Source organism: Gemmatimonadaceae bacterium, from assembly GCA_020846935.1.
Taxonomy (GTDB): domain Bacteria; phylum Gemmatimonadota; class Gemmatimonadetes; order Gemmatimonadales; family Gemmatimonadaceae; genus RBC101.
In genome coordinates this window covers 1-57,671 of the sequence record JADLCY010000006.1, presented here as the reverse complement: position 1 = coordinate 57,671, position 57,671 = coordinate 1, and the positions used below count along the sequence as shown (strand labels likewise).

Below are 57,671 nucleotides of genomic sequence, written 5' to 3'. Positions count from 1 at the left end.
GCAGCGCGCGCATGGCCAGCGGCACGGTCACCATGCCGGCGATCATGTTCACGGTCATGAACGCGTGCGCATCGCTCTCGGTGCCACCGTGGGCAACTACGACCAGCTCGTGCAGCCCCGGGACCAGCAGGGTCACCGGGACAAGGCACAGGAACGTGGCAGCGGCGAGGGCGGCGCGCGACATGAGCGGGGAAAGGTCACATGACCGTCAGGGCCCGCGCAACGTCGCTCCCGTGCCATCGGTGCCCGGGCGCGCCGCGATCGCCATGCATATCCAACCCGCGAGGAAGCTCGCCCCGCCGACCGGCGCAACGGCTCCCAGCGCCCGCACGCCGCTCAGTGCGAGGGCGTACAGTGCCCCGCTGAAACACACGGTGCCGACCGCAAAGAACCATCCGGCGGCGCGCGCCACTCGCCTGGACCGTCGCGCCATCACGAACGCGGCCAGCACGATGCCCAAGGCGTGATACATCTGGTATCGCGCGGCGGTTTCGAAGACGGCGAGCATTTCGGGGGTGAGCCGGGCACGAAGCGCATGTGCACCGAACGCTCCGGCGCCCACCGCGACGGCCGCTGACAGGGCCCCGAGTCTCACAAAGGTGGCATCCATGGCAGGAATTCTAGCCACCGTCGCGGTGCACCTGGTCCCTGGGCCCGAGCGGCGCGAGCCGTCGTGCCACCAATCGACACCGGGCTGGTCACGTCCGGGCCCACGCTTCCCTAGTATTCACCAGTCACCAACGAGGGCTTGCCCGTGTTCGTGCGCTCCACCGTACTCCCGCTTCTATTCGCCAGCGCGATCGTCGTGCACGCACAGGGCGTCGCACCCGCACGCGAGGCGACCCCTACCGGTGCAATCCCGATGGACCCGGCGGTGCGCGTCGGCCGGCTGCCCAATGGATTGCGCTACTACATCCGGCGCAACGCCCGCCCGGAACATCGCGCCGAGTTGCGCCTCGTGGTCAACGCCGGCTCCATCGTCGAGGACGATGACCAGCGCGGCCTGGCGCACTTCGTCGAACACATGCTGTTCAACGGCACGCGCCGCTTTGCGAAGAACGACATCGTCTCCTACCTGGAGTCGATCGGCGTGCGTTTTGGCGCTGACCTCAACGCGCAGACCGGCTTCGACGAGACCATCTACATCCTGCCCGTCCCCACCGACAAACCCGGTCTCCTGGATCGCTCATTCGACATCCTGGAGGACTGGGCCGGTGCCGCGCTGTTCGACAGCACCGAAGTGGTCAATGAGCGCGGCGTCGTGCTCGAGGAATGGCGCGGAGGACTCGGCGCCGAGACACGCATCCGCGACCAGCAGTTCCCCGTGATCTTCAAGGGGTCCCGGTATGCCGACCGCTTGCCCATCGGACTCCCCGAGGTCATTCGCAACGCGAACCCCGCCCCGCTGCGCCGCTTCTATCGTGACTGGTATCGCCCGGACCTGATGGCCGTCATCGCGGTCGGTGACGTGAACCCGGTGCAGATCGAGCGCATGATCCGGCAGCGCTTTGGCCGACTGCGGCCCGTCGCGCGCCCGCGGCCGCGCACGGGCTTCCCGGTGCCCGCAAACCAGGCGCCACTCGTGACGATCGCCACCGACCCCGAGGAGCAGGTCACGTCCGTGGGCGTGTTGTACAAGCATGCCCGGCGCTCGGTGCGTACCGCGGCCGACTACCGGAAGTCACTCGTGGCGAGCCTGTACAATGACATGCTCAATCGCCGGTTTGCTGAGCTGTCGCGCAAGCCTGATGCGGCGTTTTCGGTGGCATCGTCCGGCTATGGTGGATTCGTGCGCGGCACCGACGCCTACCAGTTGGTTGCAGTGACCAGAGAAGGCGCGACCATCCCGGCGCTCGAAAGTGTGCTCACGGAAGCGCGCCGCGTCCGCACGCACGGCTTTCTTCCCGCCGAACTCACGCGCGCCAAGGCCGCGTTCCTCCGCGCATACGAGAGTGCGTGGGCCGAGCGTGAGAAAACGGAGTCGGGTGACTTCGTGCAGGAGTACGTGCAGCACTTCCTCGAAGGCGACCCCAGCCCCGGCATCGCCTGGGAGCTGCGCGCGGTGCGCACCATGCTTCCCGGCATCACAGTCGAGGACGTGAATGCGCTCGGGAGGCAGTGGATCACCGACGAGAACCGCGTCGTCATGGTCTCGGCGCCGGCGAAGGAGGGAGCCAAGGCGCCGACGGCGGAGGAACTCCTCGCGGTGTTCCCCCGCGTCGAGGCCGCGACCGTTGCGGCATGGACCGAGTCGGTGAGCGATGCCCCACTCGTCGCGGAGCCGCCGGCCCCCGGTCGCGTCGTGTCGACGTCCACCATGCCGGAACTCGGCGTCACCGAGTGGAAGCTCTCGAACGGCGTGCGGGTACTCCTCAAGCCGACGGACTTCAAGGCGGACGAGGTGCTCCTGCGCGGATGGAGCCCCGGAGGCGCGAGTCTCGTCGCCGATGCCGACGTTCCGACCGCCACGCTTGCGACCACACTCGTCGAGCGCGGCGGCGCCGGAACATTTGACGCCATCGCGCTCGGCAAGAAGCTCACGGGCATTCAAGCGCGTGCCGGCACGTTCATCGACGACGATTCCGAGGGCGTCACCGGCAGCGCATCTCCGCGCGATCTCTCGACACTGTTCCAGCTCACGTGGGCCCGCCTGATCACGCCGCGGCGTGACTCGGCGGCCTTCATCGCCTTCCGCAACCAGGTGCGTCCGTTCCTCGCCAACCGCGCCACCAACCCCGAGGCCGTCTTTGGCGACACCGTCTCGCAGACGATGTCGCGCTACAGTCCACGCGCCCTGCCCGTGAACGCCGAGTATCTCGATCGCGTGTCGTACGATCGGGCGTTCGCGATCTTCCGCGAGCGTTTCACCGACTTCTCCGACTACACCTTTGTGCTCGTGGGCGCGTTCGCGATCGACAGCGTCCGACCGCTGGTCGAACAATGGCTGGGGGCGTTACCCGGAGGCGGGCGTCCCGAAGTCGCACGCGACGCCGGCGTACGCCCACCGGACGGACGCATCGAGAAGCGAGTCCACAAGGGCGTCGAACCCAAGGCCATGACCGTGGTGATCTATCACGGCGCGGCCGAGTTCGCGCCGACGGAGCGTCACGCGCTGCGATCGGTCACTGAATACGTGGAGATGAAGGCGCTCGAGTCGCTGCGCGAAGCGCTCGGTGGCACGTATTCGGTGGGCGTCGGCGGAACCCTGCAGCGCTGGCCGATCCCGTCGTACACCGTCTCCGTGCAGTTTGGCTCGTCGCCCCAGCGGGCCGACTCGCTGTACGCCGCGGTGCGCACGGTGATCGACTCGGCCAAAGCCGGCGTGATCAGCGATGCGGACGTCGCCAAAATCCGTGAGCAGCAGCAGCGAGCGTACGAGGTGAACCTGCGAGAGAACAGCTACTGGCTCCTCAATCTCTCGTCGCGCATCGAGAATCACGAAGACCCGAAGGGACTGCTGGCGTACCCCGAGTTCATCCGCGGCCTCACGAAGGAATCGCTGCAGGCCGCCGCGCGGCGTTACTTCAGCGACGCCAACATCGCGCGGTTTGTGTTGTTGCCGGAGCGCACGACGCCGTAGGGCGAGAACAAAGGCTGCGTATCGCGGAGCAATCCAGGGCGAAGGCATGCAACCCTCACCCTGGACTGCTCACCCGGCACGCGCCGGGTCGTTCAACGTGCTCAGCTTCGCGATTGCTTTGCGACCTTCTCGACTTCGGCCATCACGCGCAGCAGGTTGCCGCTCCACAGCTTGCGGATCTGCTCCTCGGTGTAGCCGCGGCGAACGAGTTCGATCGTGACGTTCGGAGTTTCCGTCGCATCGTTCCAGCCATCCACACCGCCACCGCCGTCAAAGTCCGAGCTGATGCCGACGTGGTCGATCCCGATGAGCTTGACCGCGTAGTCGATGTGGTCCACGAAGTCCTTGACCGTGGCACGCGGCGGCGGCGGGAACTTGGCGTTGAGTGCCTGCATCCGCTGCATGAATGCCGCGCGCCTGGTGGAGTCGAGGCCGGCCATGCCGCCGGGACCGCCGCCCGCGACGCCGAACTCGGTGCGCAAGTCAGCCATCGCCTTCGTCCGCTCGGGCGAATCGGGCGGCGCCTTCTTCACGTAGGAATTGAACGCCACCATCTGCACCACGCCGCCGTTCTTCGCGAGCGCCCGGAGTTCTTCGTCATCCAGGTTGCGGCTCACATCGCAGAGCGCACGAACGGCGGAGTGCGACGCGATCACCGGCGCCTTCGAGAGCGCCATCGCCTGCATGTTCGACGCCTTGGACGGGTGTGAGATGTCGACCATGATGCCCAGGCGATTCATCTCGGCGATGACCTGCTTGCCGAGCGGTGAGAGCCCGTTCCACATCCACTGGTTGTCGCGCTCACCCGTGTTGGAATCGGAGAGCTGCGAGTGCCCGTTGTGGGCGAGCGACATGTAGCGGGCGCCGAGGTCGTAGAACTTCTTCACGTTCGCGAGGTCGTTCCCGATGCCGTAGCCGTTCTCAACGCCCATCAGGGCCACCTTCTTGCCCTTGGCCGCGATGCGGGTGACGTCGGCCGCGGTGAGCGCGATCTCTATCCGGTCGGGCGCGAGCTCGGTGGCCAGGCGGCGCACCGCCTCGAACTTCTCGATGTCAGCGGCGTGGGCGCGCGCGAACCCTTCGGGCGTGAGCGGTCCCTGACCCACGAAGATGGAGAAGAAGACGGCGTCGAGCCCGCCCTCCTTCATCTTCGGGAGGTTGACCTGGGTGTTGAGACGATCCGTGTAGTTCGGCTTGGTAGCCGTGAACTGACCCGGGTTGAAGTCGACGTGGGTATCGAGGGTGATGACTCGATCATGGATGGCCCGGGCACGTGCCACGAGCGCGGCATCGGGCTGCTGAGCCTGGAGGGTGAGCGCGCCGGAAAGGAGCGCCGTGGCGGCGACAGAGCGACCAAATGACATGGGAGGGCGGAGAGGGAGGACGTGAGGGCCGTGCGAACGCTGGTGAGCGGGCCACCACGCGGCAAGGGCCGCGACGCCTCTACCCTATTCCGACGCGAGAGCGCGCCGACTGACTCGAGGGGGTCCGGACGCCGCCGCCATACCCCTTACCCCTGCAACATGGGCACGTGCACCATGGATGCACCGCACCCGACTGACGACGGCGTCGGACTGTTGTCCTCGTGAATCCACAGACATTCTGCCGCCCCGCCGTCTCATAGCCGTCTGCAGGATCTCCACATTCCGGCCGCAGGCCGCACCGTTGACCAAAGTCCTCTGATGATCGCCTCACCTGACGCACTCGGTGTACCGGGATCACTCGCTGATTGCCTCGTTATGCTTGACATCGGAACTTCATGCGAAGCAAGTACTTCCGTAATGACTCGTCCGCTGCCTCCGCGCGCCCATTCCGCGCTGGTCTGCTTCCCACGTCGCGCGCGTCCCATCGCATGAGATTTCCCAGAGCTGCCGGCATCCTGCTCCACCCGACTTCACTGCCGGGACCACACGGCATCGGTGATCTCGGACCTGAGGCGCATCGCTTTCTGGATATCCTCGCAGATGCAGGCTTGAAGATCTGGCAGATGTTGCCGCTCGGGCCTACGGGATTTGGCGACTCGCCGTATCAATGTTTCTCCGCCTTCGCGGGCAATCCGCTGCTCATCCACGCCGCGGGCGCGGCAGGAGCGTCCTCTACCGACGTCGTCGACTTCGATCGGGTCATTCCTCACAAACGTCGACTCCTTGCCGAGGCGGTCGCCGCTTTCACCCCTGACGATGCGTATCGAGCCTTCGCGACAACGCATGCGGACTGGCTCGGGGACTTCGCGTTGTTCATGGCGCTCAAGGAGGCGCACGAGGGCGCCGTCTGGCACCGATGGGAACATGGCGCGGCGCACCGCGACCCCGTCTCCCTGACCGACTGGCGCGAACGGCTGCGCCCCCGCATCGAGGCGCTACAGGTCGAGCAGTACCTGTTTTTCCATCAGTTCGGGGCCCTCAAACGCGCCGCGGCGGAACGCGGCATCCGCATCATGGGCGACCTGCCGATCTATGTCGCCCACGATTCCGCGGACGTATGGGCGCATCAGGAACTGTTCCAGCTCAACGATGACGGCAGCCTCCGCGTGCAGGCCGGCGTTCCACCGGACTACTTCAGCGCCACGGGCCAGCTCTGGGGGAACCCTCTCTACGATTGGGAAGCCGCCCGTCGGACGGGCTACGCCTGGTGGATTCGTCGCATGAAGTCGGCGTTCGCGGAGTTCGACCTGGTTCGCATCGATCACTTCCGCGGCTTCGAGTCCTACTGGGAAGTTCCGGGCGACGCGGTGACGGCGGTCGACGGCCAGTGGGTGCCTGGACCTGGCGCCGAACTCTTCGACGCGATCGCCGAGGCACTCGGCCCCTTGCCCATCGTTGCCGAGAACCTCGGGATGATCACCCCGGCCGTGGAAGCGCTCCGTGAACGCTGCCGCTTTCCCGGTATGAGCATACTGCAGTTTGCGTTTGGGGCCGACGGGCACGCCAACGAGTTCCTGCCGCACAACTACCCACGCGAACGGGTCGTTTACACGGGCACGCACGACAACGACACGACCCTGGGGTGGTGGCACGCCAACGGCGCCGGCGATTCCACCCGATCAGCCGAAGCCATCGCGAAGGAAAAGGCGTTCGCGATGCAGTACCTCGACACCGACGGGCGCGAGATGCACTGGTCGTTGATCCGCTCCGCGTTTGCCTCGGTCGCCGACACGGCGCTCGTGCCGATGCAAGACGTGCTCGGCCTCGGCGCCGAGGCCCGGATGAACTTCCCGGGCCGGCAGCATGGCAATTGGAGATTCCGTTTTCGATGGGAGCAGCTCACGCCAGAAATCCGCGCCAGGCTGCAGACCCTGGTCCGGCTCTACGGCCGCTGAGAGACGCACAGGCACGACGTACGCGTCGACCTGATGCTGCCGTGCCAGTCGTCGCTGGCGACTGTCAGCCGCCGTGCCGCGGATCCCGCTGGCCTTCGTGATCAACGCAGGGATGCGCGCCAGCATCTGGCCGGCGCCCTGTCCCGCTCCGCGCGTCGACGTCGCCATGGCGAAATCGACGCGCGGGCTGGGCGCTGACCCTGGATCAAGCCGTGGTTGCGAACGGCTGTTCCAGGCTCGGGCTCTGCGGCGTGAACAGCTCCGCGCCGTTTTCGGTGATGACCATGTCGTCTTCGAGCCGGATACCGAACTCTCCGGGGATGTAGATCCCCGGCTCGTCGGAGAACGTCATCCCCGGCACGAGCTTGAGCGTGTTGCCGCGCGTGAGGTACGGCCATTCGTGCCCGTCCATGCCCATCCCGTGTCCGACGCGGTGGGAGAAGTACTTGTAGTCCGGCCCGTAGCCACCATCCACGATGACCTTGCGTGCCGCCGCGTCGACGGCCTGGCACTCCACGCCCGGGCGTGCGGCCGCGAGCGCCGCGCTCTGCGCCTTGAACTCGAGATCGAACACGGCCTTCATCTTGTCCGTCGGCTTGCCCAGCACGAAGGTGCGCGAGAGATCCGACGCGTAGCCTTCGACCGAGCATCCGCCGTCGATGAGCAGGATGCTTCCCTCGCGGACGACCTGCGGCGTCACCGACCCGTGCGGCAGCGCCGAGAACTCGCCGACCTGCACGCCTGCACCACCGGTGTAGCCGAGCCGTTCATGCGCCTGGGAAACGAGGCGCGCGAAGTCGCTCTGGGTCATGCCCTCCTTGAGTGACTTCCATGCGGCTTCGTAGGCCTTGAGCGTCACCTGCGACGCGTGGCGCATGAGCGCGAGTTCGTGCGCATCCTTCACCATGCGGCAACCCGCGGTCACCGGGGTACCGGACGCAATGCGAATCCCTGGGGCAGCGGCGCCGACGCCGGCGCTGAAGACGTACTTGACGGTCTCTTCGATCCCGATCGCACCCGTGGAGACGCCGAGGTCGCGCAGACCCTGGGCCACGCGTTCGTAGGGACTCTCGTGCTCTTCCCAGGTCAGGACGCGCGTCTCGCTGCCTAACGGGCCGAGTCGCGCCTGCTCGAGCGTGCGCTCTTCCTCGAACTTGGGCGTGACGATGAAAGCGTTGCCCCTGGCGGGCACGATGGCGCAGGTCATGCGCTCGGAGTTCCCCCAGCGCATGCCCGTGAAGTAGACCATGGACGTGCCGCCGGTGAGCATGATGGCACTCAGTCCGTTCTCGGTCATGAGCCGACGCGCCTTCTCCAGTCGAGCCTTGCGCTCGTCCACCGAGATCGGCACGACACCCTCCTTCATCGGTGTCAGAGCTGCGATCGCCGGTGGAAGGTCCGTGCTCGACGCACCATCCTGCGCGGACGCTTCACCGCTCCGCGGAGCGCAGGCGGCGCCGGCGGCGGCAACCGTGGACGTGGCGAGAAAGGTACGGCGGGTCAGCATGTCGGCTCCGTGGCAAGGGGTGACTGGCGGCCAATGTGCGGCCCGTGCATCGAGCCGTCGAGCCCTTACGGCGTGGGAGGTGGCTCGGCCTCGCGCCAACTCGCGACCAGCGGGCGCAGCTCGGGCGTGGCGCCATCCCCGGCACCGCTGAGCCATCCAAAGCGACGGGCCTGCGGCAGAACGCGATGCTCCAGCGAGCCGACGCTTCGGTTGTACGCATCGATCGCCTTCTCCAGTCCCCGGCGGACGTCGTTCACGTGACCGGCCCACGTCTCGAGTCGGCCGTGCAGCTCGACGCCCAGTTCGCGGATTTCGTCCGCGTCGCGAGCGATCCGTTGCCGAGCCCATCCGAGACCGACGACCCGCAGCAGCGCGATGAGCGTGGTCGGGCTGGCGAGGATCACTCCGCGCTCCACGCCATGCTCCACCAGACCGGCGTCGTACTGCAGCGCGGCACTGAAGAGCGCCTCGCCCGGGAGGAACAGCACCACGAATTCGGGCGATTCCGCGAACTGCTCCCAGTACCCTCGGGCCGCGAGCCGTGTGATGTGGTCCTTCACGTGGCGGGCATGGCGCCGGAGCGCATCGACGCGCGCAGCCTCGTCAGGCGCCTCCATTGCCTCGAGCCACGCAGCCATCGGGGCTTTCGCGTCGATCACGACCGAGCGGCCGCCGGGCATGAGCACGGTAAGGTCCGGCCGAAGCCGTCCCTCGCCCGACCAGACTGTTTCCTGCACGACGAAATCGACGTGCTCCGTCATCTGTGCCAGCTCGCACACGCGCCGCAGCTGCAGCTCGCCCCACTGCCCGCGCACGACGGGGCTGCGCATGGTATCGAGCAGGTGCTGCGTCTGGCTGGAGAGGTCGCGATGGGTATCGCCAAGTGTCGCCAGTTGCGCGAGGACCGTATCGGTCCGCTCGGCCTGAGCGCGCCGTTCCTCGGCAAAGCGTCGTTCGGTGTCCCGCTCGGCGCGGAGCGCGGCGATCGTGGCGAGGTGACGCGAGCGCAGCCAGAGCCAGGCGAGGATGGCCCCGACCACGGCCCCGAGGCCGAGGGCGGGGAGAGATTCCAGCATGGGCCAGGCGCTCCGGGAGGGAGGATGCCTAACGTTAGCGCGCCGGACACACGCTGGCCACCGTGAGCCTCGCGCATCGGCACGGGATTGAAACGCCGACGGGGGCAGACGCCGCATGGCGCCCACCCCCGTCCGATTGCGCATCTGCTGGCGGATCGCCAGCGGACAATCGCGCTACCGATCCTCCTCGGGAACGAACGCGGCCACCGGAAGGCGGCTGATCCCGCGCTCCTTCTTCTGCCGGTCGACCATCGCGGCGACGTCGGCGAGCAGCTTCTTCGCATCGTACACGATGCCGTCCTTGATGGTGTACCGCACGCCGCCGACACGCTCGACCTTGCCGGTGCGGTCGTTCAGGCGCTGGAAGCCAGAGCCATAGAGCGTCTTGAGGTTCGCGATCGGGTTCTCCGGAGCGATCACGAGGTCCGCAAGCATGCCATTGCGCACGATACCCGTCTCGATGGCCTTGCCGCTGGCCTTGTTGAGCTCCTCGGCGGCGTGCTGCGTGCCCGCACGGATCACCTCGAGCGGATGGAACCCCGCTTCCTGGAAGTTCTCCAGCTCCTCGATGTAGCTGAAGCCGTACGTGTTGTAGATGAAGCCCGCGTCGGTGGAGGGTGTCACGCGGCCGCCCATGTTCTTGTAGTCGTTGATGAACTCCATCCACACCTGGTAGAACTTCTTCCACGCGACTTCATCCCACGTCGTCCAGTTGAAGAAGTACGCGCCGTGGTTCTCGCGGTTGGGCGTGTAGAAGTCCCAGAGCGACGGCAGCGTGTACTGCTCGTGCCAGTCGGCGTTGCGGCGCTTCATGAGGTCGCGGCCCGACATGTACGTCGTCATCGTCGGGTCGAGCGTCGCGTTGTTGTCCTTGAGCAACTTGAGGAAGGCGTTCCACTTCTCGCTGCGCGGCTTCACCAGGTTCCACTGCCGCGCGACCTGCCCAAAGCGCCACTGTTCGTCGCTGTAGTTGTAGTTCTCCGGATACGGCTGGATGTCGGTGTTCTCGTACATCGACTCGAAGATGCCGTAGTAGTGCGTGATCGCCCCGAGGCCGAGCGTCACGGCATCCGCGCCGTTCATGTTGGCGACGCCGGTCTGCGCCAGGTGCGCCGTGCTGCCCATGCCGAGCGTCTTCGCTTCCTCCATGAGTCCCTTCATCACGGCCGGATCGTGCGCGCCGACCTTGAGGCAGTCGACCCCTTGCTCCTTCGCGAAGCGCGTCCATGCGCGCGCGTCCGCCTCGGTGAGGATCGGCTTGCCGCCCCAGGCGCGTCCGCTGCCCGGCCGCTGGCAGTTCACCATGCGGGGGGCGGTGATCTCGTTTGCGTTGGCGCGCTTGGTCTCGGAAAGCGACCACTCGAAGCCACCAAACGGCACACCGCGCACCGTCGTCACGCCGTGAGCCAGCCACAGCTTGTAGCAGTACTCGGCATCCGGCGCCTTCGGCTTGCCGCAGGTATGCACGTGCAGGTCGATGAAGCCGGGCATCACGTACATCCCTTCGGCCTGGATCTCGCGCGCCGGGCCCTTCGGGCGCCGGGCGTCGTTGATCGGGCGGTTCGGGTACCCGACGTCGGCGATCTGCGTGATCCGGTTCTTCTCGATGACGATATCAACCGGCCCGCGAGGCGGCCCGCCGGACCCGTCGATCAGGGTCGCACCGCGGATGATCAGCTTGTCGAAGGGCCCTTCGCCCTCCCGACGATTCGGCGCCGGGTTGGCGTCCTGAGCGACGAGCGGAATGGCCCAACCGAGCGCGAGTGCGCCGAGCAGGGCGTGACGAAGGCGTCTGGTAAACATTGGGGTAGGGGGCTGGGATCGGATCCTGGCGGCGCTCCGCGGTCAGCATCGCGCGCGCGAACGGCATCGACGCTGAACTTTGGGGCGGGTCACCCCACCCGCAAGTCACCCCGAACCGCGTTCCTTCGACGCCAGTCCCCTTTCAGCCGCGCACCCGCTCCCCTCTGGCTCTTCTCAGGCCGTCTCGCGGTACGGAGAGTCGAGGTACGGCGAGTCGTCGTCGCTGTCGGGACCGTAGACGATGCGCGGCGATATGCTCCCGGACACCTCGTCCACCATGCCACCGGCCAGGTGCTTGACGAGATCGACGATGCCGTGACTCAGGTGCGCGCCGTATCGGAGCAGATTGGTGGCGCGTCCCCGCTGGGCCAGGAGGTAGGCGACGAACGACTTGTCGGCCTTGGCGCTGTTGCAGCGCTTGCAGCAGAGGACGAGGTTGTCGCGACGATCGTACGCCGTGAGGCCCTTGCGCGGGGTCACGTGGTCGAGCGTCATCGTGCCTTCGTCGTACCGGAGACCGCAGTAGGCGCAGGTCGGGCCATGCTGGGCCAACAGCCAGCGTCGCGTTTCTGCGTAGGCGTAACGCCCTGTCGGTACGGAGGATACCTGTTCTTGCGCGCCCTTCCCTGACCCTCGCCTGCGTCGGCGGCCCGGGCGCCTGTTTTCGTTCTGCATTGGTGACTGCAAACTAGTCGCCGGTGGGCCCCATTGGCACCCCGGCCCGCGGATAACGACGAGCACGGGGCCCGGGTGGTCATTCTTTCCGGGTTGTGGCCGATGGAGACACTGTTGCCCTGGCCAACCACGTGCTGGCAGTTGCGCGAACACGGAAGACATCCGGTCAGGAAGTGGTCATTTCCACAGATCTGGTCGCGGGTGGACGCCACCCGGGCCGCAACGCGCGCTAGCTTCCTCACGCACCAGCTCAATGACGCCCCACACTGCCGCCCTCATGCGTTCCCGACTCACGTTCCTCGCTCTCGCCATCGTGGCGACCTCCGCCTCGGCCGGTGCCCAGTCGCAGCCAGCGGCGCCGAAACACGAAATGCAGCATGCGAACAGCGCATGGAAGGAGATGGACGCCTTCCACACCGTGCTCGCGGCAACCTACCATCCCGCCTCGGGCAAGAAGGACCTGAAGCCCCTGCGCGCCCGAGCCGATTCGCTGGCTGCGACCGCGCGCAGCTGGTCGGCTTCCACGCCCCCCAGGACGTGCGCGGCCGCGTCGGTGCGATCCACGGTCGCCGACATCTCGACCGATGCGCTGGCCATCGCCAACCAGGTGCTGGCGAACGCGACCGATGCCGAGCTGCTCAAGGCCATTGGCGCCCTGCACACGAAGTTCGAGCGCGTGGAGAAGCAGTGCGGGAGCCACGACATGAAGGGCATGAAGCACTGACGCTCGGCAGCGGCGGGCGCACCGATGGAGGTCCTGGCCCCCGCGGCGCGTCCGCGGGCCGTCGTGCTGATGGCGCACGGGCTCAACCAGCGGGCGAGCGCCCTGCGGCCGCTCGCCCAGGCCCTGCGGGATCGCGGGGCGTCGGTCGTGCTGCTGGCGTTCCGTGGCCATCGTCGCGACGACGAGGTGGATCCGCGCGCACTCGAAGCCTGGCGCGAGATTACGTGGGAACAGTGGCGCGAGGACTGGCGCGAAGCGACGGCCTCGGCCGCCTCGTTGGCGGCGACACACGACGTCCCGCTGTGCTTCGTTGGGTTCAGCCTGGGGGCGCTCGTCCACGTATACGAACTGGCCTCGGAGGCATCGCCACCGGGCTCCTTTGCACGGCAAGTACTCCTCGCGCCCGCGATTCGCATTCACCCGCGCTCACGGCTCGTGCGGATCTTCCGGTTCCTGGGATCGCGCTTCCTCATTCCGTCGCTGGCCCCCATGCCGGTGCGCTCCCACCGCGGGACGAGCGTCGCGGCGTACGAAGCGTTATTCCGCTACGAGACCGCGCTCGCCGGCATCGACCGCGCCGAGCGCCTCCGCATTCCCACGGTGGTCCTGATGGACGCCCGCGACGAACTCGTGAGCGAGTCAAGGTTGCGCGCCTGGATCACGCAACACGACCTTGACGGCGCGTGGCGGATCGAGAGCGTGGAGAAGGACCGGACGTCGGCGGGGCGCGGCCTGCGGCATTACATCACCGACGAGGTCGGCCTCGGGCGTGATCGGTTTCTGCAGCTGGTCGATCGCGTGACCGCGGCGCTGGCACTCGAGTAGTGCGAGAACCGAAGCTTACCGGTGCGCGCGAGCGCAATGACGTCGGTGCGGACCTGCCGGGCCACGCGTCCGGGACCGGGGCGCTGGGCATGTCGTCAGTGAGGGAGTCGTCACCCGCAACGGAGGACGTCGCGTCAATGAAAGAGACGCCGTTGAGCGTTCCTCCGCTGAAGCGCAAGCCCGCCGAGCGAAGTGACTGGACGCTTGCGCTATCGACACGAGACGCCGGTGAGAGTTCCTCCGCAGAAGCGCAAAGCCCAACGAGCCAAGTGACTGGACGTGTGCTCTCCTGACCACCAACTCGCCGATGCCTGCCAGATCCCATACCCTCGTGTTTCTCAGTGCCCTCGCCCTCCTGGTCATCGCGTGCCAACGCCCGGTCGCGAGCGCACCCGCGTCCACAGGCGGCATACCTCCGGTGGCCGGGCACCTCGTGATCGCCGGGGGCGGTCAGCTCGGCCCGGAGATCATCGATCGGTTCATCGCGCTGGCCGGTGGCCCGGACGCGCCGATCGTCGTGATTCCCACCGCGGGCGAGGACTCGCTGTATCCGCCAGACTGGAACGGCCTCCGGTTGCTCACTGCACGCGGCGCGCGACGCGTCGTCGTGCGCCACACCACTGACCGCTCCGTGGCGGAGAGCGATTCGTTCGTGGCGCCGATCTCGCGGGCCCGCGGCGTGTGGTTCCCCGGTGGCCGGCAGTGGCGACTGGTCGACGCCTACGCGGGGACGCGCACCGAGCGTGCGCTGCATGCACTGCTCCGCCGCGGCGGCGTCATCGGCGGAACGTCGGCGGGAGCCTCCGTGCAGGCCTCGTACATGGTGCGCGGTGCGCGCGAGGGCAACACGATCATGATGGCGCCCGGCTACGAAGCCGGGTTCGGCTTCATCCGCGGTGTCGCGGTGGACCAGCACGTCTCGGCACGCAGCCGACAGTTGGACCTGCAGGCCGTCGTGGCCCGACACCCGGAACTCCTCGGGTTGGGGCTCGACGAGGGCACGGCCATCGTCGTGGAGGGCACGCGCGCCGTGGTGGTCGGCCGTGGGAAGCTCTTCGTGCACAACGGCCGCGGCGCGCACGATGCCGGCCTGCCGTACGCGACCCTTGCGGCCGGAGACACGCTGGACCTCGTGGCCCGCCGTCGCGTCGGTACCAGGTAGGCTCTCCTGGGTAAGGCCTGCGCTGACAGGCCACGGGCGAAACGCTCGCGGCCCTCGCACTACGACGCCACACGGCCGGCAGGCTGAACGTCAGGCGTTGCGCGCGGGCAGCTCCACTGTCACGGTGGTCCCGCGCCCCGTCGCGCTCTCGAGTCGGATCAGTCCCCCCTGCGCCTCGACCAGCGCCTGCGCAATACTGAGTCCGAGGCCCGAACCTCCGGTGGCGCGCGTCCGCGAGGGATCGACGCGATACAACCGGTCGAACACGCGCGGGACGTGCTCGGGAGCGATGCCCTCACCGGTATCAACGACACTCAGGACCGCGTGGTCTCCGGTGCGCCGGGCGCCAACGTGCACGGTGACGCCGGCCCCGCCGTGCCGCATCGCGTTGTCGATGAGGTTCCGCAGCACCTGCCCAAGCCGAACGCGATCGGCATGTACACCGAGATCCTCCGGTACGTGCGCTGAAATCCGTGACGCGTCGATCCGGCCCGCATGGACAAAGGCATCGATGGTCGCCTCGACCAACGGCCGCAACGCGAGCGGTTCGAGGTGCATCTCCAGTCGACCGGCGTCGGCGCGCGCGAGCACGTCGACGTCGCCGACGAGCCGTTCGAGCACCGTCGCTTCTTCGTGCAGCGAAGCGAGGGAGGCCGCATCGACCGTGCGCAACCCGTCCTGCAGACTCTCGATCTGGGCTTTGAGGTTGGTGAGTGGCGTACGCAGCTCGTGGGCGAGGTCGCGCATGACCTGTCGTCGCGCGCCTTCCGAGCGCTCCAGGCTCTCCGCCATGCGATCAAAGACGGCCGCCAGTTCCCGGAGTTCGCTCACACTCGTGCGACCAACGCGGGTGCCGTAGTCGCCGGCGGCTATGCCCTGCGCCGCGGTCGTCAGGCGGCGAATGGGGTCCAGCAGTCGCCCGGTCAGGATCACCGCCAGGAACGCGGCCGCTGCCAGCAGCGCCGGGATGCCTAACCAGAGCGCGCGACCGAAGCGCCTGGCAAAGCCGCGGCTCACGACCTCCAGGTCCCGTGGGGTCGCGGCCGCCCGGAGGTCGGGGCGAGGAATGGCGAACACGAAGGCGGCGGTGTCGCCGAGTGATCGCCGGAGCGGCGTCCCGTGGCTGATCTCGATCCGACGCAGGTCGCTCGTGTCACCCAGCTCCACGCGGAGCCCGCCGCCCGGTGTGCGAACGGCCCTCCGGCCGCGCCAACCCGAGTCGCCGGAGGCCACGATCGTCCCGTCCAGACCCACAACGACGGCATGCAGCGAGTCCCGCCCCGCCCCTTCGACCACGCGACGCACCTCATCGATTCCGCCCCGCGCCAACGCGGAGTCGAGCCGGATCGCCACGGTGGAATCTCCCGCGACCCGCGTGGACGCCACGATCGCCCGGAACTGCACGCTCGCCGTGCGTGTGCCGAAGTACGCCAACAGCACCAGCGCCATGAGCACCGACGCCACCACGAGCGCCAGCACCTGGGCGCGGAGGCTACGCATGGCGGAACGCGCCGGCGAGCAGGCGATACCCAACGGCGAAGATGGTTTCGATGCACGCGTCCGCCGGACCGCCGGGATCGAGCTTGCGCCGCAGGTTCTTCACGTGCGCGTCGACGGTGCGAAGGTCGGACTCTCCCGCGCTCCGTAGTGCACGCTCGGACAGCTCGCTCCGGGAACACACGCGCCCCGGCGTGGCAGCGAGGATCCACAACAGCCGGAACTCGGTGGGACTCAGCGCCAGGGCGCGCTCGCCGAGCCATGCTTCACGCGTCGCTTCGGCGAGGTAGAGCGTGCCCAAGCGCAGGCTGCCCTCGCGCCGGTCGCGCTGCACACCCACCCGCCGCAACACGGCATGCGCCCGCGCCACGAGTTCGCGCGGGCTGAACGGTTTGGGCACGTAGTCGTCCACGCCCGCCGCAAACCCTTCGAGTCGGTCGTGTTCGTCGACCATGGCCGTCAGCATGATCACCGGCGTGTCCGCGTGTTCGCGCAGGTGTCGGCACACGTCGATGCCGTCGGCGCCCGGCAGCATTCGATCGAGGATCACGAGGTCAAAGCGCTCGGCAGCCACACGGTGTCGCCCGACCACACCGTCCGGCGCGTGGGTGACCCGAAAGCCCTCATGGCGCAGGTAGAGCGCGATCGTCTCCGCGGTCTTGGTGTCGTCCTCGACCACGAGCACGGTCCCGGCACCGCCCTGCGCCCTGGCGTCGGTCACAGCGGCAGCGCGTACCGCTCGATGGTGTACTGGCCGTCGCCGTCGATCTCCACGGCGTACAAGTGGCGCGCTCCAAAGCCGACCAGCGTCCGTCGCGCGGGGAACGTCACCGAACCGACCAGGTTGCCGTCTCGCCCGAACACGTCGTACCACACCGGCTCACCCGCTGGGCGATGCCGCCGCACCCAGACTCGGCTCGCGCCATCGACCCGCAGGCTCGCCGGATCAAAGGGTGGCTTGGTCGCCGGCCAACGGTACCCCGACGTGTTCGGCTCCCGCGTGGGTCGTGCGCGCCCAAACGACACGATGCGTTGGCCGTTGTTGTCCTCGACCTGCATCGAGATGCCGCCTGAGAGCATCTGCTGGTTCACCCACTCGCGCTTCTCGGCGTCGCCGATCGTAGCGCGCGCGACGCGCACCGGTGCACCGACCCGGCGCGTCGCTCCCAGCCACTCGGCGTGATAGTCACCGGTGCGAAGCACGACGACCTCGCCCTCGGCGTTGACGGCCCAGCCATCACTCGCCGCGAGAGGGATCGGCCGGATCTGCACCTGGCGCGCGTTTTCGCTCCCTGACTCCTGCCGATCCACATCTGGCGTCTTGATGCGCGCCACGGATAGAGCGGCGGTGCCCTTCGAGTCGGCGCGCATCACATCGCCCGTGTCGACGCGCATGCTCATGCGAGGCGGCGCAAAGTAGATGTTGCCCCGCGCGTCCGTCCCGCCCGGGAACATGGCCATCGGCGGACCATCGCCGCCCGGGACCGAGAGCGGCATGCTCCGGACGTAGCGGCCGTCCGGGGCGATCACCGAGAGCCGCGCGTTCCCGAGGTCCATCACCAGCGTGCTGTCGCCCGGAAACGCCCAGACGCCATCCGGCTGGCGGTACTCACCCGGCCCGCTTCCCTCACGTCCGAGCGCCCGGTTCGTGCGCAGCGACGCATCGACGATCATGAGTTTGCGCTCGATCGGGTCAGCGACGACCAGCTGACCGCTGGCCAGCTCGCGAACCGTCGTGACCAGCGAGAGTGGCTCCGGCAGACGTGCCTCGGCGCGACCGAGCGCGGCCTGTCGAGCCCCTTGCGCATCGGCGCTGCCGGCGAGCGAGAGCGCAGTGAGCCCCGCAACGATCACACGAAACGTCATCTTCGAGTGTCTCCCCTGAGTGGTCATGAATGAGACCAGGGACAGGTGAAGGTCCGGTGAAGGCGAGGCGATTCGGGGCTCAGCGGAGCGAGACGGCGAAGCAGTGCTTCTGCCCGACCGTCCATTCGTCGGCCGACACCTTGTCGTAGCGCTTCTTCTTTTCCGGATAGCTCCCGACGTCTTTGGGTGCGAAGCCACAGCGCGTGAACAAGTCATCCGAAAACGACACCGCGAAGATCTCCGGGTATCCCCGCTTGCGGGCGAGGTCGACCGCAGCGGCGATGAGTCGAGCGCCCAGTCCCTTGCGGTGGTGGTCGGGGTCGACTGCGAGCGACACGAGTTCGACCAGTGACGGCGAGTATTCGTCCAGACACACGCACCCGACGATATGACCGTCGTCGTCGCGGATCACGCGATAGTCATCGAGATGCGATTCGACGAACGCCTCGGAGCGCGGCAGGGTGAGCCCGGCGGCGTTGAATCGGTTGTTCAGCGCGGCCAGGGCGGGCGCGTCGTATTCGCGGGCGGGGGAGATCGGGCGCATCGGTGTTTGGGGGGCAGTCGGTGGTTCGCCCGGATCATATCCTGTGACGGGTCGCCCGGCGACGGGAGGGACGAGTTCTTCGGGGTTCGGCGCGTCAACGGTGTCGAGAGGCTGAAACCACCATGGCCCTCATGATCGCACCGACCCGCTCGTGTTCTGTCGCGGCGCTCGTTCTGTTGGCCGCCTGTGGTACCTCGACCGGCGGGACCGAACCGCCGACGCCCCAGGCTCCTGCTGATGCGGCCAATATCCTCACCGTCAGCACGCGAAAGGCCACGTATCCGTGGAACGAGGTCTCGTTCGCCGGCGACGGCATCGTGGCCACGATCGCCAACCTCAGCACGCGCGACTACTTCAGCAGAATCGGCGACTTCTTTGGCGGATCCGGGGACCAGGACCCGGTCTACATCGCGGGGGGCACCGACGCGGCCGTCGAGCGCCTCGCAGCCGATGGCTCATGGACCGTGCTGCCGACGGGTATCCTCATCGAGGGTTCGAAGGTGGTGGGCCTCCGCTCCGGCAAGACTTACGAGCTGCGCGGTCACCTCGAGGAGCCGCGCGTCGTTGGCACCATGCGCCTGCGCCTCCGGTATTTCACGACGCCCAACACCGCGGGCGTGACGCCTCTCGTCGACTACTCGCCGCCGTTCGTCGTGCGTTGAGCTACGCGGCGGCGCGGCGGAGTCGCTTCCGATCGAGCCAGGCGAGGACGAGGCAGGCGTGGATGGTGAGGAAGCTCTCCATGCACCAGATGCAGAAGATCTTCATGACCGCCCACTCGCCGTATTTGAGCCGCCAGGTGAAGACGATCGCGGCGACGGTGAGCACGAGAATGGCCGTCGTGAACGCGGGGTTGTCCTCATGGGTCGGCGTCGCGCCTATGAAGGCAACCGCACTCAGGATGCCGTAGCCGATCGCCCCGATCAGCGCGACATCCAGGCCGAGGAAGCTGCCCCAGGGCGAATACCACGCCTGCACGCAACCATGCCCGGGTCCACAGGCCGGAACGCCGAACGTTCCGATCTTCACCAGGTGCAGGTAGAGCGCCACGAGGCCCGCCACGAGGGCGAGCACGGCAATGGCCTGGCGGAAGATCGCGGGATTGGTCGGAGCGTCGTCGTTCGACATGGGCGTGCGTGGATTTTCGGAGCGGGGAGTTCAGGTCCCGACGACGAGGGACTCGACTGAGGAGACGCGCCCTATCGCGGCGTCGAGCTGTCGGAACTGAAGTTGCGTGGATCGGCCCAGCCGCGCAGGCCCGCGGCGCGCACTTCACGCCACCCATGGAACCGTGCGCCAAGCTCCACGGCCATGTTCGGCGTCACCACTCCAACGACGGGCGCCTTTCGATCGGCCCCGGAACGCACGTTGATGTAGGTCAACGCACGCGCCGGCGTCCAGCGCACCGTCGTCGGGAGTCCCGCGCCTGGTGGCAGGGGAATCGTGGCGACGGCCGGGGCAGTGGTGACGGCAACGGCCGCCGCCGGGATCGGGGCGACGGCCGAGTCGTCAGGCAGCGAGTCCACCGGCTCGGCGCCCGGGACGACGGTGTCGACGGCGGCGATGGTTGACGAAGGCGGCGGTGAGACGAGGACAGACTCCGACGCGGGCGCGGCCGGATCGGCCGGGCCGCCGCTCGCCGCGCGTCGGCCGTACCCCTGAAAGTAGACGAGCGCGGCAATGGCAACCGCGATGAGCCCGGCGATCGCGAAGATCCCGGTCCTGCTGAAGGACGGCGACGCCTCTGTCCCACACCATTTGCAGCCGCCGACGGATTTCGGGTAGTACGTGTCGCATTTCCGGCAATGCGACAGCGGCACCATCCCCCCGCGGTGATCGCGCAGAAAGAAGGCGTGGGTGCACCTGGGGCAGCGCGACGCGGCGAAGAGCGCCTTGGCTCCACAGGCGTCGCAGCGCACATACTGCAACGGATACCTCCGGCCGGTGTCGGGACGTGCGCACCACACGTGGCCGTCCGTGGGTCGGAAACTAGCGCCCGATCTGGGCCTCGGCAGGTGCACACCACGCACTGCTGCGCAGCGACGGCGCGGCACATCGCCGTGTGTGAGCCCGGACACGCTTTCCGGTCGTGAGCGCGCGCTCACGGGCAGCGGCGCGAGGCCCCGCTGGCGCCACGGGCGCGGGGCGGGCGCACCGTGATGAGTCCGATCCGTCGGCCTGCGTCCGCGAGTGGCTCAGCCGTCATCGCAAGCAGCGTCGCAAGCGACGCACGTTGAGTTGTCGTCCAGATTCGCTGCCGCGTGATCCCTGTAGTGTCCAGCGCGGAGAGGGTCACCCGACGCCAGGCCATTCAGGTCGCGCACCAGCGCGAGGCGACGACGCGACGGGTGTGGTTCACGCTCCCGCGCGTTGTACTGGACGCGACCCGGGGTCCCGGGCGATGATTCGCCATGCCCTCACCCCTCGACGGGGTTCGTGTCGTGGACCTCACGCAGGTCATGGCCGGCCCGTTCTGTACGATGCAGCTCGGTGACCTCGGGGCGGACGTGATCAAGGTCGAGCCACCGGGCACCGGCGACCTCGCACGATCGATGGGCGGCGCATCGATGCGGACGGCGGCGGGCGACAACGCGCCGTTCCTCGCCCTGAATCGGAACAAGCGCAGCATCGCCCTCGACCTCAAGGCGCCGGCCGATCACGCCACGTTCATGAGCCTCGTGCGCACGGCCGATGTGCTCGTCGAGAGCTTTCGCCCCGGCGTGACGAAGCGGCTCGGTGTAGACCATGAGGCGACGTCGGCCGTGAATCCGCGACTGATCTATTGCAGCATATCCGGCTTTGGGCAGACCGGTCCCTACGCGGATCGTCCTGGCTTTGATCTGATTGCGCAGGGCATGACGGGCGTCATGAGCGTCACCGGGGAACCGGGCAGCGCGCCCGTGAAGTGCGGCGTTCCGATCGCCGACCTGTCCGCGGGTCTGCTGGCGGTCACGGGCATCCTCGCCGCCTTGCACGCGCGTCACACGACGCAGCGCGGGCAACACGTGGAAACGTCACTCTACGACGCCGCCCTCGCGCTCACGGTCTGGGAGTCGACGGAGCTGTGGGCGACAGGCACCGCGCCCGGCCCGATGGGATCCGCGCACCGCCTGAGCGCTCCGTATCAGGCGTTCCGGACGCGCGACGGCTTCATCACGCTGGCCGCCCTGACGCAGTCGCAGTGGAGCTCGTTATGCACCGTGATCGACCGCGCCGATCTCGTCGACGACCCGCGGTTTCGCGACAATCCGGCCCGCATGGCGCATCGGGTCGCGCTGGTCACGGAGATCGAGGCGGCGCTCGCGCGCGACACCACGGCCGCGTGGGTTGACGCATTCCTCGCCACCGGTGTGCCCGCCGGCCCGATCCACGACCTGGCGCAGACGCTCGAAGATCCCCACACGCATGCCCGGCGCATGGTCGAGACCGTCCAGCATCCCGGTATCGGTTCCGTGCGTACGCTCGGCTTTCCCGTGAAGTTCAGCGACACGCCGCCGCGCGTTCGTCGCCCTCCACCGGCCCTGGGCGAACACGGCCACGAGGTTCGCCGCGAGCTCGGGCGTGAACCGTCAGGACCTGGCGACCGCGGCACAGGCGCAGCCTCCCCGGAGGACACATGACACCTGAAGGCAGGGTCCACGTCACCACCCGCGGTCCGGTTGCCACGATTCGTTTCGACCGGCCCACCGCACGCAACGCGATGACCTGGGCGATGTACGATGCGCTCGACGCCGCCCTCGACCGCATCGCGGAGGACGACTCGCTCCGTGTCCTTGTGTTGCGGGGCACGGGCAGCCACTTCGTTGCCGGGACCGACATTTCGCAGTTTGCCACCTTCCGGACGGGCAAGGACGGCGTGGCCTACGAGAAGCGCCTCGATGCCACCATCGCGCGCATCGACGACCTCAGGCTCGCGACCGTCGCGGCGATCCAGGGCTACGCGGTCGGTGGCGGCTTTGCCCTTGCCACCGCGTGCGACCTGAGGCTGTGCACGCCGGACGCGCAGTTCGGCGTGCCGATTGCCCGCACCGTGGGCAACTGCCTCTCGATGTCGAACCTGGCGCGGCTCGTGGCACACCTCGGCGCCGGCCGCACCCGCCACCTGCTGTTCACCGCGGAGTTCCTCACCGCGGCCGAGGCCCACGCGAGCGGCTTCATCCTCCCGCCCGTTGACCCGCGCGCCTTTGACTCGAGCCTTGCGAGGCTCTGCGCGCGACTCGCCGAACACGCCCCCATCACGCTGCAGGTCACGCGTACCGCCCTCACGCGCATCATCGCCACGATGACCCCCAAGGGCGACGACCTGGTGCGGCGCGCCTACGCGAGCCGCGACTTCCGCGAAGGGGTGAAGGCGTTCGTCGAGAAGCGTCCTCCGATGTGGCAGGGCGAGTGACCTCGGGTCTCGAAGCCGCGCTGCGCCGCGCGATGCGCGGCGAGGTCCGCTTTGACGAGTGGTCGCGGCACGTCTACGCCACCGACGCCAGCATCTACGCGATCGAGCCGATCGGCGTCGCCTGGCCGCGCGATGCCGACGACGTCGTCGCCGCCGTGCAGGTGGCGAACGACCACGGCGTGCCGATCCTCCCGCGCGGCGCGGGGACGAGCCTCGCGGGCCAGACCGTGGCGCACGCCATCGTGCTCGACACCTCGCGCCACATGCACGCGCTGCTCGAGCTCGACCCGACCACGCAGACGGCGCGCGTGCAGCCGGGGCTCGTGCAGGACGATCTCAATCGCGCCGCCGCGCGGCATGGCCTGCTGTTCGCGCCCGACACGTCGACCTCGAACCGCGCCACGCTCGGTGGCATGATCGGCAACAACTCGTGCGGTGCGCGCTCGGCGCGCTACGGCATGACGATCGATCACGTCATCGGGCTCGACGTCGTGCTCGCCGACGGCAGTCGCACGCGCCTGGAGGCCCTCGATGCCGATGCGCTGGCGCAACGTCAGCGCGGCGATTCCATGGACGCACGTCTCCATCGAGAGGTCGACCGACTCGTCAGGCAGCACGAGGTGAGCATCCGCCGCGATTTTCCTCCGTTCTGGCGCAAGTCCGGTGGCTATCGCCTCGAACGCATGCTGCCGGAGCGTGGGCCGTTCAACCTGGCGCACCTCGTCGCCGGCTCGGAAGGCACGCTCGCGTTTGTCGTCGAAGCCACGGTGCGGCTCGTGCCGCAGCCGCGCTTCGTGGTGGGCATCGCCGGCCACTTCACGGACGTGGAGCGTGCCATCGCCGCTGTCGATGACGCGCGCGCCGGCGACGCGGCGGCCATCGAACTGGTCGATCGCTTCATCCTCGACCTCGCCCGCCGATCTCCGCTGCATCGCGGGCTCGTCACGGTTCTGGACGGGGATCCGGGCGCCCTGCTCTGGCTCGAGTTCTACGGTGACACGCGCGACGCCGCCGTCAGCGCCGCGCGCCGCGTGGAGGCGCAGTGGCGCGCACACGGGCACGGGTACGCCGTCCTGCGCGCGGAGTCATCGGGAGAACTCGCCCGGTTTCGCGAACTGCGCAAGGCGGGGTTAGGCCTCCTGAGCGCGGCCGGCGAACACGGCGAACGTTCACTGGCGTTCGTCGAAGACACCGCGGTCGATCCGGTTCACCTCGCCGAGTACACGCGACGGTTCGCCGAGCTGCTCTCGCGCCACGGTCTTCGCGCCGGCTTCTATGGGCATGCGTCGGCAGGGTGCCTGCACATCCGTCCGTTCATGGACCTCACGCGGCCTGGAGCCGTCGACACCCTGCGCGCGGTCGCCGACGAAGTGTGCGACCTGGTCACGTCGTACGGCGGCATGAACAGCAGTGAACACGGCGATGGTCTGGTCAGGAGCGAGTTCAACCGGCGCATCTTTGGCGACGAGTTGTACGGGGCGATGCGGGAGGTGAAGCGGATCTTCGATCCGGCCGGGCGCTTCAACCCGGGCAAGAAGGTCGACGCCCCCGCGATGACCGAGCACCTGCGCGAGCCGGCGTTGCCGCGGGCACTGCCGCTGGCCACGCAGTTCCCGTTTGATGGCGAGGGCGGGATGCGGGCCGCCGCCAACCGATGCGCGCGCATCGGTGCGTGCCGCAAGTCCGACCAGGCGGGGCGCACCATGTGCCCATCGTTCATGGCGACGCGTGACGAGCGCCATTCGACCCGGGGCCGCGCCAACGCGCTCGTTCACGCGCTCTCCGCGGTCGATCCCGCCGCCGCGCTCGGTGATGCCGGCCTGCACGACGTGCTCGACCTGTGTCTCGCGTGCAAGGCGTGCCGCACGGAGTGCCCGCTGTCGGTCGACATGGCGACCCTCAAGGCCGAGTTCCTCTCACACTACCACAAGACGCACGGCACACCGCTCCGCACGCACCTGTTTGGCCACGTGCGCACGCTCAATCGGCTCGGCGCCGCGACGGCGCCCGTCTCCAACTGGCTCGCGCGCGCAGCGCCCGTTCGCGCGATCACAGAACGCCTCATCGGCATCGACCGTCGACGTTCCCTGCCCGTCTTCGAGCGCGAGACCGTTCCGCGCTGGTTCAGGCAGCGCCGCAAGCCGTCACGCCCGCCCGTGCGCGGCGCCGTGGTGTTTCTCGCCGACTCGTTCACGTCGTACACCGAGCCCGCGATCGGGCGCGCAGCGATCGAGCTGCTCGAACTCGCCGGCTGGGAGGTACAGCTTGCCGACGAGGTGTGTTGCGGGCGTTCGCTGATTTCGAGCGGTCTCCTGTCCGAAGCGCGCGCGGAGCACGAGTACCTGATCGCGACGCTCGGGCCCTCCGCGGCGGCGGGGGTGCCGATCGTGGGCTGTGAGCCGTCGTGCGTCTTCACGATGACCGACGAGCTTCCCCACCTCGCGCACCGTGGCGAGGCAGCCCTCGCGATCGCTCGTCAGGCACGGCTCGTCGACGACTTGCTCCTCGCGGCCATCGACGACGGCACGCTGGTGCTCGACCCTGGGGCGCCGGTGGCGAACCGCACCATCCTCTTTCACGGGCATTGCCACCAGAAGGCCGCCCTGGCCACGGCTGGCAGCATCGGCATCCTGCAGCGGATCCCTGGTGCGACGGTGCAGGTACTCGATGCGGGCTGCTGCGGCATGGCTGGCGCGTTCGGCTTTGAGGCGTCGCACTACGATCTGTCGCTGGCGATCGGCGACATGAGGCTGTTTCCCGCGGTGCGCGCGGCGCCACCGGACGCCCTCGTCGCGGCGACCGGTGTATCGTGCCGCCATCAGATCCTCGACGGCACCTCACGGCGTGCGCTGCATCCGGTGGAGATTCTGCGCGCGGCGGTACGCCCACGGCAGACGGTGGTACCCTAGCGCCTCCCCGTATCCGCGCGGCACGCGCCGCGCCGGACCCTGCCGGACCCGCCGGGCGCCGTCCCTGCACGATACCGAGCGGGAACGCACGCCAAGACGTCACCTGCCGACGCCGGCCATGCCCGCGCGTTGTTGATCCGCACAGCCGGAACCTGGCCAGGGGCCTGACGTTGCGAGCCGCTGGCGCCGCCTAACGCTGGAACGCTCGCGGCGCCGTACCGCAACGCGGCCACGCGCGTGCGCTGCCGTTCGGCAGCGACAGTCTCGCCTGGTCACGCGACGTCCGCTCACGATCCTCTGAGGCCGCGTATGCCAGCATCGCCGCCATCGTCGCATTCTGCCGCAGGTCGTCGAACACGATCTTGTCGTACGTGTCCCGGTTGGTGTGCCAGGTGTACTGGCGATACTCGGCGTACGGCGACTGCAGACGGAACGCCGGCGCACCGCGGCAGAGGAATGACGTGTGGTCGCTGCCGGAGTTGGCCTGCGGACCCGGCACCTGGAGCCTGACGCTGTCGGTCATCTCCCCGGGGAGCTGCGCCACCCACTTCGCGAGGTTGGCGCTGGCCTTGAGGAACCCTTGCCCCTCGAGGGTTTCGACGCGCCACGTGCCGTTGTCCTGGTTGAACACGACCTGAAGCCCGTCGACGACCTCCTTGTGGTCTTCCGCAAACGCGCGCGAGCCGATGGTCCCCTGCTCCTCGCCGCCCCAGTGGCCGGCCAGAATCGTGCGGCGGGGGTTGGGATACGTCTCCTTGAGGATGCGCATCGCCTCGAGCATGGTGAGCGTGCCCGTCCCGTTGTCCGTGGCGCCCGTGGCGCCGTGCCAGCTGTCGAGGTGCGCGGAGAGCAGCACGTATTCGTTAGGTAGCTCCGAGCCCTTGAGTTCGGCCACGACGTTGAACATCGGCACTTCCGCCGCCGTGGCCTGCGACTCCGCCGTGAACCGGACGCGGGGCCCCTGGCGGTTCGACGCCAGCCGATACAGCAGCCCGTAGTCTTCGCAGGAGAGATCGACCGACGGCGCCCGATCGTTGGTCGCGCCGAAGATCTTGTTCACGCCCCAGCCGTTCGACCACAGCAGTGTCCCCACACCGATCACGCCCGCTGAGTCCAGCCGCTGGTAGATGCTGCGCTGGCGCTGATCGGGAGGCACGGTCGCGGAGGCGAGGGCGTTCAGCCGCACGCCGGCGGTCCGTCGCAGGTCCGCACGCTGCGCGTTCAGCTTCTCGATCGTGGAGGCCCGGGCGTACCGCTCGAGTTCCTGGGGCGCGCGGCACATTGGTTCCGGCGCCGAGATCAGCACGAACTTGCCGCGGATCGTCTGGAGCCAGGCCGTGGCCGCCGCGGCATCGGCAAGGTCGGGGATCACGACGACATCGCCCTCGACGGCGCGGCCGGACGGTGTGCCCGGACTCCACGCCAGCAGCTCGACCTCGAGGTTCTGCACGCGCGGCGCGATCAGCTGCATGTGTACGGTGCCCTGCTGCCATCCACGCCAGGTGCCATACTGCTCACGGCGCACCGGGATTCCTAACGCCTGGTAGGTGCGCTCGAGCCACCCCACGGCGTTGCTGAAGCCCGGCGAACCCGAGAGGCGCGGGCCGATCGAGTCGATCAACACCTGCGCCAGTCGCTCGGCCTGCGACTGTTCGATCCCCACCTGCCACATGCGGCGGATGGTCGAGTCGTTGGAGCGGAACCCCTGGGACGACGCCGTCACCGGGAGGAGAGCAAGCGCGGCGACGGCCGCGCATCGAAGGAAACGCATCGGAGGATTGATGGAGAAAGAGAAACGGAACTTCGCGCGTGAGCTGCCCGACGTCCATGCACGACAGGCGCGCGTCGGCCGCGCCGTCCCACCAACCGCCACGAGATGCGCGCCCGCGCTCCGGGACGAGGCGGTGCGGCCCGGGAGCGTCAGACTAAACCCCCGTCGACAGATACCGACGCACCGTCGCCACCGTGCGATCGACGTCGGCCATCGTGTTGTACAGGTGTGGCGAGAAGCGCAGTCCGGGGCGATCCTGACCTCCGCGGACGGTGCACACGATGCGCTCCTTCTCCATCAGGGCCGCGCCGAGCTTGCGCGGATCGAGTGCACCCGGCCGCACCACCACGAGGGACGCCGAGCGATCGGGGGACCGATGCGTGTAGAGTGCCACGCCCGGGAGCCCGGACAGGCCTTCCATGAGCGCCTGGGCCAACTCGCGGATGCGCGCCTCGATGACCGACCGGCCGATCGCCTCGCGGAACCGCAACGCTTCGGCCAGCGCCACCAGCCGGACGTCGTCGCGCTGTCCCATGCCCTCCAGCTTGCGAGACACGCCGACCGCGCCCGCGTACACGCCAACGACGCTCGGCCAGATGCGATCCTGCGCGTCCGGGCGCACGTACAGGACGCCGCACTCCTTGGGTCCACACGGCCACTTGTGTGCCGAACCCGTGAAGAAGTCGGGTTGAATGCGCGACAGATCGATGTCCAGCCCACCAAACGTCTGCGCCGCATCGAGCAGGGTGAGCACACCTCGGGCGCGTGCCATGGCGCAGATCTCGGCGGCCGGGAAGAGATCGCCCGAGTTGCTGGTCAGGTGTGTGAACCCGATGAGTCGCGTGCGAGGGGTGATCGCCTGCCGGAACAGATCCACGTAGTACTCGGCCCCCGGGTGCGGCACCACGTGCGCGAGCGTCTTCACACGGAAGCCGAACCGCCTGGCCTTTTCCGTCCACGCCAACAGGTTGCTCGGGTGATTGTCGGAGAACACGATCACCTCGTCGTCGGGCCCGAGTGGCACGCCGCTCGACACCATGTTGTTGCCTTCGCTGGTGTTGCGCGTGATCACGATCGTCTCCGGCGCCACGCCAAGCATCGTGGCGAGGAGCGTACGCGCCGCTTCCCTGCCCTCCGACATGAGGTGAGCACGAACATCGGGTGACGGCCCCACCTCGTACCGGCGGTTCTGCCGATCGAGCGCCTCGAGCACCGGCAATGGCATCGGGCACAGGTTGGCGGCGTTGAGGAACGCCACGTCGTCGGGCACCAGGTACCGCGATCGGACCTGTTGCCAGAATCGCTCGTCAGGTCGGGCCGGCGTTTTCGGCAGCGGATCGGTGGAGTACGCCGTGGTTTCGAGCCCGTGCGCGTCCCGCGCGAGGAACGCGACCGACGACGAGAGGGTCAACAGTTCGGTGAAACGGCGACGGGAGAGCATCGGCAATGGACCGGTGGAGTGAGCGTCAGCGGGCCGGACGCGTCGGCGGGTTCTCGCCACCGTCGGCGATGAACTGCTTCATGCGTTCCTCGAGGACAGGAAGCGGCACGGAGCCCAGGGCAAGAATCGCGTCGTGAAACTTGCGCTGGTCAAACCGGTCGCCGAGCGCCGCCTCGGCCTCACGGCGGTGCCGGCGAATCTGCAGCTCTCCGAGCTTGTAGGCCAGCGCCTGGCCGGGCCAGGCGATGTAGCGTTCGACTTCCGTCGTGATCTCGTGTTCGGACAGCGCAGCATTCGCCCGAAGGTAGTCCATCGCCCGTTCGCGCGACCAGCCAAACTGGTGGATGCCAGTGTCGATCACCAGGCGGCTGGCCCGCCACATCTCGTACGTCAACCGGCCGAAGTCCTCGTACGGCGTCTCATAGATGTCCATGATGGTGCCGAGCCACTCCGTGTAGAGCCCCCAACCCTCGCCGTACCCCGAGAAGGAGGTCCCTCGACGGAACGCGGGACGCTCCGGCCCTTCCAGCGCGAGCGCGGCCTGGAACGAGTGACCGGGCGTGCACTCGTGCAGCGTCAGCGCGGCCAGCGTGTACAGCGGACGCGACGGCAAATCGTACGTGTTCATGAGGCACGTTTCGAGCCCGCCGCGCCCGCCCGTGTAGATCGGCGCGATGGCGTCCGGGACGGGCCGGATGCCGTGACGATAGCGCGGCAGAAAGCCGATCGTCTCGCGCAACTTCCAGTCTGCCTTCTTGGAGACGTAGGCGGAGTACGACAACAGCTCGCGGGGCGTCTTTGCGTAGAACTGCGGATCGGTTCGGAGGAACGTCATGAACGCGTCCATCGATCCCGTGAAGTTGGCGCGTCGCATCGTCTCGTCCATCTCCGAGCGGATGCGTGCAACTTCGCGCAGGCCGATTTCGTGAATCTCCTGGGGTGTGAGCCTGAGCGTGGTGAACTTGTCGATCATCGCCTGATAGTACGCCGGCCCGTCAGGAAGCCGGACCGCCGCGAGATCGACGCGCGCCCTGGGCAGGTATTCGTTGCGCATGAAGGCGAGCAGCTTTGCGTAGGCAGGCGCCACGACGTCCCTGATCACCGTGAGCGCCTCCGCGCGCATCGCCGACCGGTCTGCATCTGCGATGTTGGCCGGCATATCCCTCATGGGGATCCAGAGCGGATTGGTCGTGTCGCCCACGACGTACGGCTCGATGGTGCGATCGCGGCCCAGCACCGCCACACGCGGCACGGTGAACCCGCGCGCGAGGCCGGCACGCATGTTGGCCACCTGCTCGTCGAAATGCCGCGGAACGTCACGGAGGCGGGCGATGTAGTTGCGGTATGCTTCGCGCGTCCCCAGGCCCTGTCGCGGTGTGAAGTCCGTCCAGAAGAACGTGTCGCTGTTGAACGGCGCCTCGTACGTCCGAAAGCGCACCTCGTTGGCCAGGGCACGAAGCGAGGTGCCGAAGACCTGCGCGTTGACCCGCTCCTCCGGCGAGAGCTGAGCGAGCGGGATGCTGTCGAGCGTCGCGAGCACGCGCGTCCAGTAGGCCAGCCGGGACTGCTGCGTCGCCGGATCCACACGGGCGAACGCGGTAGTCTCCTTCAGCTCACGTTCGCGCCAGTTCCACTCCTCCGTGTACAGCGCCTTGAGCCGAGCGTCAGCCGCGCTCTGCGCCGCAGCGGCAGTGGACAGCACGGCCAGCGACAGCGCCGGCAGGAACAGTCCAGGCGCGAATGCGCGCCTTCCCGTGCATGACATCATGGAACGCTCCCGAATCGCAACAGTTGCGGTTCGAAATACGCCCCGGTCACGCGGGCGGCAACCCCAGGGTCGCGCTACCGTCGCGACACGATCTCGGTCACTTTGCGCGCGAAGTCCGCCTCGAAGTAGCCGCGAGACGTGCAGAGCACGTAACCATCGCCCGTCCCGGCGGGATCCAGCGCACCACCGATGATCGCGATGTTCACTTCGGTCGTGTCGCCGCGCGGGGGAGACAGCCAGGCCGCCGTGGAGATCGTGACGCGGTACATGTCGGCGTAGTTCCCCGAGAACCCGCGCCCGCAGTCGAGGAAGCGTGACAGCGGTGTCTTGCCCATGCGTCGTGACAGCGTCACGCGCCGGTTGGGCAGCCGTCCGACCGCGGGATCGATCGCCTCGACCGGGAGCTGAAAGAAGGCATACGCCGAGTCGATGGCCTTGAGGATCGCCTCGGTGTTGCCGATCACCCGCTTGCGCTCGGCAATGGAGTCGAGCAGGACGACGCCCGGGATGCCGGGAACCTGCACTCTGATGTTCGGTCCCTGTCCCTCAACGGGTGCCGCCAGCGTAAGGCAGGTGCCGGCAATCCACCACACCTGGTTCCGCGTCATCGTCGCTCCTCGTCAGGGTGATCGGTCCGGCGGGCAGTGTGTCGTTGCCGCTGGCGTGCCATCTCGCGCCCCGGATCACGAACATCATTGCGCCGTGAACTCGGCGCGCATCACAGCCATGGACAACTACAAGTGTGTTGCAACGACTGCAGCCGCCATCCGGTGTCACCTGATCTACAGCGCGTGACCTCGCATCGTCAAGGCTGCGGGTCGTCGCCTGAGTCGTTGCGCTCGCCGAATGCGCTCGTGTCCGCCGACGGAGGGGCGCTCCATTCCAGCGGGGGGAGCGCCGCCTCGATCTCTGGGCGCAGCGGCTCGTACTGCGCTGGGAGCCGCAGGTGGTCCCCCAGTTGTTCCGGCGATTCGTCCACCGTGAAGCCGGGCGGGACCGTCGCGATCTCGCACAGCACGCCGCCCGGCTCGCGAAAGTAGACCGACCGGAAGTACTTGCGATCGAGGACCGGCGTTGGCCTGAGCCCGGCCTGCCTGACGACATCGCGCAGCGTGAGCTGCGTGCCGTCGTCGGTGACGGAGAACGCGACGTGGTGGACGGTGCCCGTGCCCTCTGCACCCTTGAGGAATCCCCCGACGTTGCGCACGTCGACGATCGTGCCCGGGCCACCTTCGCCCGTCTCGTATCGCTGCGTGGTCTCGTCACCTGACGCCTCGCGAAAGCCGAGCACGTTCTTCAGCACGTGATCTGTCGGTGCGGTGTGCTCCATCCAGAGCGTTACCCCGTGCAGCCCACGAATCGCGTGGTCGCGGTCGATGCCGGGCGTTTCGTGCCATGTCCGTCGCGCCTCGGCGCGCGCGTGCCCAACGATTTCGAGCATCAGTCCATCGCGATCGCGGAACGAGAGAACCTTTTCCGCGCCGGCACCGAGCCGCCTTGTCGCCGGCCCCGTGAACGGAACGCCAAAGCGGATCAGGCGCTCGATCCAGAACCCGATGGCGCTGGGCAGAACGGAAAAACCGACCGTGGCCACCTGGCCCGTGCCTTGACGGCCGCGCGCGGCCCACGGCATCGGGAAGAACGTGATGAGGCTCCCCGGTGTGCCCTCGACATCGCCGAAGTACAGGTGGTACATCGACGGATCGTCAAAGTTGACCGTTCGCTTCGCGAGGCGAAGGCCGAGCATGCCCGCATGGAACTCAATCGTTCCGCGTGGGTCGGCCGAGACGACGGTGACGTGATGGAGGCCGCGGATGGGAGGCATGGTGGCGTGCAGCATGAAACAGAGGGAATGTGCGTGACGGAGCCGCGCGCGGCGACCCGGTGCGCGCCGACACGGTTGGGCCATGCCGGCGAGGCGCTCGTCGCTTATCCTGTGTGCTGGCCGGTGCGGGCAGCGCTCGCTGCGGGTCCGCACGTGCAGCGCTGTTGGCGGGCCCTGTTGCGCGCCTCGCTCTCCGCGGGCGGGCGTCAGAGGCGCTACCGGGCACCACCGTCGCTCGCGTGCTCCTCAATGCTGGGGGCTCGAGCCCACATGCGTTGTGAACTCCCTCAACCCAAGGAACATGTCCAGATACGTTCGCTCCGCGGTTATCGCGTCCCTGGCCGTCTGTTGTGCGACCCATGGCGCGCTCGCGCAGACGGGTACGTGGAGCGGGCGCGCCGAGGCCAACACCAGTGTGCTCTTTGGTGCGGCGCACGGGCGCCTCATCGCCTTTTCGCTCGCGACCAATCGGGCCGACAGCACCCTCGACGTGCGCAGCGAAGCAACGTTCAGCTATGCCGACGCACGGGCGAACGACGAGGACCGGAGCCGCGTGAGCGCGCGAGCCTCGCGGCTCTCCGTTGCCATGGACTACAACCCCTTCGGTCGCCTGAGTCCATTCGTGTTCGGCAGCCTCGAGTCCAGCCTGCAGCAACGCATTCGCCAGCGTGGGTCAGCGGGCGTGGGCGGCAAGCTCACCTTCGTGAAGCGCGGACCTGACGAGGTGAGTCTGAGCCTGGCGCTCCTCGCCGAGCGTACGCGTGCGCTCGATCCGGCGCCGGGGACCCCGTCGTCATTCTCGCGGACCCGCTGGTCGACCCGCGTGCGTGCCTCGCGACAGCTCACGCCGGCGCTTCATTTTTCGCACACGACGCTGTACCAACCGACGGTTGATGCGCCGTCACGGTATACCGCGTCCACCAGTACTGCATTCGCGGTATCCGTGACGCGGCAGGTGTCGCTGACGGTGACTCTGCGGGACGCCTACGACAGCGAGGCAGTGCGACGTGGGGCGCGGAGCAACCATGACGGACAGTTCTTGTTTGGCGCGCGCACGACGTTCTGAGCGCAGGGTGCGCGCCGGGCGCCACCCAGGCGGTCGCCACAGCCCGTGCCATCCTCAGGCCGTCGGCGACATTGGAGGGCCAAGCGGTGCCAGGGGGATGCGTCATGCGCAGCGTCCATGTGATCGAACTCGACGAGAAGGTGCGTGGGGTACGACGGTTCGCCAAGGCGAATCCCGACTCGTGCGCCGACAAACCGTGCCCGGACGCCCCCCGTTCGTCCCCGCGCCGTCGTCTCAGACTCCCTACGAGGAGCGTCTCGGCGCCCTGGGGCTGCAGCCGCTCCGTAGGCCAACGCGGACGTTACCGCCCGCGAGCATCGTCTCCGGTGACCCTGCGCTCGACGCATGTCTTCCTTGCATGCGAACGGCCAGTTCGCATCGGAAGATCAGGTTCCCAACAACGCCCGAGGGAACCGGGGCAGCCCAACTGGTGAAAACGAACCCACGCAACCGGGGTGTCTCCAAGCCAAAGCCAGGAGTGATACAGTGGCTGCTTGATTCTGACCCCTCGATTCGCTGGCAGGCGATGCAGGATCTGACCGATACACCGACCGAGCAGGTCGCTGCCGAGCGTGCCCGGGTCGCAACCTGCTCGCGTATGAGGGAGCGGGCGGGGGCACGCCGAAGGTGACCGAGGGCCTCCTGCGCGGCCAGGAGTATCTCCTCGAGCGCCGCCTCTTTCGACGGCGGTCGACCGGCGCAGCCATCGAAGATCGTAAGGCTCGCGGCGCCAATTGGACGCGATTCGCGTTCCCGGCCTGGTGGCACTACGACCTGCTGCGGGGACTCGAGTATCTGCGACGCGCCGAGGTCGCACCCGACGGCCGCGTGGCCGAGGCGATCGGCGTGGTCGAATCCAAGCGCGACAGCGACGGTCGGTGGCCGCTCGAGGTTCGGCATCGTGGCCAGATATCGGTCGACATCGCCGAGGTGGAGGGCCGACCGAGTCGGTGGACCACTCTCCGCGCCTTGCGCGTGTTGGACTGGTATTCGGCACGCGACTGACGCGAGCTCCACGTGAGGTGCGTGGGTCCGGCGTTTCGTCGCAAGCGAATCCGGGGGCGCGTCCCGACCAAGCGCGCCTGACGTCCGCAGCACGTCTTCGCCCTCGCCGAGCGATGCTCCCAGCACAAGTAACGCATCCACGCTGCCAGCACGGCATTTGACCGTAAGCCGCGCCCGAAGCAAGCGGCGTCGACCAATTCCCACCGTCCCCAAACGCAAGAGAGCGGCCCTTGGGCCGCTCTCTTGCGAATCGGGACGGCGGGATTTGAACCCGCGACCCCCTGAACCCCATTCAGGTGCGCTACCGGACTGCGCTACGTCCCGTCACAACCGGACGCGAAACGTAACCCCCCGCCATTCCCGAAGGTAGCGCCTTCACTCCCCCAGCCGCCCTCTCAACGGCTCAGCAGCCCCGCGTCCACCACGAACTGCGTCCCGGTCACGTACCGCGCCTCCGACGACGCCAGAAAGAGCACGGCCGCCGCCACGTCCTCCGGCTCCACCCACGGCACCGGCAACAGGTTCCCCGCCGAACGCTCGGCCACCTCGCGCGGCGTCAGGCCCTCCAGGGCCGCGAGGCCGTCGTTCATCGGAGTGTTCACGCCCGTGGGATGCACGGAGTTCACGCGGATGCCGTGCGGCGCCAGCTCGATCGCCCACGACTTGGTGAGCCCCGTGAGCGCCCACTTGGACGCGGCATAGTGGCTCAGTCCGCCCATCCCGCGCAGGCCGGCAATCGACGAATTGTTGATGATCACCCCGCGCTGCTGTGCGATCATCACGGAAATGACGCGCCGGGCGACGAGCCACGCACCCTTGACATTGATGTCCATCATCGCGTCCCACTCGCCTTCACCGAGTTCGTGGGCGAGTCCGTACGCGCAGATGCCGGCGTTGTTGAACAGCACGTCGATGCGCCCGAACGCGGCGACGGTCGCCTGCACCGCCGCGGTCACGGCCGCGTCGTCGCGCACATCGCCCACGAACGTCAACGCCTCGCTCCCGCTTGCCCGCACGGCCGCTTCCAGCGACGACAGGTCGTCCGCCGAGCCTAACGCGTAGCCGGGATAGGCCAGCGGACGCGCGACGTCCAGGGCCACGACGCGGGCGCCCTCGCGTGCGAAGGCGAGCGCCGTCGCTCGCCCCTGTCCATGCGCCGCCCCGGTGATGAACACCACCTGCCCGTCGAATCGCTTCATGATGCCCGCCGACGATAGGGTTCGAGGTAGCCGTCGAGCGGCACGTCGAGTGCGTTGACCATCACGTTCGTGGCCACCATCAACGCGCCGAACGCGGTGAGGGCCACGAGTTCCTCATCCGAGAAGAGCGCACGCACCGGCCCGAACGTTGCCTCGGGCACGAAGAACGGCGAGGCCGACAGGCGCCGACCATACGCCACCACCGCGCGCTCCCGGTCGTCGAGCACGAGCGCATCGGGATCGTCCCCGGCTTCGATCAACAGACGCCGGAAGAACGTGCTGCAGATCAGGCAATCGGTCGACGCGGAGATCGCGTGCGCAAAGATGGTCGTCAGTCGCTCGCCGAGAAACGGCCGCACGGTGTCGCGCAGATCATACCAGGTCATGAGCGCGCGAAAGGCCGGCACGGACTGCAGCATCGTGCGCTTGAGGTTGGTCATCGTGGCCACGCGCTCGTGGTCGGCGGCCGCGGCCCGTTGTGCCGGGGTCGCGGACTCGACGTTGACCTGCGGGACTCGGACGTGTGGTGTCATGGCCGTCATGGTGGGCGACGAGCAAGCGCAGGTTCGTTGTCTGCGCATGCGCGGGAGGTCGCACGCAAACTACCAGCGCCAGACCACCGGACAGAAGCGCAAACGGGTACGCGGCCTGCGCCGCGTACCCGTCCCTGCACCTGGTACACCAGGTCACGCCAGGCGCTGCATCCGCGTGTGCAGGTGTTCGCGGTACGTCCGGCTCAGCTTGAGCTGACGGCCGTCCCGCAGGATCACCACGTAGTCCCCGGCAAACCACGGCTGCAGCTCACGAATGCGGTCGAGGTTCACGATCACTGCCCGATGGATGCGCACGAACATCGAGGGATCCAGCTGCGACTCCACGCGCTGCATGGTCTCCCGGATCAGGTGCGAGACCTTGCCCGTATGGATGCGCACGTAGTTCCCCGAGGCCTCGAACCAATCGACATCGGTGACCTTCACGAAGAACACGCGACCATCGTGCTTCACCATGAGACGATCGACGAAGCGATGCCGCGGCGACGACGCGGCCCCGCCCTGGTGCGCGACGAGCGTGGGGGGAGCGCCGGCCCCCGCCGTCGCCGCGACCCCGCCCTCGCCCAGCACCTGTTCGAGCAGCGCCTTGATGCGACGACCCTGCTCGGCGGACGACACCTGCTCGAGGTGCAGCCGTGCACGCTGAAACGCGGCCTTGAACCGTTCGCCATCGAATGGTTTGAGCAGGTAGTCGATGGCGTGGACATCGAACGCCCGAACGGCGTACTCGTTGTACGCGGTGACGAAAATCGTGGCCGGCATGTGGTCGACGCCGAGGGCGTCGACCACGCCAAACCCGTCCACGTCGGGCATCTGCACGTCGAGCAACACCAGGTCCGGACGGTCGCGCTGGATGGTTTCGATCGCCTCGCGACCGCTCCCGACGTCCGCGACCACCTCGACATCGTCTTCGAGCCGCAGGAGTCGGCGCAGGCGTCGCCGGGCGATGGGCTCGTCATCCACAATCAACACACGAACTGGCATAGGCTGGTGGGGCTGAAGGGTTTGGGATCCTGCGGGACCTGCACCACCCGGAGTGCGCGACGGAGCCGATCGCTCACCCGGCCTGCAACAGCACCTCCGACGGCTCCTCGACCTCATCCGTGGCACGCGCGGCGTCATCGCCGATCATGAGCATCACGCTCGTCGTATCGGGAACGAGGACGGATACCATGCTCCCGGCGTGCTCCACCGCGCGTTCGGCGACGCCGTGCTTGTGCCACCATGCGTGGGACACGCCAGACCGCACGATGCCCTCTGCCACGGCGCGAATCGTGACCTGCGTGTACCCGGACACGCGCGCGACGTCGATGTCCACGAGCAGCGGGGCCTCGGGCGCCAGCCATACGTTCGCCAGCAGTTCGTCGACCATCGCGCAGATCAGGCGGCTTGGCACCGCATCGTCACGGGCGTGCACATCGACGCGCTGTCGCAGGCGCACTCCGGTGCGCACGCCGAGCCCGTGCGCTTCGATGCAAGCGCTCACCAGTTCCAGTTCGCGCGCCATCGAGGTTGTCCCGTGTCTGCCGATGTCCAGCGTGAGCCGCAACGTGTCGGCGAGGCGCGCGATCAGTCGCTCGGCGCGATCGACGTCGTCATGCACCAGCCGCTCCAGGTACTCGAGCGTCGCGAGGACGAACTCGGGTCGCAGCTGCACCCGCAGGGCCTGAAACCGCGACCGCGCGATCGACGCGGTCAGGCGGGCCGTTTCGATCTCGCGCACGCGGAACCAGGCGACAAAGTCCCGCGAGTGGGACCAGGCGAGGAACGCGAGGTAGATGAAGAAGTCTCCGGTGAGCGGATTCAGATTGAGGTATGACAACATGGGCATCGTCGACAACCCGACGACCCGCAGCAGGAGCAGGTGCGCAAAGCCACATCCCAACGCCGCGGCGACATGAATCGGCAGGACGCGAGGCCAGTTGTCGGGCGTAAAGCGAAACCGCTGGGCCAGCCACAGCACGGGAAGCGACATCACGAGCCACGCCGCCGAGCCACCGAGCTGCAGCAACGCCGTCGACCAGAGGCTCATGGGCTCCGTGGTCGGGCGCAGTCGGTCGAACACCATCAATTGGTTGGTCCAGAAGACGGCGAGCAGGAGCCAGATCCCGGCGATGCCGAGCCACACGCGCAACGACAGCGCCGGCGACGGCCACTCGACGCCGTGACTCCCATCTGATGGATCGGGCGCACGCGTCTCACGACTCGGCGCCGCATCGCCAGTTGCAGGTGACTTCGCGCCGTCGGTCACCGCGGTCGAGGCGAACTCGCCCGTCCGCCAAGTCGAGATCTCGTCGATCGACGGCCACTCCGCTAAAGCGGGTTCGGATCCGACCGTCGTGTCCACGCGGAACGGCACCTCGAACTCCACGATCGCGCCGCCGCCCGGTCGCTCGCGCAACTGCAATGCGTGATCGGTCCCGTACAACTGTCGCAGCCGATCAACGACGTTCCGGAGTCCGATCCCGCTGCGTGCCTCACGAGGGGACGCCGAGAGTCCCACGCCATCGTCTTCAACGGTCACGCGCAGGCGCTCCCCGACCCGACGCGCCGTGATCAGGATGCGCCCGGGCGCCTGACGCACCGACACGCCGTGGCGAATCGCGTTCTCCACCAACGGCTGCAGGATCAGGTGCGGCACCCGTGCATGGCGCACCTCGTCAGGCAGGTCCACATCGACGGTGAGCCAATTGGAGAAGCGGGTGCGCTGGATGTCGAGGTACGGCTCGAGCGCCGACAGTTCGTCCGCCAGCGTGACCTCGTCCTGGCCGTAGCGTTCGAGCGAGATCGCCAGCAGCGCCCGCAGGCGTTGCAGCATGCGCTCGGCCGCCGCGGGGGCTTCGTGCGCCAGCTCGGCGATCGTGTTGAGCGCGTTGAACAGGAAGTGTGGCTGGAGCTGTGATTCGAGGTACTGCAGCTGTGCGCGCGCGAGCTGCGTTTCGAGGAGGTCGGCGCGCATGGTGCGATCGGCATATCGGCGGCGCAGGTCGAGCGCGCGGCCGATCACGACGAGGGTGATGTAGATGAAGAGCCACACATCGAACCAGTACGTCAGCGCCGACCAGTATGGATCTCTCGGAAAGTCGGAAAAGGCGACGATGGCCTCGCGGCGTACCCACTGCAGGCTCGCCGCGAGGATGAGCGCGGAGGCCGCATGCCCGACGATCGAGAGCGGCCAGCCCACGCGCGACGGGGAGAGCGTGCGCGCGAGGCGAAACACCAGCGGCGTGAACAGCGCCCACGTCCACGCGAGGATCAGCGCGCTGGGCAGGGTCCAGTGGTAGGCCTCCGAGGGCACCGTGTTGGCGGCCGTCCACAGGATGCCATGCACGAGCCCGTACAGCGTCCACGCCGCGAAGGCGTGGAGCCACAGGGAACGTGGCCGCTCGATTGCCACGGCAAGACGGCTTGCCCTCATACGATGCCTGACCGATGGGGAGGCGCCCCGGCGATCGCTCGCCAGCGCCGTTCGGTGGAACTTGTCGGCCTCTGGCGTCGAACCCAAGGAATCCGGGACCAGTCGTGAGAGGGGTGCCGTGAGTCGCGGTGCACCGATCGGTCGGTACCCGCGTTTGGACCACCCCTCTCTCCCAATGGTTGCAGCGCGGATCGGCACTTGACGGAGCCTGCCGGACGGCTCGTCCGCCGCAGCGCTTCGGCCGTCACCGACCGCTGGCGGGATCCTCGGCGCACCCGAGATTGCGACCTCGTCCACCGGACTCAGCGACCATGACTCTCCTCCGTTCGCTCTTCCTTGCGTTCACGTTGTCATGCCTCGGCTCCCCCACGGCGCCGGGGCTCGACATCCCGCTTGGGCCTGGGCGCCGGGTTCTGTTCATCGGCAACAGCCTCACCTACGTGAACGACCTGCCGAGTGTCGTGGTCGCGATCGCCCGCGCGGCCGGAGATACGGTCGAAGCTCGAACGGTCGCGTTCCCGGACTTTGCGCTCGAGGACCACTGGAACGAAGGGACGGCGCGTCGCGCACTGCGGGCCGCCGCGTGGGACTTTGTGGTGATGCAGCAAGGGCCATCGTCCCTCCCGGACAACCAGGCGTTCCTGCGGACGTGGACAGAGCGGTTCGCACCCGAAATCCGCGCGGCGGGGGCGACGCCGGCGCTCTACATGGTGTGGCCATCGCTCGCGCGTCAGGGGGACTGGCCCGGCGTCCGGGCGGCCTACAAGAATGCAGCCACTTCTGTTCAGGGGATCTTTCTCCCGGCCGGGGAGGCCTGGCGGCTCGGCCTTTCGCGCAACGCGTCGCTCGCCGTCTACGGAGCCGACGGGTTTCATCCGTCGCCGACGGGAACCATCCTTGCGGGCCTCGTCATCTACGAGCGCCTGTCCGGCCGAAACATCACCACCATTCCGTTCGCCGACGGCTTTGGCGGCCTGAGTCGCGCCGCGTGGCAGGAACTTCAGCTGCTTGCCCACGAAACCGTCGAAGCCGAAAAGGCCGCTCCGTAAACGCTCGCTGGTGGCGGGCGCCGACTCCGCACCACGAGACGCGTGATTTGCCGAGCTGAATGGTGGCGTGGCCAGCACGTGAGCCCTCTGAGGACCCGAGGTGCTTACCGTGTGAGGGAAAGGTCGACCGAAGAGATTCCCTAGGGTCCAGCGGCCTGGCGCTGTCCGCATCACTGTCGTGGAGCCGTGACCTGCTTCCCTTCCCGCCCCCGTGTAGCTTCCGGCGGTGGCAGCCCCAATTCCCTCCGCCGATCAGCGCCAGGCCATCGAAGCGCCGCTCGGACCCGTGCTGGTGGTCGCCGGGCCCGGAGCGGGCAAGACCTTCTGCCTCATCGAGCGCATCCGCTTCCTGATCAGCCAGCGCGGCTTTGATCCCGAGCGCATCTGCGCCTTCACGTTCACCAACAAAGCCGCCGGAGAGATTGCGCATCGCCTGTCCGGGCTCGGCGAGCGCTCCGGGCTGGTCTGGAGCGGGACGATTCACGCGTTCTGCGCGAAGCTCCTGCGCGATCACGGGGCACAGGTTGGCCTCCGGCGCGGGTTCGGCATTGCCGACGAGGACTATCAGCGCGCCGTGTTCAGTCGCCTCGGTACGCCGTCGCGCTTCCAGAAAGGGCTTCTGTCGCGCATCTCCCAGGCGCGCTTTCAGGGCAAGGCCCTGGGCGACGACGATGCGCGCAAGCTACGCAAGTACGAGCAATACCTCGAACGTCGCAACGTCGTCGACTTTGATACGCTGGTCATCAAGGCCGCCGCCGCCATGGGCCACCCGCAGGTTGGGTCACTCGTCGCCGATCGATTCGACTATGTGCTCGTCGATGAGTTCCAGGATCTGAACCCGGTGCAGTTCGACATCGTGCACGCCCTCGTCAAATCACACGGCAACGTGTTCGGCGTCGGCGACGATGAACAGTCGATCTACTCGTGGGCCGGGGCGGACCCGAAGGTGTTTCTCACCTTCGCCAACACCTTCGGCGTTCATCAGCGGGTCACGCTGCGGGAGAACCGACGCAGCCCGAGTCAGGTCGTCGCGCTGGGGCGGGCGCTCATGAAGCAGAACGCCTCGCTCTTTGACGAGCCACGCGCGGTTGACACGTCGCACACATCGCCGTTCGACGTCGAGGTGCGTCGCTTCAGCAACGACGCCGCCGAGGCCGCCTGGCTGCTCGAGGACATCCAGCGTGATCGCGAGACGCATGCTCTGGGCTGGGGTCAGGTGGCCGTGCTCTATCGCACGAACCCGATGGGGAGCGCGCTCGAAGCCGAGTTCCTGCGCGCCGACGTGCCGTGTCGCATGGCGCAGGGTCGCGCGCTGAGCGACGACCCGGTGGTGGGCTACCTCATCGCGGCGCTCAAGGTGATCGCGCAACCCAACGACGTCGTGCGGGAAGCGGAGTTCATGCGCGTGGTGCTGCCGGGCACCTTGTTCGCCGAGGCGCTCACGCGCGCCGATGCTCGCGACAACGACGTGCTGGCGCAGCTGGAACAGATCGCTCGCGAGCGCCCGAAGGGATCCGAAGATGCCCGCCGCATCCGGCGCGGTCGCGTCGAACTGCAGAACCTCGCGACGCTGGCCCGGCGTCACCATCGGCTGGAACTCCTGGTGCACGAGCTCCTTTCGCAGCGGGTCGGCGAATATCGATCGGTGATCGAGGACCGGCATGATGAGTGGACCGATCCGGCCGCCAACCCGGAAGTCGTGGCGCTCGCCAGCGCGCTCTCCGACGCGATCGCTTGCGGTCGGCCGGTTGCGTTTGCGCCGATGGGTGGCATCGAATACGCGCTGCGCAACATGCTGCGCGCCGCCCAACCGGGGCTCCTGCTCGACCGGCCCCACCCGAGCGGTCCGCTCCTCATCGACCGCGACGCGGTACCATCGCTCGGCGCCGCCCTCGGGCTGTTCAAGGCACTGCAACTCCTGGCGACGCGCGAGTTCACCAACATCTTTGCCGACTTCACCGCGTTTGATATCGAGGCCACGAGCCGCGTGATCGGCGACGCGCGCATCATCGAGCTGGCGGCGGTCCGCGTTCGCAATGGCGCGGTGGTGGATCGCTTCCAGTCGCTGGTGAATCCGGGCACGCCGATCCCGCCGGACTCGACGCGCATTCACCACATCACGGACGCGATGGTGGCGGACGCGCCGAGTTTCGCCGACGTGTGGCCGTCCCTGCGTGACTTCATCGGGCGGGATGTGGTCGTCGCACACAACGGTCACGGCTACGACTTTCCGCTGCTGCGCCGCCACGTGGAAGGCATCGGTGAACCTCTTTCCCTCACGCCCTTCGACAGCCTCCCGCTCGCGCGCGAGCTGCACGCAGGCAGTCGCTCGCTGTCGGAACTCGCTCACGCCTTCGGCATCGACGCCGGCGCCAGCCATCGCGCGCTGGACGACACCGTCGCGCTCGCCCAGGTCTTTCAGCGACTCAACGAGCTCAAGCTCGCAAGAGCGCGCAAGACGGCGCTCACCAACCTGCTCGATCACCTCGCGATCGGGCTCGCGCTCACGCCAGATCGCAGCTCCGAAGGCGTAGCGTTGTTCGACGTCGTGCGCATCTTTGCGTTCGGCAAGTACAGCTCGGCGCTCGAGGCGTACGAGCGCGAGCGCGCCGGCGACGCAGGCTCGCCCGACACGCCGCGACTCATCGACCTGCTCGGCGGGGCTGTGCTCATGGCGAAGGTCCGTGCCGACAAGGACGCAGACTCCCGCTACCCGGAGACGATGGCGCGCCTCCGACGACTCCTCGAAGGCATCGACCCTGCGGCGCCACTCAGCACGCAACTCGAAGGCTTCCTCGAGACGGTCGTGCTGTCCCGATGGGATGGCTCCGAGCCCGACCAGGACCGTGTGAACCTGCTGACGCTGCACGCGACCAAAGGACTCGAGTTCTCCCGTGTTTACCTGGTCGGGGTCGCCGATGATGACCTGCTCCCGGGCGGCAGCGAGCGGCGCTCCGAAGCCGACGTCGACGAGGCGCGACGCCTGCTGTACGTGGGCATGACGCGCACCATCGATCGGCTCGTGCTGACGTGGGCCGAGCAGCGCGGCGACTCGCCGCGCGTCGATCGGCGGTTTCTCGTCGAAATGGGCCTCGCCTAACGCGTTCCCGTCGACAGCACCCGCAGCAGCGGGCGGATCTGCGCGGGATCCCGCACAAAGAGCGAGAGCTGCACCGGGTCGGCGAAGACGGCGGCAAAGTCGTCCGGGGTGAAGGCGCGGGCAAGGCGCGCGGCAAAGGTGTCGCGCAGCTGGCCGACGTAGTGCTCCACATCGTAGTCGCGCGCGTCGGCGTCATCCTCCTCGGGCACGAGCGCGCCGGCGCCCGCGCGGGTGCGGTACACGCGCACGCGTTCGCCGATCCGCCAGGTCGCCCGGCCCGCCGTGATCAGGGCTTCGTACACCAGCTCGCGGCGGCGCTCGCGTGCGCCCTGGTACTGCCCGGGCGTCCTCGTCAGGCGCACCCTCGATGACACCTCGCGCGTCGCGAGCGCCCGGCCGCGCAGCGCGTCGACCGTTTCCAGGTACACGTCGCGCACGCCGGCAACATCCTCGACCAGCAGGCGGGCGAGGGCACGCCGCAGGAACGTCTCACCAAATGGCTCGGCGCGGCTCGATCGGAACGCCACGCCGCGCAGCGTCAGCGTGCCGTCGTAGCCGAGCAGTGCGTAGTTCTTGGGTTCGTGCGAAAGCATGGCGCGGTAGCGCCCCTCGAACTCGAGTTGCACCAGTCGCGGGAAGAGCGCAGCCACTTCGGCAACGACGCGGCGTTCGTCGGCCTCCGTCCACTCAGCCGGCACCGCGAAGTACACGCCGTCGGTGTCGGCCTCCAGCAGGGTGACGCCCCGCGTCGCGAGTTCGCGACACATGAGGTCGAGCGTCTCGCGCCCGCGGCGCGTCACCTCGTTGGCCGCGTCGACGTCCGCAAACCGCGTGAGCCCACCGCCCGCGGCGAGGTACCCGTAGGCCGAGTTCACCACGATCTTCATTGCGGCAGAGGTGGCCTCGTGTGTATGACGCGCCGCGGACCCCGCGGGATGCTGGCGGGCAGCCGCCTTCTCCTGCAGTCGACGCTCGACCAGGCGGTCGACCAGCGTGAGCATTGCGCCGAGGTGATCACGTGCGGGCCCGATGCGCCATGCCCGCATCAACGACGGATAGAGACTCGCGACGTCCGCCTTCACGACGCGCGACGCGACCCCGGTCGCAAACAGGTGGAGCGCTGCGCCCGTGTGCGCGTCGGATCGTCCCTCGCGGTGCGCAGGAAGCGCGGCCCCGGCGCGCAGGTACGCGCGCACGAGCAGCGGGTCGATCACGCCTGTTGCCGCGCCGGCGTCGGCCAGGCGTTCGTAGCGCCTGGGCGCCATGCGGGCGAGGGCAAACGCGGCGCCACCGAGCACCCGGGCCAGCCCCTCCACCTCCTCCACGTCCGCGATGGCGTAGCGCCTGACGAGTGCCGGGTCGCTGCGATAGACCTCGGCGATCCGGTCGCCGCGGATCACCACCCGATCCGGGCCGGCAAGTCCGAAGTGCCTGGCGACGGCCTTGAGGCCGTGGCCGGGCAGGTCGCGCGCCGAGAAGTCGTGGCGCAGGACGGCGTCCATCGTGTCGATCAGTTCGCGTCCGGGCGCGATGAGTCGCGTGCGGCGCCTGGCGTCGTCGCCCGTGGCCCCGCGGCGTGCCGCGCGGGACACGAGGCCCGTGCCGAGCCTGCCTAACGCGAGCCGCACGCCGAGTCGCCGGGCGCGCTGCTCGAGGAATGGCAGGTCGAACCCGTGCAGGTTGTGGTTCTCGATCACGTCCGGGTCGGCCTCGCGCACCGCGGCGACCAGCCGCGCCAGCAGGTCGGCCTCGCCGCGGTCTCCGGGCGCCTGTACCTCCAGGGTCGTGGCCTGTCCCGACGGGTCGCGCACCGCCACCATGAAGATCCGGTGCCGGCGCGCGTCGAGTCCCTCGGTCTCGAGGTCGAGCTGAAGCCGGCGCAGCCGCTCGAACGGCAGGTCGCGAAAGTAGGTGCGCCCCGTGGCAACGAGGTACTGCTCGTCCGGCGGCAGGCTCAGGACACGATCGGCGCCAACGTCGCGCAGCCGGCCCACGCGCTGTCCGACTCGGCGCGACGCGCCCTGCAGCACCTCGTCGCGAAGCACGCGTCCATCGGCGGCGCTCACGAGAAAGCGCAGCTCGCCGGGCCCATCGAGTTCGCGCCATGTCACCGGCGCCTCACCGCCTTCGGGGCCAAGAGTCGATCCGAGGTGGGTGAGATCGTCGAGCCGGTCCAGCAGCAGCCACGGGCGAAAGCGCACGTGCTCCCGATGCAGCGATCCGTCGGCGAGGTCGCGACGCCAGACCCAGGCCCGACCGTCCAGCGTGGCCCACACCGACACGATGCCCGGGGTCTGATCCCAGCCCCAGAGCCACTCGTCCTCGATGGGCAACGCGCGCGCGCCGCTCACTCCCTCGCCGACGCGGGAAGTGCGTCGGTGAAGCCAGCCACCGCCGGTGGCCCCGTGAACGGCGAGTAGTCGTGCTTGAAGAACACGAACGTCTCCCGCCACGGCTCGTCGGCAATGCGACGGGCCCACGTACCTAACGCATTGTCGTCGTAGTCGAACCGGTGGAGCCGTGCGTATCCCCAGTCCGCGGTCGGTATCATCGGGCCCGAGAACTCCTCGCTGTCGCTCACCACGAGCGCGAGGTTGCGGCCGCGCAGCTCTGCGATCACGTCGTCCGAATACCACTCCCCGTTCCGGAACTCGAAGGCAAAGCGACGACCCGCCGGGAGGAGGTCACAGAACCGCTGCAGGCGTGGCAGATCCTTCTTCAGGTTTGGCGGACACTGGAAGAGGATCACGCCCAGCCGGTCGCCCATGACTTCGCAATTGCGCAGCAGGAACTCGAGCGGACTCGCCGCCGACTCCTCCTTGAGTCGCGCGTAGTGCGTGATGCGCTGCGACGCCTTGATGGAGAAGGTGAACCCGGCCGGTACCTGCGATACCCACTCCAGCAGCACCGACTCCCGGGGCAGACGATAGAACGTGTTGTTGATCTCCACCGTCGGGAATCGCGTCCCGTAGTGGCGCAACATGTCATCGTCCCGCAGGTCTTCCGGATAGAACGGGCCCTTCCACTCCTTGAAGGCAAACCCAGACGTGCCGACGAGAACCTTCACGACGCCTTGCGCTCGCCTCCCTCGCCGCCCGTATCCGCGCCGCCCTGCTTCGTAAGGCTCGCCTTGAGCGCTTCCATCAGGTCGATGATCTTGCCGCCGCCGTCCTGCGGCGCCTCGGCGGTGATCTCCTGACCGTCCACCTTGCGGTTGATCGCCTCGAGCACGCGCTCGCGCACCGTGTCCCGGTACTTCTCGGGCTGGAAGTCCTCGTTGGACGTCTGCTCGATGAGCTGCTTGGCCAGCGTGAGCTCCATCGGCTTGATCTCGCCCTCGCCGACCGGCACTTCCGACGTCGAGCGCAGCTCGTCGGCGTAATGGAGCTGCTCCATCACCAGCACGCCGTTGCGCGGCCGGATGAGTATGAGGTGCTGCTGGCCACGCGCCGCGTATTGTCCCAGCGCCGCCTTGCCCGTTTCCTCGAGGGCCTTGGCGAGCAGCCGGTACGCGCGATCGCCGCCCTTGTCCGGACCCACGTAGTACACCTTGTCGAGGTACTCGCGGTCCACGCGGGCCAGCGGCACGAACTCGACGATGTCGATCGTCCCGGTCGCCTTCTCCTCCAGGGCCTTCAGTTCCTCGGGCGTGAACACCACGTACTGGTCCTTCGCGAACTCGTAGCCCTTCACCATCTCCTCACGCGGCACCACCTCGTTGGTCTTCGGGTCGATGTACTGTTGCTTCACTCGCGTGAGCGACTTCTTGGACAGCATGTTGAACGACACGCTCTGCCGCGACTCCGAGGACGAATACACGTTCACCGGAACGGACACGAGGCCGAACGAGATGGTGGCGGTACCGATTGAGCGGGCAGGCATGGTCCGGGCGGTGGGCGATTGGACGGGTGGGGCCGCCGCGCGGTCCCTGGCTCGAGGCAGTGCTTCCAATGTATGGCGTCCCCTCGTCCGGCACCAAAGCCGCTGGGATGATGCGTCGCCCGTGGCCCGACATGGCGTCTCCGGCCCATAGTATTCCCCCATGTCTCCGGACGACGAAACACCGCCACCCGCCGACCACCTCGCCACCTATCGGGCCAAGCGGTCGGCCGACCGCTCACCGGAACCCGTCGGCAGCATTTCGGCGATCCCGGGCCGGCTCTTCGTCGTCCACAAGCACGCCGCGCGTCAGCTGCACTTCGACCTCCGCCTCGAGATGGACGGCGTGTTGCGCTCGTGGGCCGTGCCCCGCGGACCGTCGTATGACCAGGCCGACAAGCGGCTCGCCGTGAAAGTGGAAGACCACCCGCTCGAGTACGCCGACTTCGAGGGTGTGATTCCCGAGGGCAACTACGGCGCAGGCGGCGTCATCGTCTGGGACCGCGGCGAGTGGGTGCCACTCGAGGACTGGCGCGAGGGACTGGAGAAGGGGAAGCTCCTCTTCGAACTCAAGGGCTACAAGCTCAAGGGCAAGTGGACGCTCGTGAAGATCAAGAAGAGCGAGAAGGACTGGCTCTTCATCAAGGAGCGCGACGCGTACCTTCGTTCGCCGGGCGACCAGTTTCCCGAGGAGTCCGTCCTGTCGGGACTCACCGTCGAGGAGGTGAAGACCGGACGCTCCGACGCGAGTGCACTCCGTCGGGAGGTGGAAGGCGCGGCGCGGCCCGGGCCGGTCACGCTCCGCACGGCTGAAGTCATGCTCGCCGAACCGCGTGACGATGCGTTCACGCGCGAGGGCTGGATCTTCGAGCTCAAGATGGACGGCTATCGCATGCTCGCCGCGCGGGACAAGGGCGAGGTGACCCTGATGACGCGCAACGGGAACGACTACACGCGCGTCTTTCCAGAAGTCGCCAGGGCGTTGCGTGCCCTGCCCTTCGAGCAGTTCGTGATGGACGGCGAGATCGTCGCGCTCGACTCCGCGGGACGGCCGAGCTTCTCCCTGTTGCAGAAGCGCGGGAGCCTGACCAGCGAGCCGGACATTCGACGGCTCGCGGTGGAGCTGCCAACGACCTTCTACGTGTTTGACCTCCTCGGGTTCGAACAGATGGACCTGCGCGACCTCACCCTCGTCAGACGCAAGGCGTTCCTGCAGCGCGCGCTCCCGCCGGTCGGCGCCGTACGGTACCTCGAACACATCGAAACGCAGGGCGAAGCCATGCTCGCCCAGGTCGGCACGATGGGCCTCGAGGGCATCGTCGCCAAGCGCGCGGACGCGCCCTACCGCGCCGGGCGCAGCAGCCAGTGGCTCAAGATCAAGGCGCAGAACTCCGGGGATTTCGTGGTCGTCGGGTTCACAGCCCCGCAGGGAAGCCGCACCGGCTTTGGCGCACTGCAACTCGCCGACTACGTGGACGGCGCCCTCGTGTACACCGGTCGCGCGGGCACCGGGTTCACGGACCGGGCGCTGCACGAGATCCACGCCATGCTCACGCCCGACATCCGCGACGCGCCGCCCTGCTTTGGACCCGTGCGTGCACGAGGCGAACCTCCTCTCCCCTCGACGGCGATTCCGGACACCGCCTCCACGACCTGGGTGGAGCCGCGCCACGTCTGCGAGGTGCGATACACCGAGTGGACGCCGGACGGCGTACTGCGCCATCCTGCATTCCTCCGCTTGCGCGACGACAAACGGCCGCACGACTGCGAACGGCAGGACTGGCGCCACGTCGATGGCGGCGCATCGAACGGCGCGGCAGCGACACCGCAGACGACAGCGCCCGACACAACGTCCGATGGTGCGCTCGACCACGATCCGCACCTGCCGCCGCGCGTGGTGTCGCGCGCCGTGAACATCTCCAATCCAAAGAAGGTCTTCTGGCCGGCGGAGAAGTACACCAAGGGCGACCTCATCGAGTACTACCGCGCCATCGCCCCCTGGCTGCTCCCCTACCTGCGCGATCGACCCGTGGTGCTCACCCGATTCCCCGACGGCATCGACGGCAAGTCGTTCTACCAGAAGGATGCACCCGAGTTCGCGCCGGAGTGGATGCGCACGGTGCCCATCTGGAGCAGCGACACCAATCGCTTCATCCAGTACTTCGTCTGTGACGACGTCGATGGCGTCGTGTACCTCGCCAACAGCGGCACGATCCCGCTGCACATCTGGATGAGTCGTGTCGAGTCGCTGGAACGTCCCGACTGGTGCGTGATCGACCTCGACCCCAAGGATGCCCCGTTCTCCGACGTCGTGAAGACGGCGCTGGTCCTGCATCGTCTCTGTGGTGAGCTGGGGCTGCCGGACTACATCAAGACCACCGGCAAGACCGGCCTGCACATCATGATCCCCCTCGGCCTGCAATGCACGTACGAGCAGAGCCGCACCCTCGGCGAGCTGCTGGCGCGGCTCGTCATCCGCGAGCTGGGTGACATCACGACCATCACGCGTCACGTCACACGCCGCGGCGACAAGGTGTACCTCGATTACCTGCAGAACCGCCATGGGCAGCTCATCGTCTCTCCCTTCAGCGTGCGACCCCTCCCCGGCGCAACCGTGTCCATGCCCCTCACCTGGGACGAGGTCAACCAGGATCTCGACCCTCGACGCTACACCATCCGAACGGCGGTCGATCGCATGACCACGCTCGGTGCCGACCCCGTGCGCGCCGTCATCGACCAGAAGGTGGACCTGGCGGCCGTGATGACTCGCCTCGCCACCCTGTTGACTGCCTGACGTGAAGGCTCCCACCGCCAACCCCGGCACGTCGACCGAACGCGGCATCCGCTCCGCCAAAGCCGGGATGCTCGTCAACGCGACCCTCGCCATCGTCAAGCTCGTCGCGGGCATCGTCGGCAACAGCTACGCCCTCGTCGCCGATGCCGTCGAGTCCACCGCCGACATTCTCGGCTCGCTCATCGTCTGGGGTGGCTTGCGCGTGGCCAGTCGCGAACCCGACGACGTCTATCCCTTCGGGTACGGTCGCGCCGAAACGCTCGCTGGCGCGGTCGTCGCGATCATGCTCGTCGGGGCCGCGATCGGCATTGGGATCGAATCCATTCGCGAGATCCGCACCCCACATTCGACGCCGGCGCCGTGGACGCTGCTGGTCCTCGTGCTCGTCGTCATCGCCAAGTGGGCCCTCTCGCGGCGCGTGCAGTCCGTGGCCACCGACATCGGCTCGAGTGCCGTCGCGGCCGATGCCTGGCATCATTTGTCCGATGCGATCACGTCGACCGCCGCGTTCGTGGGGATCGCCATCGCCGTGGGCGGTGGTCCTGGATGGGAGTCGGCCGATGACTGGGCCGCACTCATCGCGTCCGGAGTGATCCTCGCCAATGGCGTCCACCTGCTGCTTCGCTCATCCGGTGAACTGATGGACCGCACGCCAGACGGCGGCGTGGTCGACCGCGTGCGGACCGTTGCCGGCAGCGTCCAGGGCGTTCGCGCCATCGAGAAGCTCGCCCTGCGAAAGAGCGGCCTGCATCTCCGCCTGACGATTCACGTCCAGGCCGACCCCGCGATGTCTCTCCACGACGCACACATTCTCGGCGGCACCGTCAAGTCCGCCATCCGGGCAGCGATCCCGGCCGTGCAGTCGGTCCTGGTGCATATGGAGCCGTTCGAAGAGTAGGCGTCGCTGATGTCTCTCCACGACGCACACATCTTCGGCGGTCCCGTCAAGTCCGCCATCGGGCAGCGATCCCGGCCGTCCAGTCCGTCCTGGTGCACCTGCGGCCCTTCGACGAGGAGGTCTTTCCGGCGTACCGATTCCTCCAACTGGGCGTCCCCGCCGACCCACGCACCACGGGAGTCTTGCATACACCCCCCGGGTATGCTAATATACCCCCATAGGGTATAAAGGAACGGAGGAATCATGAGCAGCGCTGAATGGGCGATCGCGTTCGCCGGTATCGCGGTGATCGCCTGGATCAACTGGTACTTCTTCTTCTCGCACGCACCGGCCGTGGCCACCGTGGGAACGTCCGCCGGCCCGGCGGAGGTGCGCATCGTGGTCGATGGCGGCTACGAGCCGGCCACGGTTCGAGTGAAGGCGGGGCAGTCAGTCCGCCTCGTCTTCGAGCGTCGCGATCGTTCGAGCTGCTCCGAGGAAGTCGTCTTTCCGGACTTTGCGATTCGGAAGTTCCTGCCCACCGGCGAGGACACGAGCGTGCAGGTCACGCCGCCGAAGGCGGGTACCTACGAGTTCATGTGCGGCATGAGCATGCTGCGCGGACGCCTGGTCGCGGAGTAGCGAGCCATGACGATCACCACGCGGGTGCCTGACGAGACGCAACCGAACGCATCGCGCACTCTTCGCATTCCGGTGACCGGGATGACGTGCGCGGCCTGCCAGGCGCGCGTGCAACGCGCGCTCGAGAAACAGCCCGGCGTCGCGATGGCCAACGTGAACTTCATGATGCACGACGCCACGGTCACGTACGACCCGGCGACCGTGTCGCCCGAGCGTCTGGTCGACACGATCCGCGGCACGGGGTACGGCGCCGAGCTGGCCGCGCCGGGACGCACCGCGTTTGATGAGCAGGCCGCCCGCGACGCGGCGCAGGATGAGGAATACCATGACCTGCGACGCAAGGCGCTCGTGGCCGGCATCGTCGGTGCCGTGGCGATGGTCGTCTCCATGCCATTGATGTCAGGCGCGGCTGGTGCACACAGCGCCATATCGGATCCGGTGATGCGGTGGGCGAATGCTGTGCTCGATCCGCTGCTTCGCCGCGCCCTCCCGTTCCTCTACGCCGTTCCTCCGGGCGTGCTTTCGTGGGCGATGCTGGCCGCGACGGCGGCGATCATGTGGTGGGTCGGCCGCGACTTCTACACCCGGGCCTGGTCCGCCTTCCGGCATCGCGCCGCGGACATGAACACGCTCATCGCCGTCGGGACGGGCGCCGCGTTCCTGTATTCGGTGTTCGCGACCGTGGCGCCGCAGTTCTTTCTCTCGCGTGGGCTCGCCCCCGACGTCTACTACGAAGCGGTGATCATCATCATCGCGCTGATCCGCACCGGCAGCGCCTTCGAGGCGCGCGCCAAGCGACAGACGTCCGCCTCGCTGCGAGCACTCGTTGAGCTGCAACCCCGAACGGCGCGCGTCGCTCGCGGCGACCGCGAACTGGATCTTCCGATCGAAGACGTTCGGCAGGGTGACGTCGTGGTCGTGCGGCCGGGTGAACGCATTCCGGTCGACGGTGAGGTAGCGAACGGCGAAAGCGCCGTCGATGAATCGATGCTCACCGGTGAAGCGATGCCGGTGACCAAGCGCGCGGGTGACCGCGTCATCGGCGGCACAATCAACCGCACGGGCGCCTTCCGCTTTCGCGCGACCACGCTCGGCGCCGACAGCGTCCTTTCGCGCATCGTGCAGCTCATGCGCGAGGCCCAGGGGTCGAGAGCGCCGATCCAGCGGCTCGCGGATCGCATCAGCGCGATCTTCGTCCCGGTCGTGCTCTCGATTGCGGTCGCGACCTTCGTGTTGTGGTTCATCGCCGCGGACTCGGCGCCCGGCGTGCGCGCGTTTGCCGCCGCCGTGGCCGTGCTGATCATTGCCTGCCCGTGTGCCATGGGCCTCGCGGTACCCACCGCCGTCATGGTTGCCACGGGGCGCGGGGCAGAACTGGGCGTGCTCATCAAGGGAGGTGAAGCGCTGCAGCGTGCGGGTGACCTGCACACCATCGTGCTCGACAAGACCGGCACCGTCACCGAGGGTCGGCCCGCGGTGACCGACGTCGTGTCCACGGGCTCACTTGCCGAACCGGACCTGCTCCGGCTCGCCGCAGCGCTCGAGTCGGTCAGCGAACACCCGCTCGCCGAGGCGATCGTGCAGCGAGCGCGCGACGCAGGCGTTGAGGTGAGGGCGCCCGAGCACTTCGAGTCCGTGACAGGACGTGGGGCGATGGGGATCGTGGAGGGACGCGGCATCGCCATCGGCAACGAAGCCCTGATGGCCGACCACGCGGTCGACGTGTCTGTGGTGCAGCAGCGCGCGACGGTGCTGGCCGAGCGTGGCCGCACGCCGGTTTATGTGGCGATCGACGGCGCCCTGGCCGGGCTCCTGGCGATCGCCGACCCGATCAAGCCGACGTCGCGCGAAGCGATCGCGCGTTTCCACGCGATGCACCTGGACGTGGTCATGCTCACTGGCGACAACATTCGCACAGCCGAAGCGGTGGCGCGCGAAGCTGGCATCGATCGCGTCGTGGCAGGCGTGCTCCCACAGGGCAAGGTAGACGAGATCCGGCGCCTGCAGGCCAGCGGTCGCGTCGTGGCCATGGTCGGCGACGGGATCAACGATGCACCGGCGCTCGCCCAGGCAGACATCGGCATGGCCATCGGCACCGGCACCGACATCGCGGTCGAGGCGGGCGACGTGGTGCTTATGCGCGGGGACCTGCGAAGCGCCGTCGAGGCGGTCGCGCTCTCGCGACAAACGATGCGCACCATGAAGCAGAACCTGTTCTGGGCCTTCATCTACAATGTGGTCGGCATTCCGGTCGCGGCCGGCGTGCTCTACCCGGCGTTTGGCCTGCTGCTGAGCCCGATCCTCGCGAGCGCCGCGATGGCGTTCAGCTCGGTCAGCGTAGTCACCAACAGCCTGAGGCTCCGGCGGGTCAGAATACGAGCCTGACGCCGCCGTTCATGGTGAACCCGGCGAGGTCTGTCCACGCATCCGTGGTCCAGCGCCCCCCGGGGCCTCGCGAGGGCAGCAGCAGGGGGTCGTAGCGGGTCTGCCGCACGTTGGTGAGGTTCTCGAAGTTGATGAACAGGCGCGCGGTGGCGGCCCCCACCGTCACCGCGCGCTCGCCAAGCACGCCGACGATGACATAGGGCCGGCTCATGGCGCGATACGGATTGCGGTGCAAGGCCTGGCGTCCGGTGTGATAGACCTCGAGCCCGACGCGGCTCCGCCCCTCCTGCTCAACCGACGCGACCAACCCCGCGGCATGACGCGGCGTCAGCGGCACTTCCCGGCGCGGGCACCCGCGTGCGTGGCTCACGTCGACATCGCACTCCCGCGAGCGCAGGTAGGTGTACGTCGCGGTCACGCGCAGCGCCGGCGCATCGTCATCGGCGCCGAGCGGGCGCACGAGGCGACCGAGTAACTCGCCGCCCCAGGTGTGCGTCGGGCCGCCGGCATTCACGAGTTGGAATCGATCCACGGCGCCGGCGGGCGCGTCGAGGACCTGGAGCGGACGTCGCACGCGTGAACCAAATGCGGTCGCCTGCAGCTCGATGCGACCGCGCGTCAGCGCGATCGGCCCGCCCACGTCGAACGACGCGCTCACCACACGCTCAGCCACCAGGCCGCTGAGCGGAACGAGCGCGGAAAGTCCGGTCACCTCGGTCTCGTCCGTGAACGGCGTCGGCGCAAAGCTGCCGAGCCCGGCCGAGGCGCGCGTCGACCACCCGGCCAGCATGCCGTCGGCCGGTCGCCGGGCGAGCAGCGACGCCCGCGGGTTCACCGCGGTCCCGTACACGTTATGCGCGTCGACCCTGGCACTCGTGGAGACGACGAGCCAGGACGCCGCGTCCACATCGACCTGCGCAAAGACGGCCGGTATCGTGAACGTGTAGTCGAACATGGGAAGCCGCCGGGAACGATAGGCATCCTGCTGCCACGCCACACCACCAACCCAGGTGGCGGCCCCTCGCGGTACGGCGACCGAGGCCTCCCCGAATGCCGTGCGATGCACGTCGTCCTCGCGCACCGGGCCAAACGTGTGCTCGTGCCGCTGGCGCATCGCCGACCCGCGCAGGGTGACAATCGCGCCGTGCCAGGCGCTCGTCGAGTCGCGCACGAGCCATCGCGCCAGCGCGCCGGCGTCCGCGCGGCGCGTCCGCAGGCCTTCAGCGAACGGACGTCCGTCGGGAGCCACACGTCCGTCGCGCGTGCCGCCATCGCGACCCTCGCCGGTGAAGCCAGCGGTGACAAACGCCGTGCGCCCCGCGCCGTCGTCGAAGTACCCCCGCGGCCGCACCACGACGCGCCGGTAGCCGGGTACGTCGATCCAGGCATCGTCGTCCACGTCCTGCGCGAGCTGCCGATGCATGCCGGCAAGCAATGTGTAGCCGATGCGCTCGGTGAGTGGCGCCGAGACAAAGACCACCCCGTCCGTGCCGCCGCGGGACGTCTGGTTGACGAGCAAGGTCCGGGACGCCTGCTCCTCCGGTCGCCTGGAGATGAGGTTGACCACACCACCCGAGGCTCCCGGCCCGTAGAGCGAAGACGCGGCGCCCTTGATCACCTCGACGCGACCGAGGTCCACCGGAGGCACCTGGAGGAGGCCAAGCCCTCCGGCCTGCCCGCCGTAGAGTGGCAGTCCGTCGGCAAGCAGCAGCGAGTAGCGGCCCAGCAGTCCCTGCATTCTGACGTTGGCGCCGCCCAGAGACGGATTGGTCACCTGCACGCGGAGGCCGGCAGTTTCGTTCAGCATCATCGCAATGTCGCCCGGCGTCATCGAGACCTTCTCGGCGACTTCCTCCTCGTCGATGACCTCGACGCGCAGCGGCAGGTCTTCCACGCGGCGTTCGTTGCGGGTGGCGCTCACGAGGATCGCCTCCATTTCGGCGACCGCAGCCTCGAACGCCACGCGGATGGTTGTGTCTGCTCCGGCCAGGAGCGAGAGCGTGAGGGCGTGGGGTTGGAACCCGATTCGCGAAACCACCAGGTGGTGTGATCCGGCAGGGAGCACCAGCCGCGCCTCTCCTGCACTGTCAGTCTGCGTCGCGAGGCGCCCCGCGCGCACGAGTGCGTCCGCTACGGGTGCGCCCTCGTGCGTCACGCGCACGCGAAGGCGCGCGGTGGAGTCAGGGCGCTGCGCGGGCGCCGATCTCGCGAATACAAGGGACAGCCCAACCAGGAGAAAAGCGTTGACGAGCGGAAGCATGAGGGCAGGCAACACGGGGCGTGCACGCCGGAAATGAGAACGCCCGGTCCAGATGGACCGGGCGCGGGCACGGCGAGAGCGGGCGATGGGACTCGAACCCACGACGTCCAGCTTGGGAAGCTGGCATTCTACCAACTGAATTACGCCCGCAAGGACCGGAAAGGTATCGGGCGGCCGGTGGGGAAGAAAGGCGCGTCGCTGGGCGGAGTGCCAAGACAAAAGGCCCGCCAATGCAATGGCGAGCCTTGCCTTCAGAGCCAGCGGTCAGGATTGAACTGACGACCGCCCGATTACGAATCGGGTGCTCTACCACTGAGCTACGCTGGCAGACCTGCTGAGTGCCCAAGAGCGGACTCGAACCGCTACGCCTTTCGGCACCACCCCCTCAAGATGGCGTGTCTACCAATTTCACCACTTGGGCATGCACCGCGGTGAAGTGTCGGCCACTTCACGTCCTGCTGTATGACCTACGGGGCTGACGGGGCTCGAACCCGCGACCTCCGGTGTGACAGACCGGCACTCTAACCTGCTGAGCTACAGCCCCAATGTGCTTCCAACTCCACGATTCCGCCTGGCGCCAAGGAGCAGCGACCAGATGACCCCAAGGGGAATCGAACCCCTCTCTGCACCGTGAAAGGGTGCCGTCCTAGCCGATAGACGATGGGGCCGGATCCACCTCACCAACCATAGCGGTAACGGGATTCGAACCCGTGTTCCAGCCTTGAGAGGGCTGTGTCCTAGTCCCCTAGACGATACCGCCT

General features: G+C 68.1%; 43 protein-coding genes and 7 tRNA genes (1 of these 50 running past the window's edge). 17 read left to right on the top strand and 33 right to left on the bottom strand.

The features are described from left to right. Together IT361_07795 and IT361_07790 are read right to left on the bottom strand one after the other, a co-directional pair. Positions 1 to 184, bottom strand: partial view of an MFS transporter gene (locus IT361_07795; GenBank protein MCC6317578.1) — the 5' portion only. The gene continues 1,022 nt to the left of window position 1, outside the view; 184 of the gene's 1,206 nt are visible here — the first part of the coding sequence; the start codon lies at positions 182 to 184; the stop codon falls past the left edge of the window. Between the two features lie 24 nt (positions 185 to 208). Further along, a complete protein-coding gene (locus IT361_07790) occupies positions 209 to 610 on the bottom strand; it encodes a DUF423 domain-containing protein (protein MCC6317577.1) in 402 nt (133 codons plus the stop codon). Between the two features lie 144 nt (positions 611 to 754). Here IT361_07790 and IT361_07785 point away from each other — a divergent pair, with 144 nt between their 5' ends. Then, positions 755 to 3,580 carry an insulinase family protein gene (locus IT361_07785; protein ID MCC6317576.1) on the top strand — a complete coding sequence of 942 codons (2,826 nt, stop codon included), beginning with the start codon at positions 755 to 757 and terminating at the stop codon, positions 3,578 to 3,580. A gap of 101 nt (positions 3,581 to 3,681) precedes the next feature. Here IT361_07785 and IT361_07780 read toward each other — a convergent pair whose 3' ends face one another. After that, on the bottom strand, positions 3,682 to 4,944 hold the full coding sequence (locus tag IT361_07780; GenBank protein ID MCC6317575.1) for a dipeptidase: 1,263 nt from the start codon (positions 4,942 to 4,944) through the stop codon (positions 3,682 to 3,684). 488 nt (positions 4,945 to 5,432) lie between these two features. Here IT361_07780 and malQ point away from each other — a divergent pair, with 488 nt between their 5' ends. Next, entirely contained in the window at positions 5,433 to 6,899 is a 1,467-nt protein-coding gene (gene malQ / locus IT361_07775) for a 4-alpha-glucanotransferase (GenBank protein ID MCC6317574.1), read from the top strand. 205 nt (positions 6,900 to 7,104) lie between these two features. On the opposite strand, the gene IT361_07770 is transcribed toward malQ, so the two are convergent. From IT361_07770 to IT361_07755, 4 genes are all read right to left on the bottom strand, one after another. Next, positions 7,105 to 8,406, bottom strand: coding sequence for an aminopeptidase P family protein (locus IT361_07770; protein ID MCC6317573.1), 1,302 nt, complete (start codon positions 8,404 to 8,406; stop codon positions 7,105 to 7,107). A gap of 65 nt (positions 8,407 to 8,471) precedes the next feature. Then, the gene (locus tag IT361_07765; protein ID MCC6317572.1) at positions 8,472 to 9,482 is read right to left on the bottom strand and encodes a DNA recombination protein RmuC; all 1,011 of its coding nucleotides are present in this window, start codon (positions 9,480 to 9,482) and stop codon (positions 8,472 to 8,474) included. 174 nt (positions 9,483 to 9,656) lie between these two features. Next, complete coding sequence (locus IT361_07760) at positions 9,657 to 11,285, bottom strand: amidohydrolase (GenBank protein MCC6317571.1); 1,629 nt, start codon at positions 11,283 to 11,285, stop codon at positions 9,657 to 9,659. 174 nt (positions 11,286 to 11,459) lie between these two features. Continuing rightward, positions 11,460 to 11,780, bottom strand: a complete 321-nt coding sequence (locus tag IT361_07755; protein ID MCC6317570.1) for an HNH endonuclease — start codon at positions 11,778 to 11,780, stop codon at positions 11,460 to 11,462. A gap of 457 nt (positions 11,781 to 12,237) precedes the next feature. Between IT361_07755 and IT361_07750 the strand changes: the two genes are divergently transcribed. From IT361_07750 to IT361_07740, 3 genes are all read left to right on the top strand, one after another. Further along, positions 12,238 to 12,684: a hypothetical protein gene (locus tag IT361_07750; GenBank protein MCC6317569.1), complete on the top strand. Its 447-nt coding sequence runs from the start codon at positions 12,238 to 12,240 to the stop codon at positions 12,682 to 12,684. Between the two features lie 24 nt (positions 12,685 to 12,708). Continuing rightward, positions 12,709 to 13,509, top strand: coding sequence for an alpha/beta hydrolase (locus IT361_07745; protein ID MCC6317568.1), 801 nt, complete (start codon positions 12,709 to 12,711; stop codon positions 13,507 to 13,509). A 307-nt stretch (positions 13,510 to 13,816) separates the two neighbouring features. Continuing rightward, entirely contained in the window at positions 13,817 to 14,671 is an 855-nt protein-coding gene (locus IT361_07740) for a cyanophycinase (GenBank protein MCC6317567.1), read from the top strand. A 90-nt stretch (positions 14,672 to 14,761) separates the two neighbouring features. Here IT361_07740 and IT361_07735 read toward each other — a convergent pair whose 3' ends face one another. The 4 genes from IT361_07735 to IT361_07720 form a co-directional block, all read right to left on the bottom strand. Beyond that, positions 14,762 to 16,171 carry a HAMP domain-containing protein gene (locus IT361_07735; protein ID MCC6317566.1) on the bottom strand — a complete coding sequence of 470 codons (1,410 nt, stop codon included), beginning with the start codon at positions 16,169 to 16,171 and terminating at the stop codon, positions 14,762 to 14,764. Next, entirely contained in the window at positions 16,164 to 16,853 is a 690-nt protein-coding gene (locus tag IT361_07730; GenBank protein MCC6317565.1) for a response regulator transcription factor, read from the bottom strand. The genes IT361_07735 and IT361_07730 overlap by 8 nt, the downstream gene beginning before the upstream one ends. A 32-nt stretch (positions 16,854 to 16,885) precedes the next feature. After that, entirely contained in the window at positions 16,886 to 18,034 is a 1,149-nt protein-coding gene (locus IT361_07725; protein MCC6317564.1) for a hypothetical protein, read from the bottom strand. Positions 18,035 to 18,113: 79 nt separating this feature from the next. Then, positions 18,114 to 18,578 (bottom strand): GNAT family N-acetyltransferase, encoded by a 465-nt coding sequence (locus tag IT361_07720; GenBank protein ID MCC6317563.1) that lies wholly within the window; start codon positions 18,576 to 18,578, stop codon positions 18,114 to 18,116. 122 nt (positions 18,579 to 18,700) lie between these two features. On the opposite strand from IT361_07720, the gene IT361_07715 reads away from it, so the two are divergent. Next, on the top strand, positions 18,701 to 19,240 hold the full coding sequence (locus tag IT361_07715; GenBank protein ID MCC6317562.1) for a hypothetical protein: 540 nt from the start codon (positions 18,701 to 18,703) through the stop codon (positions 19,238 to 19,240). Between the two features lies 1 nt (position 19,241). On the opposite strand, the gene IT361_07710 is transcribed toward IT361_07715, so the two are convergent. After that, positions 19,242 to 19,706, bottom strand: a complete 465-nt coding sequence (locus tag IT361_07710; GenBank protein MCC6317561.1) for a vitamin K epoxide reductase family protein — start codon at positions 19,704 to 19,706, stop codon at positions 19,242 to 19,244. Between the two features lie 71 nt (positions 19,707 to 19,777). Next, positions 19,778 to 20,545, bottom strand: a complete 768-nt coding sequence (locus tag IT361_07705; GenBank protein ID MCC6317560.1) for a hypothetical protein — start codon at positions 20,543 to 20,545, stop codon at positions 19,778 to 19,780. Positions 20,546 to 20,989: 444 nt separating this feature from the next. Here IT361_07705 and IT361_07700 point away from each other — a divergent pair, with 444 nt between their 5' ends. Genes IT361_07700 through IT361_07690 form a run of 3 tightly spaced genes read left to right on the top strand, consistent with a single transcriptional unit; the run spans position 20,990 to position 25,880 of the window. Then, on the top strand, positions 20,990 to 22,198 hold the full coding sequence (locus tag IT361_07700) for a CoA transferase (protein ID MCC6317559.1): 1,209 nt from the start codon (positions 20,990 to 20,992) through the stop codon (positions 22,196 to 22,198). Next, positions 22,195 to 22,971 (top strand): enoyl-CoA hydratase/isomerase family protein, encoded by a 777-nt coding sequence (locus tag IT361_07695; GenBank protein MCC6317558.1) that lies wholly within the window; start codon positions 22,195 to 22,197, stop codon positions 22,969 to 22,971. The genes IT361_07700 and IT361_07695 overlap by 4 nt, the downstream gene beginning before the upstream one ends. Before the next feature lie 32 nt (positions 22,972 to 23,003). Further along, positions 23,004 to 25,880 (top strand): FAD-binding protein, encoded by a 2,877-nt coding sequence (locus IT361_07690; protein MCC6317557.1) that lies wholly within the window; start codon positions 23,004 to 23,006, stop codon positions 25,878 to 25,880. 190 nt (positions 25,881 to 26,070) lie between these two features. Here IT361_07690 and IT361_07685 read toward each other — a convergent pair whose 3' ends face one another. From IT361_07685 to IT361_07665, 5 genes are all read right to left on the bottom strand, one after another. Next, on the bottom strand, positions 26,071 to 27,651 hold the full coding sequence (locus IT361_07685) for a M20/M25/M40 family metallo-hydrolase (GenBank protein MCC6317556.1): 1,581 nt from the start codon (positions 27,649 to 27,651) through the stop codon (positions 26,071 to 26,073). A 154-nt stretch (positions 27,652 to 27,805) separates the two neighbouring features. Continuing rightward, complete coding sequence (locus IT361_07680; protein MCC6317555.1) at positions 27,806 to 29,092, bottom strand: aminotransferase class V-fold PLP-dependent enzyme; 1,287 nt, start codon at positions 29,090 to 29,092, stop codon at positions 27,806 to 27,808. A 25-nt stretch (positions 29,093 to 29,117) separates the two neighbouring features. Beyond that, positions 29,118 to 30,860 (bottom strand): DUF885 family protein, encoded by a 1,743-nt coding sequence (locus IT361_07675; GenBank protein MCC6317554.1) that lies wholly within the window; start codon positions 30,858 to 30,860, stop codon positions 29,118 to 29,120. Between the two features lie 74 nt (positions 30,861 to 30,934). Next, a complete protein-coding gene (locus tag IT361_07670) occupies positions 30,935 to 31,468 on the bottom strand; it encodes a hypothetical protein (GenBank protein ID MCC6317553.1) in 534 nt (177 codons plus the stop codon). 197 nt (positions 31,469 to 31,665) lie between these two features. Continuing rightward, on the bottom strand, positions 31,666 to 32,685 hold the full coding sequence (locus IT361_07665; protein ID MCC6317552.1) for a ring-cleaving dioxygenase: 1,020 nt from the start codon (positions 32,683 to 32,685) through the stop codon (positions 31,666 to 31,668). Between the two features lie 301 nt (positions 32,686 to 32,986). Here IT361_07665 and IT361_07660 point away from each other — a divergent pair, with 301 nt between their 5' ends. Both IT361_07660 and IT361_07655 read left to right on the top strand, forming a co-directional pair. Next, on the top strand, positions 32,987 to 33,751 hold the full coding sequence (locus IT361_07660) for a DUF481 domain-containing protein (GenBank protein ID MCC6317551.1): 765 nt from the start codon (positions 32,987 to 32,989) through the stop codon (positions 33,749 to 33,751). A gap of 627 nt (positions 33,752 to 34,378) precedes the next feature. Then, positions 34,379 to 34,756 carry a hypothetical protein gene (locus tag IT361_07655; protein ID MCC6317550.1) on the top strand — a complete coding sequence of 126 codons (378 nt, stop codon included), beginning with the start codon at positions 34,379 to 34,381 and terminating at the stop codon, positions 34,754 to 34,756. 250 nt (positions 34,757 to 35,006) lie between these two features. Here the strand turns inward: IT361_07655 and IT361_07650 are convergent. The 5 genes from IT361_07650 to IT361_07630 form a co-directional block, all read right to left on the bottom strand. After that, a tRNA-Pro gene (locus IT361_07650) sits at positions 35,007 to 35,080 on the bottom strand. A 71-nt stretch (positions 35,081 to 35,151) separates the two neighbouring features. After that, the gene (locus IT361_07645; protein MCC6317549.1) at positions 35,152 to 35,955 is read right to left on the bottom strand and encodes a mycofactocin-coupled SDR family oxidoreductase; all 804 of its coding nucleotides are present in this window, start codon (positions 35,953 to 35,955) and stop codon (positions 35,152 to 35,154) included. Continuing rightward, positions 35,952 to 36,488, bottom strand: coding sequence for a hypothetical protein (locus IT361_07640; protein MCC6317548.1), 537 nt, complete (start codon positions 36,486 to 36,488; stop codon positions 35,952 to 35,954). The genes IT361_07645 and IT361_07640 overlap by 4 nt, the downstream gene beginning before the upstream one ends. 153 nt (positions 36,489 to 36,641) lie before the next feature. Further along, on the bottom strand, positions 36,642 to 37,490 hold the full coding sequence (locus tag IT361_07635) for a response regulator transcription factor (protein ID MCC6317547.1): 849 nt from the start codon (positions 37,488 to 37,490) through the stop codon (positions 36,642 to 36,644). A gap of 73 nt (positions 37,491 to 37,563) precedes the next feature. Continuing rightward, entirely contained in the window at positions 37,564 to 39,924 is a 2,361-nt protein-coding gene (locus IT361_07630) for a histidine kinase (protein MCC6317546.1), read from the bottom strand. A gap of 311 nt (positions 39,925 to 40,235) precedes the next feature. On the opposite strand from IT361_07630, the gene IT361_07625 reads away from it, so the two are divergent. Then, positions 40,236 to 40,973 (top strand): hypothetical protein, encoded by a 738-nt coding sequence (locus IT361_07625; protein ID MCC6317545.1) that lies wholly within the window; start codon positions 40,236 to 40,238, stop codon positions 40,971 to 40,973. A gap of 226 nt (positions 40,974 to 41,199) precedes the next feature. Beyond that, the gene (locus tag IT361_07620) at positions 41,200 to 44,073 is read left to right on the top strand and encodes a UvrD-helicase domain-containing protein (GenBank protein ID MCC6317544.1); all 2,874 of its coding nucleotides are present in this window, start codon (positions 41,200 to 41,202) and stop codon (positions 44,071 to 44,073) included. On the opposite strand, the gene IT361_07615 is transcribed toward IT361_07620, so the two are convergent. Genes IT361_07615 through IT361_07605 form a run of 3 tightly spaced genes read right to left on the bottom strand, consistent with a single transcriptional unit; the run spans position 44,070 to position 47,955 of the window. Beyond that, positions 44,070 to 46,400 carry a ribonuclease H-like domain-containing protein gene (locus IT361_07615; GenBank protein MCC6317543.1) on the bottom strand — a complete coding sequence of 777 codons (2,331 nt, stop codon included), beginning with the start codon at positions 46,398 to 46,400 and terminating at the stop codon, positions 44,070 to 44,072. The two genes, IT361_07620 and IT361_07615, sit on opposite strands and share 4 nt — an antisense overlap. A gap of 20 nt (positions 46,401 to 46,420) precedes the next feature. After that, complete coding sequence (locus tag IT361_07610; protein MCC6317542.1) at positions 46,421 to 47,140, bottom strand: DUF72 domain-containing protein; 720 nt, start codon at positions 47,138 to 47,140, stop codon at positions 46,421 to 46,423. Further along, positions 47,137 to 47,955: a Ku protein gene (locus tag IT361_07605; GenBank protein MCC6317541.1), complete on the bottom strand. Its 819-nt coding sequence runs from the start codon at positions 47,953 to 47,955 to the stop codon at positions 47,137 to 47,139. The genes IT361_07610 and IT361_07605 overlap by 4 nt, the downstream gene beginning before the upstream one ends. Positions 47,956 to 48,115: 160 nt before the next feature. Here IT361_07605 and ligD point away from each other — a divergent pair, with 160 nt between their 5' ends. The 4 genes from ligD (at position 48,116) to IT361_07585 (ending at position 54,650) form a co-directional block, all read left to right on the top strand. Then, positions 48,116 to 50,746: a DNA ligase D gene (gene ligD / locus IT361_07600; protein ID MCC6317540.1), complete on the top strand. Its 2,631-nt coding sequence runs from the start codon at positions 48,116 to 48,118 to the stop codon at positions 50,744 to 50,746. A 46-nt stretch (positions 50,747 to 50,792) separates the two neighbouring features. Then, positions 50,793 to 51,644: a cation transporter gene (locus tag IT361_07595; protein MCC6317539.1), complete on the top strand. Its 852-nt coding sequence runs from the start codon at positions 50,793 to 50,795 to the stop codon at positions 51,642 to 51,644. Positions 51,645 to 51,887: 243 nt separating this feature from the next. Further along, complete coding sequence (locus IT361_07590; protein MCC6317538.1) at positions 51,888 to 52,265, top strand: cupredoxin domain-containing protein; 378 nt, start codon at positions 51,888 to 51,890, stop codon at positions 52,263 to 52,265. A 6-nt stretch (positions 52,266 to 52,271) separates the two neighbouring features. Then, entirely contained in the window at positions 52,272 to 54,650 is a 2,379-nt protein-coding gene (locus tag IT361_07585) for a heavy metal translocating P-type ATPase (GenBank protein MCC6317537.1), read from the top strand. Here the strand turns inward: IT361_07585 and IT361_07580 are convergent. The 7 genes from IT361_07580 to IT361_07550 all read right to left on the bottom strand — a co-directional run bounded on the left by IT361_07580 (position 54,634) and on the right by IT361_07550 (position 57,670). After that, positions 54,634 to 56,925 (bottom strand): TonB-dependent receptor, encoded by a 2,292-nt coding sequence (locus IT361_07580; protein MCC6317536.1) that lies wholly within the window; start codon positions 56,923 to 56,925, stop codon positions 54,634 to 54,636. The two genes, IT361_07585 and IT361_07580, sit on opposite strands and share 17 nt — an antisense overlap. A 62-nt stretch (positions 56,926 to 56,987) precedes the next feature. Beyond that, a tRNA-Gly gene (locus IT361_07575) sits at positions 56,988 to 57,060 on the bottom strand. A gap of 105 nt (positions 57,061 to 57,165) precedes the next feature. Beyond that, positions 57,166 to 57,237: transfer RNA gene (locus IT361_07570), tRNA-Thr, on the bottom strand. Positions 57,238 to 57,249: 12 nt separating this feature from the next. Next, positions 57,250 to 57,331: transfer RNA gene (locus tag IT361_07565), tRNA-Leu, on the bottom strand. Between the two features lie 49 nt (positions 57,332 to 57,380). After that, positions 57,381 to 57,454, bottom strand: a tRNA-Asp gene (locus tag IT361_07560). Positions 57,455 to 57,506: 52 nt separating this feature from the next. Next, a tRNA-Glu gene (locus tag IT361_07555) sits at positions 57,507 to 57,578 on the bottom strand. Positions 57,579 to 57,597: 19 nt separating this feature from the next. Next, positions 57,598 to 57,670: transfer RNA gene (locus IT361_07550), tRNA-Glu, on the bottom strand. Position 57,671: the final 1 nt, after the last annotated feature.

Excerpts from the sequence above, each read along its gene's own strand:
- IT361_07765 (MCC6317572.1), bottom strand. The coding sequence starts at position 9,482 with ATGCTGGAATCTCTCCCCGCCCTCGGCCTCGGGGCCGTGGTCGGGGCC.
- IT361_07700 (MCC6317559.1), top strand. The coding sequence starts at position 20,990 with ATGCCCTCACCCCTCGACGGGGTTCGTGTCGTGGACCTCACGCAGGTC.
- malQ (MCC6317574.1), top strand. The coding sequence starts at position 5,433 with ATGAGATTTCCCAGAGCTGCCGGCATCCTGCTCCACCCGACTTCACTG.
- IT361_07695 (MCC6317558.1), top strand. The coding sequence starts at position 22,195 with ATGACACCTGAAGGCAGGGTCCACGTCACCACCCGCGGTCCGGTTGCC.
- IT361_07625 (MCC6317545.1), top strand. The coding sequence starts at position 40,236 with ATGACTCTCCTCCGTTCGCTCTTCCTTGCGTTCACGTTGTCATGCCTC.
- IT361_07790 (MCC6317577.1), bottom strand. The coding sequence starts at position 610 with ATGGATGCCACCTTTGTGAGACTCGGGGCCCTGTCAGCGGCCGTCGCG.
- IT361_07640 (MCC6317548.1), bottom strand. The coding sequence starts at position 36,488 with ATGACACCACACGTCCGAGTCCCGCAGGTCAACGTCGAGTCCGCGACC.
- IT361_07660 (MCC6317551.1), top strand. The coding sequence starts at position 32,987 with ATGTCCAGATACGTTCGCTCCGCGGTTATCGCGTCCCTGGCCGTCTGT.
- IT361_07750 (MCC6317569.1), top strand. The coding sequence starts at position 12,238 with ATGCGTTCCCGACTCACGTTCCTCGCTCTCGCCATCGTGGCGACCTCC.
- IT361_07680 (MCC6317555.1), bottom strand. The coding sequence starts at position 29,092 with ATGCTCTCCCGTCGCCGTTTCACCGAACTGTTGACCCTCTCGTCGTCG.
- IT361_07735 (MCC6317566.1), bottom strand. The coding sequence starts at position 16,171 with ATGCGTAGCCTCCGCGCCCAGGTGCTGGCGCTCGTGGTGGCGTCGGTG.
- IT361_07635 (MCC6317547.1), bottom strand. The coding sequence starts at position 37,490 with ATGCCAGTTCGTGTGTTGATTGTGGATGACGAGCCCATCGCCCGGCGA.
- IT361_07590 (MCC6317538.1), top strand. The coding sequence starts at position 51,888 with ATGAGCAGCGCTGAATGGGCGATCGCGTTCGCCGGTATCGCGGTGATC.
- IT361_07630 (MCC6317546.1), bottom strand. The coding sequence starts at position 39,924 with ATGAGGGCAAGCCGTCTTGCCGTGGCAATCGAGCGGCCACGTTCCCTG.
- IT361_07780 (MCC6317575.1), bottom strand. The coding sequence starts at position 4,944 with ATGTCATTTGGTCGCTCTGTCGCCGCCACGGCGCTCCTTTCCGGCGCG.
- IT361_07690 (MCC6317557.1), top strand. The coding sequence starts at position 23,004 with ATGCGCGGCGAGGTCCGCTTTGACGAGTGGTCGCGGCACGTCTACGCC.
- IT361_07755 (MCC6317570.1), bottom strand. The coding sequence starts at position 11,780 with ATGACGCTCGACCACGTGACCCCGCGCAAGGGCCTCACGGCGTACGAT.
- IT361_07760 (MCC6317571.1), bottom strand. The coding sequence starts at position 11,285 with ATGTTTACCAGACGCCTTCGTCACGCCCTGCTCGGCGCACTCGCGCTC.
- IT361_07715 (MCC6317562.1), top strand. The coding sequence starts at position 18,701 with ATGGCCCTCATGATCGCACCGACCCGCTCGTGTTCTGTCGCGGCGCTC.
- IT361_07740 (MCC6317567.1), top strand. The coding sequence starts at position 13,817 with ATGCCTGCCAGATCCCATACCCTCGTGTTTCTCAGTGCCCTCGCCCTC.
- IT361_07585 (MCC6317537.1), top strand. The coding sequence starts at position 52,272 with ATGACGATCACCACGCGGGTGCCTGACGAGACGCAACCGAACGCATCG.
- IT361_07720 (MCC6317563.1), bottom strand. The coding sequence starts at position 18,578 with ATGCGCCCGATCTCCCCCGCCCGCGAATACGACGCGCCCGCCCTGGCC.
- IT361_07725 (MCC6317564.1), bottom strand. The coding sequence starts at position 18,034 with ATGACGTTTCGTGTGATCGTTGCGGGGCTCACTGCGCTCTCGCTCGCC.
- IT361_07745 (MCC6317568.1), top strand. The coding sequence starts at position 12,709 with ATGGAGGTCCTGGCCCCCGCGGCGCGTCCGCGGGCCGTCGTGCTGATG.
- IT361_07665 (MCC6317552.1), bottom strand. The coding sequence starts at position 32,685 with ATGCCTCCCATCCGCGGCCTCCATCACGTCACCGTCGTCTCGGCCGAC.
- IT361_07605 (MCC6317541.1), bottom strand. The coding sequence starts at position 47,955 with ATGCCTGCCCGCTCAATCGGTACCGCCACCATCTCGTTCGGCCTCGTG.
- IT361_07645 (MCC6317549.1), bottom strand. The coding sequence starts at position 35,955 with ATGAAGCGATTCGACGGGCAGGTGGTGTTCATCACCGGGGCGGCGCAT.
- IT361_07670 (MCC6317553.1), bottom strand. The coding sequence starts at position 31,468 with ATGACGCGGAACCAGGTGTGGTGGATTGCCGGCACCTGCCTTACGCTG.
- IT361_07770 (MCC6317573.1), bottom strand. The coding sequence starts at position 8,406 with ATGCTGACCCGCCGTACCTTTCTCGCCACGTCCACGGTTGCCGCCGCC.
- IT361_07685 (MCC6317556.1), bottom strand. The coding sequence starts at position 27,651 with ATGCGTTTCCTTCGATGCGCGGCCGTCGCCGCGCTTGCTCTCCTCCCG.
- IT361_07675 (MCC6317554.1), bottom strand. The coding sequence starts at position 30,860 with ATGATGTCATGCACGGGAAGGCGCGCATTCGCGCCTGGACTGTTCCTG.
- ligD (MCC6317540.1), top strand. The coding sequence starts at position 48,116 with ATGTCTCCGGACGACGAAACACCGCCACCCGCCGACCACCTCGCCACC.
- IT361_07710 (MCC6317561.1), bottom strand. The coding sequence starts at position 19,706 with ATGTCGAACGACGACGCTCCGACCAATCCCGCGATCTTCCGCCAGGCC.